Consider the following 57671-nt stretch of genomic DNA (forward strand, 5'->3'; position numbering starts at 1 on the left):
ACGTGGCTGAACACGGCGTATCCGAGCGGTAACTATCTGAGTTTGATCAAGAACTGATCGATAGATAGCGGCATATAGGCAGGGCATAACGCGAGGCTTCCGGCAGGCGGGAGCCTCGCGTTTTTTATTCCCGCAAGCGCTTGCTCAAACCGTTGCCGTGTTTGCTGTCACCGTCCGCAGCCGCTTCAGCGCTTCGCCATTTTCCCGGAACAGATGCGTGTGGCGCAGGTTGAAACCTGCGTCTATGGAGTGCCCGTCAGCCGCTGTCGATTCTCCTGAGCCTTTCACCTGGATCAGAACGTCGCCATCCAGGTTCACATGCAGCAAGGTTTCCCCGCCAAGGTGCTCGACCACCATTACCGTGCCCGTCAGCTTCCCTTCCGCGCCGCTCGCGGGCGTCTCCATCAAATGCTCCGGGCGAATCCCGAAGCTCAGCGTGTCGCCGGTTTTTACACCATCTGCTGCGAACGGCAACGCAATAGACGCGCCTCTGGGCAACCCGATCGTTACCCCCATGGCGTCGGCGCGCTGAACCTTCGCGGGCAGGAAATTCATCTTCGGTGATCCGATAAACCCGGCAACAAAGCGGTTCACCGGCGATCTATAAAGCTCGAGCGGTGAGCCGACTTGTTCGACCTTCCCATGATTCAACACCACAATCCGGTCGGCCATGGTCATGGCTTCGGTCTGGTCGTGCGTCACGTAGATCATGGTTGCATTGAGCTGCTTATGCAGCTTGATCAGCTCAAGCCGCATCTGCACGCGCAATGCGGCGTCGAGATTGGACAAGGGTTCGTCGAAAAGAAACACCTTGGGTTCGCGCACGATCGATCGTCCGATTGCAACCCGCTGGCGCTGGCCACCCGACAACGCGCGCGGCTTGCGGTCGAGCAATTGCTCGATCTGAAGAATTTGCGCGGCGCGCTGCACACGCTCCTTGATCTGCGCTTCGGGCAGCTTGATCATCCGCAGTCCGAACGCAATGTTTTCGTACACCGACATATGCGGATACAACGCGTATGACTGAAACACCATCGCCACGCCGCGTTGCGACGGTTCGAGCTCCGTGACGTCTTCCCCGCCAATCAGTACTTGCCCCGAGTCGCTGCGTTCAAGGCCGGCAATGGTGCGCAGCAATGTGGACTTGCCGCACCCGGAAGGGCCGACGAACACCATGAATTCGCGGTCGGTCACTTCAATGTCGACACTCTTCAGCACCTCCATGCCGGCAAACGCCTTGCGGATCTGATGCAATTGAACTGCACTCATGCGTGTCTCCTGCAGATGCCCGATACCGAGGATTGGACTCGAGCAATGTTACGCGCGTTGCATGCGGTCCTGCCTTGCAACGCAGCAAGCGGTGCTTGTCGAATTTGTTCTTGACAACCTGTTCGCGTCCAAATATACAATTGTAAAACTGAAATTACAAGTGAAACGACGTTGGTGAAAACGCGTGAAGACCGCAGGCAGGAACGCAGCACAAGTCGGACCTTCAGCACGCTTGGACGGCTCAACCGGCCTTGACCGCTTTGGGCATTTTAAAAAGAACTACCCAGGAGACAGGCATGAAGAAGCAATGCACACAGGTGGCGGCGTTCGCGCTGCTGGGCGTTACGACATCCTTGCTAACAGTATCGAATGCGTCTGCATGGACGCTGAAGGAAGCTGCCGAGCCTTATTCCGGCACGACCATCAAGGCTATCTTTCTTGACCGGCCAGGTTACAAGGCGGCATCGAAATTGATTCCCCAGTTCGAGAAAGAAACCGGCATCAAGGTGCGCACTGAGGTTATCCCTTACGAGAACACCCGTGAAAAGCAGGTGCTCAATTTTGTGGGCGGCGGCGACCAGGACGTGGTGCTGGTCGACGTGGTCTGGATCGGCGAATTTGCGAGCAACAAGTGGCTCGTGCCCATCAAGACTTTCACGGACAACCCCAAGCTCGCGGACCCCAAGCTGAACCTGCCGGGCTTCTTTCCCATTCTTCTGGATTCGTTCGGCACGTGGGACAAGACCACTTACGGTCTTCCGTTCGATAACTACTCGGGCCTGATGTTCTACAACAAATGCATGTTGAAGGACGCGGGTTTCAACGAACCGCCGAAGACATGGGACGAATTGCTCAACGTCTACGCGCCGAAGCTGACCAAGCCCGACAAGAACCAGTTCGCGTACGCGCTGCAATCGCGGCGCGGCGAAACGCAATCCGCAGACAGTTTCATGCGCATGCTGTGGCCCAACGGCGGCTCGTTGCTCGATGCGAAGTTCAAGTCGAACCTGATGTCGCAGCAATCGCAGGCGGGCCTCGAGTATCGGCAAAAGCTGATGAAGTACATGCCGCCGGGCATTGTGGATTACGACCATGCGGAGGCCGTGAACGCGCTTGCGCAAGGGCAGGTTGCAATGATCACGGAATGGTCCGCGTTCTACCCGACCCTCACCGATCCCAGCAAATCCAAGATCGGCAATTGTCTTGCGATCACAACCGAGCCAAAAGGTCCGGCCGGACTCAAGCCCGCGCTTGGCGGATTTTCGCTCGCGGTGAATGCGAAGTCGAATGCGAAGAAGCAGGCGGCGTCATGGTTGTTCATTCAGTGGATCACGTCCGAAGAAATGGCCAGACCGTATCTGGATGCGGGCGGTGTAAGCGGCCGCACCGCGGTCTACAAGGAAGCGGACGTGCAGGGCAAGTATCCGTTCGTCAAGCCCATGGTGGAGTCGTGGCAAGGCGGGGTGCCTGACTACCGGCCGCGTTTCCCGGAATGGCCTGCTGTGTCCGAAGTGATCGGCGAGTGGGGCAGCAAGATCATGCTTGGCCAGGTGTCGGTGAAGGACGGTGCGCAGACCATTGGCACGAAGACGGAAGACATATTGAAGAAGGCGGGTTACTACGACGGCAAGAAGCCTTTGCTCAAGTAAGGCAGCGAGCAAGGTATCGCATGTGCGATGCCTTGCTTGGCTAAAGCTATAACCAGGCCAACCTGCGGAGACGCTTCATGCTCAAGACCACGGTTCCACCAGCGACAGGCGTAACGCGTCCATCCTCGCGTCCGCCCCCGCGCGCGCGTTTTCGCTTCGTGCCGCGTTCGCCCGCGTTCTGGTTCTTGTTTCCTGCCGTCGCTGCGCTGGCGATCATCGGCATCTATCCGCTGCTGCTCGCGGTCTACAACTCGTTTCATCAGTACAAGCTTGCGGACCTGGCTTCCGGCACACCGTTTGTCGGTCTGGGCAACTACGTCGCCACGCTTACTGATCCGTCGTTCTGGGGCGCGCTCGGGCGCACTGTGTTATTCCTCTGCCTGACCTTGCCCATCGAGATTGCGTTCGGCCTGTTTGCCGCATTGATGCTGCATCGCACGGCATTGCCGTGGCTGCGTGTTGCGGCGCGCGTCGGCCTCGTGATTCCGATGGCGACCACGTATGCGGTCGTTGGACTGATCGGCCGACTGATCTTCAACCGGCAGTTCGGCGTGGTCAACTATTTGCTGAGCTTCTTCGGCATTGCGCCGCTCGACTGGCTGGCTGACCCAACGCTCGCATTCGTCTCCGTGATGATCATGGACATCTGGCAATGGACGCCGTTCTGCGCGCTGATCCTGCTGGCCGGTCTCGCCATGGTGCCGACAGAAGCGGAAGAAGCCGCGCGCCTGGAAACGCCGAAGTGGAGCAAGATCCTGTGGCATTTGCAGCGGCCGTATCTGTTGCCGGGACTCACCGCCATCCTGATCCTGCGTTCCGCCGACATGCTCAAGATGTTCGATGCAGTGTTCACCATGACACGCGGCGGCCCCGGCACGGCGACCGAGTTCATCAGCATCTATATCCAGCGCGTCGCGTTCCGTCTCTTCGATCAAGGCATGGCGTCCGCGCAGGCGGTGCTGCTGCTGATCCTCACGATCGTGTTGTCGCGGCTCTACATTCGTTTTGTTTATCGGGAGGCCGTGTGAGCACATCCACATCATCGACGGCGGGCACCGCAGCCATTGCGCCGCTTTCGTCGCGCGCCCGACGCGCCAGGAATGCACGGCGTCGTGCAACGGTATGGCATGTGATCGGCTTGCTGATCGTGTTCCTCACGTCCGTGTTTCCGTTCTACTGGATGGTCACCACGAGCCTCAAGAGCCAGGCCGACGCACTCGCGGTGCCGCCGGTGTGGGTCTTCACGCCGACGCTCGCGCACTACACCGATGCGCTCTTCGAGCATGATGTCGCGGCGAGTCTGCTGAACTCGTTGATTGTCGCGAGCAGCGCGACGTTCCTCTCCATCCTGCTCGGCACGCCCGCGGCGTATGCGCTTGCTCGCTTCGAATTTCGCGGGAAGGAAGACCTCTGGTTCTGGTTCATATCGAACCGCATGGTGAGTCCTGTCGTGCTGGCGGTGCCGTTCTTCCTGATCGCAACGAAGCTCGATCTTGTCGATACGCATCTCGTGCTGATCCTGCTTTACCTCACATTCTCGCTGCCGATTGTCGTATGGATCTGCACGGATCAGTTCCGCAATATCCCGGTTGAACTCGACGAAGCCGCGCGTCTCGACGGTGCTTCGCCGTGGCGCATTTTCTGGCGCATCAACTTGCCGCTGGCCATGCCCGGCATTGTGGTCTCCGCGATCTTCGCATTCATCTTTTCATGGAACGACTTGCTGTATGCGCTGGTGCTCACGCGTACCGACGCCATCACCTCTCCCGTTGCAGCGACGAGCTACATGAGCGGATACGAATTGCCGTGGGGCGAAATCATGGCGACCGGCACGCTGATCGTGCTGCCGATGGTCGTCTTCGCGCTGGCGGTATCGGGCCGGCTCGTGCAGGGGCTGACCATGGGCGCGGTGAAATGAAAGGTGCCGTGCAGGGCGGTGCAAGCATGGGTGGATTACCATCGCGCCGTCCTTATCGAAACCCATCACGCACATGAACAAGTCCGCACCGCCCGCCGTCACCGCGCTCGCCGAACCCTCTGTGGATACCGAAGAGGAGTTGCAGGCGCGCGTGGCGTGGCACTACTACGTCGGCAACCTCACGCAACAGGAGATTGCGCAGCGCATTGGCAGCAATCGCGTGCGCGTGAACCGGCTGCTCGCCGCGAGCCGCGAATCCGGCATGGTGCAGATCACCATCAACAGCCGGCTCGCGCCGTGTGTCGCGCTCGAAGAAGCGCTCACCAAACGCTTCGGCCTGGAAGCCGCGGTCGTGGTTCCAACCGGCGCCGATAACGAAGCGAACATGGCCGCAATCGGGATTGGCGGTGCGAACTATCTTGCGCGCCAGATCGAGGCCGGGCAGACCATCGGGCTTGGCTGGGGACGCACGATCCGCGCCGTGCTGCGCGCGTTGCCGCAACGCGCCTACGGGCCGGTATCGGCGGTGTCGCTGCAAGGCGGGCTGTCGCATTGCCCGAGCATCAACACGTTCGATATTGTCTCGGACTTCGCGAACCTGTGCCAGGCGGACGGTTTCCTGTTCGCGGCGCCTATTTACGTGAGCAGCCAGAAAGTGCGCGACATGCTGTTGCAGGAAGACGCGGTACGCGAGACCTATGAGCGCGCGCGCCAGTCGGATCTGGCATTGCTGACCTGCGGCGATCTGACGGAATCGCTCGTGGTGACCTATGGCATCAACGATCCCGAACAGGTGCGCGCGCTTGAAAAAGCGGGCGCGGTGGGCGACATGCTCGGGCACTTCATGGACGCGGATGGCGAGGCTATCGATCATCCGCTGAACCGCCGCACGGTTGCAATCACGCTTGAAGACCTGCGCAAGATCCGCCGCGTGGTGCTGGTAAGCGGCGGCGCGAAAAAATTTGCGGTCACGCGCGCCGCGTTGCGCGGGCGTTATCCGTCGGTGCTGGTGACAGACGAAGAGACCGCGCGCCGTCTCTGCGATGAACCTTGAGAACATCATGAACGTGGATCGTAATCGCGAGTTTGAAGGCAGGACGGTGCTGATCACCGGCGCGGGCAAGGGCATTGGCTATGCGAGCGCGCGTCTGATGGCGGAGCGCGGCGCATACGTGGTCGCGTTGAGCCGGTCGCAAGCCGATCTGGATGCGTTGAGCGCGCTGATCGATTGCAAGACGGTTGCAGTCGATCTGGAAGATGCGGCAGCGGCATTGAAAGCGGCACGCGAAGCGCAGCCGGTGGATTTGCTCGTGAACTGCGCGGGCATTGTCGATCTCGAGCCCTTCCTCGACGCGACCACGGAATCGTTCGATCGCACCATGGCCGTCAACGTTCGCGCCGCAATGGTCGTCGCCCAGGAATGCGCACGCAGCATGATCGCCAGAGGGAAGGGCGGCGCGATTGTGAATGTGTCGAGCATCGCGGCCCAAGTCGGAACACCCTTGCATGCTTCGTATTGCGCATCGAAGGCCGCGCTCGATGCACTGAGCCGCGTGATGGCGGTCGAACTCGGCGTGCACGGCATCCGCGTGAACACGGTCAATCCGGTTGTCACGCTCACGCCCATGGCGGAAAAAGTCTGGAGCGAACCCGCCAAGTCGAATCCCATGCTGGCGCGTATTCCGCTGCGCCGGTTCGTGCAGCCCGAAGAAGCGGCGCGCACGATCGCTTATTTGCTCAGTGACGATTCAAGCATGGTCAATGGCGTAAGCCTTGCACTGGACGGCGGTTTTCAAGCCGGCTGAACTCTTTTATCCACGTTACCCATTTGCAGAGGGCTTCAATCATGGAAGCACTGGTTCTTGAAGAAGCGCGCCGCATCAGCTTGCGTCCGTTCACATTGCCGCAAGTCGTGGGGCCGCGCGACGTGCGCATCCAGATCAATACGGTCGGCATTTGCGGCAGCGACATTCACTATTATCAGCATGGCCGCATTGGACCGTTTGTCGTGAACGAACCCATGGTGCTCGGTCACGAAGCGGCGGGCACGGTGATCCAGATCGGCGACGAAGTCACGCATCTGAAAGCGGGCGATCGCGTCTGCATGGAGCCGGGCGTACCCGATATGGAATCACGCGCCTCGCGCGAGGGCATGTACAACCTCGATCCGAGCGTGCGCTTCTGGGCAACGCCGCCGGTTCATGGATGCCTCACGCCCTTCGTGGTGCATCCGGCGGCGTTCACGTTCAAGTTGCCCGACAACGTGAGCTTTGGCGAGGGCGCCATCGTCGAACCCCTGGCTATCGGCATGCAGGCCGCGACCAAGGCGAAGATTAAACCGGGGGATGTAGCCGTCATTCTCGGCGCGGGCACAATTGGCATGATGTGCGCGCTGGCGGCTCTTGCCGGCGGTTGCAGCCGCGCGATCGTGTGCGACCTCGTGCCGGAGAAACTTGAATTGATAGGCGGCGTGCAGGGCGTGACCGCCGTGAATATTCGCGATCGCAAGGTCAAGGACGTCGTCGCCGAACTCACCGGCGGCTGGGGCGCTAACATTGTCTTCGAAGCAAGCGGCAACGAAAAGGCGTTCGATGGCATTGTCGACCTGCTGTGCCCGGGCGGCTGCATCGTTCTGGTAGGCATGCCGCAGCATCCGGTTCCTATCGATATAGTCGCCGTGCAGATCAAGGAAGCGCGTTTGGAATCGGTGTTCCGCTACGCCAACATGTTCCCGCGCGCCATCCAATTGATCGCGTCGGGCCGGCTTGATGTGAAGCCGTTCATCTCGCGCTCGTTCGCATTCGCGGACGGCATCAAGGCCTTCGAAGAAGCGGCGAGCGGCAATCCGTCCGACGTCAAGGTTCAGATCGTCATGGAGTAGGCGTCACTTCCATTGATCGAGTAACGGACCTTCGCTTCCCGATACGGGGTCGCTGCGTGGAAACGGCAACGCTTCCATTGCAGCGATTTCTTCCTTCGACAACGCGTCGCGCCGGATGTCCCATTGCTGCCCTTCCGGGTACGCGCCGACAACCTGAAAGCGTCCTTCCGTCGATTGAAGACAATGGCCCGTTCCGGCTGGAAGCAGCACTACGTCGCCGGCTTCGAACGAGATCACGTCGCCGCCCGGACCGCCGATAATCACGTTCCCTTTCCCCGATATCACCGCGAGCGCTTCATGCGCCGTGGAATGAAAATGGTGGTAGTCGAAAATGCTGTCGCGCCACTGCGGCGGCCATTCGTTGCGCGTGAACAGCGCCTCGAAGGCCTTGCCGAGATCTTTCGTCGATGGATCGAGCGCACGCCGGTAGATCAGCACCGGCAAACGGCTGTTGTTCGGCACCCATTCGCGCGGCGCGAGCCTGAGCGCCTCATACGAAACGTCTGCCGGATGAAGCGTCGATTCACGATCGTGTTTCATGAAAACTCCTTGATTCGAGGGTCGGTAAAGACAACGCATTCACGAACGCGCGGCCTTTACATAGCGTGCAATGAATGTCCTGGTTTCGCCGTCTGGAAATGAAACGGCAACGCGGTCGCCGCTCACGAGTTCCACTTTGCCGGCGCCGTACTTGCGCACCTGAACCGCATCGCCGGGATGCCACGTTTTGACGGCGCGCCCGGGTGTTGACGCAGGCTGCTGCAGTTCGCGCGGGCTTGGCATGACCGTAGGCGGTGAAACACAGTTGTCGCATTTGCAGCAGACGCCGCCATCGAGTTCATCGGGCATGCTGGATGTCGAGACATGCAAACGCGCCGCATCGAGATGGGCGTGAAAATAATCGAGCAGAATGCGCCATCTGCATTGTCCGCTTTGCGCGTAACCGATCATTCGCTCCAGCACTTCGCGATCATGCGCGGCCATCGCGGTAAAGCGTTGCGCGGCCTCCTCCATGTCATGCGGCACGCCGTCACTCAGAGCGGTCACGGCGCCCTTGCTCGTGCGTCGCAGTATCCGCATGTCCTGCAGCACCAACAATACCGTTCGCAGCTTGTTCACGCCAATGTCCGGCAGTGCTTCGTGCAATGCGTCCACAGGTGCATGGATGGTCTTGCGTTCGCTCTCACGCGCGAGCCGGCGCAAGGCGTCGGCACAACGCGCGAGTGTCTCGGCGCCCGGATACCGGCCGCTCAGAAAGAACTGCTGCACCTGCTTGTCCTTTAGTTCGAACAACAGAATGCAGTGCGCTTCGCCGCCGTCGCGTCCCGCTCGCCCTGCTTCCTGATAGTAGGCTTCGAGGCTGCCCGGCATCTGATGATGAATGACAAAACGAATGTCAGGCTTGTCGATCCCCATGCCGAACGCATTGGTCGCCACCATTACACGGCAGCGGTTTTCCATGAACGCATCTTGCGCCGCTGTGCGCTCCGAAGCGGACATCCTGCCGTTGTACCGCTCGGCTTCTATCCCCGCTTCCACGAGTTCCACATGAATCGCGTTGCATTCTGCAACGGTCGAGCAATAGACAACGCCCGTGCCATCCAGCGCCGCGATCCGTTCGAGCAAGCGCGTTCGTTTCTCTCGCGGATTGGTCAACTGTTCGACCGCGAACCGCAGGTTGTCGCGATACACCCCGGTGTTGATGACCTGCGCGTCTTTCATGTCGAGTTCGCGCAGAATGTCCGCGACGACCGCGGGCGTGGCGGTTGCCGTAAGCGCCAGAACGGGCGGCCTGCCGAGCGCCTTGATGGATTGCAGCATTTCCACGAAAGCCGGACGGAAGTCATGGCCCCATTGCGATATGCAATGCGCCTCGTCGATCACGATCAACTGGACTTCGGGCTTGCCGTCCTTGTCGCGCTCGTTGAGCATCTCGACGAAATCGGCCTTCGCCAGCCGCTCGGGCGTCAGGAACAAGAAGCGGCTGTCGCCTGAATCGATATCGCGAATCGCCTGCCGTTCCTCCTCAGCCGAAAGCCCGCTGTGCAGCGCAACGGCCGCAATGCCGGATTCGCGCAGCTTGTCCGATTGATCCTTCATCAGCGATATGAGCGGCGACACCACGAGCGTCAAGCCGCCAAGCTGCAACGCCGGAAGCTGGTAGCACAGCGACTTGCCGGCCCCCGTTGGCATGACGGCGAGCGTGTCGCGGCCGTCCATGACGCTGCGTATGACCTGCTCCTGGCCGGGTCGCAGTGCATCGAGACCAAAGACATCTCGCAACGAAGCGTTCAAGCGTTTTTTCAGCGTGCCTTGAAGGAGTTCGCTGAGGGGTTTATCCAGCTTTGTCTCGGTCGTCACGGGATGCCTGCGGTGGTGGAGGGACGGTCTGCCTTTCCCTGCAGCATTTAGCAAACCCGATGCCGCCTCATATATTCGCTTCCAAATTGGATGCTGTTAGCTGTCATATTGCTTTCATTAATGAAACTTACACTTCGCCTTCATCGCGTATCGGTGAATTCAAAAACCGGGCGCGGCCCACCCACAAAACAGGACTCGAAGACGAAATGCAAGAGCAGCCCAAGCAAGCCAACGAAGCCAACCCGTCGCGCCGTAAAGCCTTGAAGCTACTGGCGGGCGCGCCCATGCTGCCCTTGGGCGCTTTCTCCCTGTCGACGCTGCTGTCCGGATGCGGCGGCAGCGACGACGCCGTCGCCAGCACGCCTGCATCGTTCAAGTCGGCGGCGTTTTCATCGATGGCCGCGCCTTCTCTTGCCAACGCCGCCGCCATGGCGACGACCACCGTTGCGTCCACGCTCACCGTGTCCATGAGCGACGGCAGCACGCAGGACTACAAGCTCGCGTACCAGCCATTCTTCGTGACCGGCGACATGGTCCCGAACGGCAACGGCGGCACGATCCTGAGCGGCGGTTATTACGACATCAACAATCAGCCGATCATCGACCGGTCGGTGCCGGGCAAGGAGCGCCAGTTCTATTCGGATTGCCCGGACGGCAGCTCACTGCTGTCACTGGATAAACCGACGGTCGCCGGCATCAAGGGCCGGGCAGTGTTCGCGGTCGTCCAGTTCGAATATGCAACGCGCGATCAAAACCTGGTCTCGGCGTATGGACAGTTGCCCTCGCCAATCGCGGTATTGACGCTCGATCAGGACCAGACCACGGGCAAGCTCACGCTCGTCAAGTATCACAACGTGGATACGTCGAAAGTGAATGGACTGTGGATCACGTGCGGCGCGAGCCTTTCGCCATGGAACACGCATTTGTCGAGCGAGGAGTACGAGCCGGACGCAACGACCATTTCGAGCAACGCGCAGTTCAAGGCCTACAGCACGAGCCTTTACGGCGACGAGGCGCGGGCCAATCCGTACAACTACGGCCACCTGCCGGAAGTGACGGTGAACCCCGACGGCACCGGCACGATCAAGAAGCACTATTGCCTCGGGCGCATCTCGCACGAACTGGTTCAGGTCATGCCGGACATGCGCACGGTCATGATGGGCGACGACGCCACCAACGGCGGCTTGTTCATGTTCATTGCGGATCGGGCGGAGGATTTGTCGTCCGGCACGCTGTATGTGGCGAAGTGGGCGCAGACGTCATCGGCGGGAGCGGGTTCGGCGAACCTGACATGGATCAGGATCGGCCACGCGGCCAGCGCCGAAATCCAGGCACTGGCTTCGAGCCTGAAGGCGTCGGACATCATGGATGTCGCGACCAAGGATCCGCTCGATACAAGCTTCAGCAAGATCAACTACAACGGCACGTTCAACTGGATCCGCATCAAGCCGGGCATGGAAAAGGCAGCCGCGTACCTGGAAACGCATCGCTATGCCGCCTTGATTGGCGGAAGCCTTGGCTTCACGAAACTGGAAGGCACGACCGTCAACGCAGCCGACAAGATCGTCTACACGGCGATGTCGCGCGTCGAGAAGTCGATGGTGAAGGGCAATGCGGCATCGACCGATGTCGCCGTGGATGCGGCGATCAACGCGGGCGCGGTCTACGCGCTCAATCTGAAGTCAGGGCAAAAGGACACGAGCGGCGCGGCTATCGACAGCGAATGGGTGCCGGTCGACATGGCAGCGCCTGCCGCGCTCGTGGGCGAAGACCTCGCCGCGCCCGATGCGCTCGGCAACACGGCGAGCGCCGCGAAGATCGCGAATCCGGACAACCTGAAGTTCTCGGAAAAACTGCGCACGCTCTTCATTGGCGAAGATTCGAGCATGCACGTGAACAACTTCCTGTGGGCCTACAACGTGGACACGAAGACTTTGTCGCGGGTGTTGTCGTGTCCGGCCGGCGCGGAATCCACCGGCCTTCATGCTGTCGATGAAATCAACGGCTGGACCTACATCATGACCAACTTCCAGCATGCCGGCGACTGGGAAAGCCCGGTCCACGACAAGGTGAAGGCCACGCTGGACCCGCTCGTGCGGGCCAACTACAAGGACCGCTTCGGGGCCACCGTGGGTTACCTCACCGCCGACACGACCAGCATCAGGCTCGGCAAGCGCCCAGGCTAGGAGCCTTTGCGATAGCCGTCATTCAGCGTCTTCAGGAACGCGATGATGTCCTTCATTTCCTGGTCCGTCATCGCGGGCTTGTCGCCAAGCTTGCGGTCGAAGGGCGCGTCGGCCACGTCGACGTTCGCGTGGAATTTCGCGGGCAGGTCGTCGTATTTGTTGACCTTGCCGTCGGCGCCCTTTGGATAGAACTTTTCGGGCGCGGTATTGCGCTCGTTGTAGAACGACATGACTTCGTCGAGCGAATGATAGACGCCGTTGTGGAAGAAGACCTGGCGCGTGGCGGCGTTGCGCAGCGTAGGCGTGAGGAACATGCCGCAATATTGCGTCTGGTCCTTGATGTCGCTGCGGAAGGGGCCGCACACACCCATGTCGAAGAACTTGGGATCCTGGTTGATCGTGAGTTTGGTATTGCGTGGTACGCCCAGCGCTTCGTACTGGTAGTCCGTGAACATCGGCGGCGTGCCGTCGGAACTCGGCTTCGACAAGTGGCAGCCGGCGCAGTTGGCCTTGTCGGGATCGTTGAAAAGACGCAGGCCGTGCAACTCGGCTTGCGTCAGGCGCGCCTTGCCCTCGAGCCAGTAATCGTACTTGCTCGAATACGGATGGAACGCCTGTTCCTCGATCTGATAGCGCGCGACGGCGAACATGGCTTCGGCGGTCGCAAGCTCCGTGCTCTTGAAAATGTTCGGGCCGAACAACTGCTTGAAGTCGCCCATGTAAGCGGTGCGCTGCAGTTTGGCGGAGACATCGTCGAGACTCGTGTTCGCCATTTCAACAGGATTGAGCATCGGGCCCGAGGCTTGGGCCTGAAGCGTGTCGGCGCGGCCGTCCCAGAAGAAACCGCCTTGCGGGACCATTGCGGGCGCGGCAGGCGCAACGCCCGCGTTCTTTTGCGCCCGGGCGGTGCCGGCAGCTTGGGAGGCGAGGGCGGCAAAGTCGGGCGGCGCTTCCGCTTCGCCGGCATCCGGCCCGATGCTGAAATTAGGCTGCAAATACAGGTACATCAGCGAAGGCGGCGGACGATAACCCTGCAACGTCATATGCGGTCCGCCCAGTTGCACCGACAGGTTGTTGGGCGGTCCGAACGCGCGGTCGGGACTGTGGCACGAGGCGCACGATTGCGTGCCCGATGCGGACAGGGATTTATCGAAGAAAATCTTTTGGCCAAGCAACGCCACCGCGCTCAGCGGCGCGACCGGCGGACGGCTCAGCAGGACGGGATTCGGGTTCGCGCCCGTCAGGTCTTCCACAATGTCGCCCACGCGCGCGGGCACGGTCGCCGGATATAGCACGGCCCAAACGCAAAACGCGATCGCGGCGGCGAGCGCCGTGGCGATGCACCAGAGCAGGACGATTTTCGGACGCGGCAGGCGTGGTTTCTGCCCGGCATTCGGCGACATGGAAGGTGTGGCGGTATGCGACATGGGGCCTGGGGATACGGGAAGCAGTAGTGAAAAAGTCGCCGCCCTTGAAGGGACGGCGACGAGGCACAAAGCGGACTTCAAACATCAGCCCGCGTCAGGCTGCGACGCGGGCGCCAAGCAAGAAAGCAAAAATCAGATGGTGGGAACCGATGCCACCGGCGTGCCCAGGTTCTGATCGATGAACACCTTCGGGTTGTTACCCGCGCCGCTGAAGTTGAACAGGCCCATGATGCTGCCGGACGTTGCATCGAACGAACCGCCGCCCAGGCGATTGCCATTGAGCCAGTTGTCTTCGATGAAGCGCGTGACAGATGCCTGGCTGATCTGCGTGTGGTCCACGTAGTTCACCTTCGCCCACGGCGAGATCACGACGAACGGCGTACGCGTGCCCGGACCGCAACGGCCATTGACCGGCGCGCCCTTCACACCCAGCGGAGCCGTGCCCGTGCCGCACTTGCCGGCGCTGCTCAACTGGTCTGCATTTGCGTCGAACGAAGCGGCCGTCGGCGTTGCGAAGGCATGGTCGTACCAGCCGTCCGAGTCATCCCACGCCACGATCACAGCGGTGCTCGCCCAATCCGGCTGCTGCTGCAGGAAGTTGACGACCTTCGAGGTGAACGCCTGTTCGTCGAGCGGATCCGAGTAGCCGGCATGGCCGTCCTGGAACGCCGGCGCCTTGATGAAGCTCACCGACGGATAGTTGCCAGCCTTGACCGATGCAAAGAAGTCGTCGGTGTCGTACTGGTGATTAGCCGGTTCCGGCGTCTTGCCATCGGCTTCGAGCGACAAGCCGATAACTGCCGTGGAGCTCGGACGCGCATGCGTCGGGTTGGCCGTCGACGTGTAGTACTGGAACCAGTTGTGATGCGGCACGTAGTCGGCCGTTGCCTGACCCACTACCGGCGACAACGTGCTGCGCTTGCAGGACGTCGTGCCGTTGCTGTTCACGGTGGCCAGGTTGAAGCCGCCCATGAAACCGCCCCACGAGATGTTCGCCGCGTTCAGCAGGTCGCCGATGTTCTTGCCTGCCATCAACGCCGTGTCGGTCGTGCTCGAACACACGTCGTTCGCCGGGTCGACGTCGTTGATCATCGTGAAGCCGCCCTGGCCGTCGTTGACGTAGTAGCCGCCCGTGTTCGTCGCGCTGACCGGACCCTGGCTCGCCTTGACGATCTGCATGCCGTTGGTCTGCCCCGACACCACTTCGAGCGCGCCCGGCGTCGACGGACCGTACGTGTCCGTGTAGGCGTTGTCGCTCATCGCGAAGTGCTGCGCATAGTTCCACAGGGCTCCGACCGTGTTGCCGTCGTAGTAACCCATGACCTGGCCAGCCGTACCGAACGAGCCAGCGCCGCCTGCCGTGCCCTTACCCGTGAACTTCGGGAAGAGGTCGGCTGCGCCGTTGTCATAGGCCTGTTGTTCTGCACGATAAGCGTGGTTCTGGTCGGCCGACGCGGCTTGCGTGCGGTCGAGGCGGAACGGGTTCGCAGCAGCCGTGCCGTTCGCCGTGTTCGTGAAGTTAAGGTTCGCCGTCAGCAGCGCTCCGCTCAGGCCATTCACCGCCGGCGTGCCTGCCGCGGCCGTGAACGCCGGCTCGCCGGCCGGGTTCGCTGCGTTCGGGTAGGTCGCGAAGTAATGATCGAACGAAACGTTCTCGTTGTAGATCACCACGACGTGCTTGATCGGTGTGGCCGTCGCGAGACGGTTCTGGATCGACTGTGACGAGTCGGGGTTGCTGTCGTTGCCGCCACCGCACGCATACAGGCCAATGGCCATTGCTGCAGTGGGTACGCCAACCAATAGGGCTCGACGAAACATGTGTGAAGCTCCGATGTCGTTTGTTGTGTGTAAAGCGTGTGGCCGTGTGGCCTTTGGGGACGAGTCCGGACTTGAAGACCATTTTTCGATCCGTCCGCATTGGAACACCTGCACATGAACCCCAAAAGGCGCTCCGCTTTCGTCATGGTTACTTCCACATAACAAGCAGAAAGAGTTGGTAAGGGCGGGTTCCAAAAAGATGACATGCTGGCAGTGCATGGTCATGGCGGCGTCACACAGCGCTCCGATAATTCGTGGCGCTGTAACCGTTTTCATTTTTTTCGGACAACCGGGTCATGCACGCAACCATCAGGGACGTCGCCGCGCATTCCGGCGTGTCCATTGCCACCGTATCGCGTGCGCTCAACACGCCGGAGCTGCTCAATGCCGAGACGCTCGCGAAGGTGCGCGAGTCCATTGAAGCGCTCGACTTCATGCCGAGCGCACGCGGCCGGCAGCTTCGCGGCGTGCGCACACGGCTCGTCGGCGTGATCGTGCCCACGCTCGCCAATCCGGTGTTCGCGGAGTCGCTGCAAGGTATCGATGAAGCCGCGTCCGCCAGCGATTACCGGCTGATGCTGATGACGACCGCGTATGACAGCGCGCGTGAACGCCGCGCCATCGAGACCTTGCGCGAGCAACGCGTGGACGGCCTGATCGCGACCGTGGCCGATGCGGAATCCAATCCGCTGCTCGACGAACTCGACCGCATCCACTTGCCGTATGTGCTCGCGCATAACGACACGGTGCGCCGCGCGGCGGTATCGGTGGATAACCGGCGGGCTGCTCGCGATGGCGTGTTCGCGTTGCTGCAGCGCGGCCACAAGCGCGTGCTGATGCTGGCGGGATCGTTCGCGGAATCCGACCGCGCGCGCTTGCGGTATCGCGGCTATGAGAACGCGATGCTCGACGCCGGCCTCACGCCCTACGCGCCGCTCGAAATGGATTTCAACGCCGAGGAGTTGCCGCCGAGCCTGCTCGCGCATCTCTCCGACCCGTTGCGCCGTCCGACCGCGCTCTTTTGCAGCAACGACCGCCTCGCGATGATCGTGATTCGCGGCCTGCGTCACGCGGGCTTGTCCGTGCCTGGCGATATCTCCGTGCTTGGCTTCGACGGCATTCCGCTTGGCGAGTGGTTATCGACCGCGCTTTCCAGCGTCGCCACGCCGAATCGGGAGATTGGCCGGCATGCGTGGCTTCGTCTTGCGAAGCAACTGGGCTTGCCCGGCGACCCGGATGACGCGCTCGACCCCATTGCCTTCAAGTTGCCTCATAGCGTGCGAATCGGCGCGACTATCGCGTCATATATCGAACCCGCGGCCCGGATGGCCGCTCTCGAACCGGAGAACCCTGCATGAAAATCCGTCAAGTCCTCGCCACGCTGCTCGCAGCGACGGCCACCTTCTGCGCGGCCGGCGCGGCCCATGCCGAAGGCACCGCGATCTGCTACAACTGCCCGCCGGAATGGGCGGACTGGGCGAGCCAGATTGAAGCGATCCAGAAGCAAACGGGCATTCGCGTACCCTTCGATAACAAGAATTCGGGCCAGGCGATCGCGCAGATGATGGCCGAGCAGAAGAGCCCGATTGCGGACGTGGTGTATCTCGGCGTTTCGTCGGCGTTCCAGGCGAAGGACAAGGATCTCGTGCAGCCGTACAAGCCCGCGCACTGGAACGATATCCCTGCAGGCATGAAGGATCCGAACGGTTACTGGTTCGCAATCCACTCGGGCACGCTGGGCTTTTTCGTCAACAAGGACGCGCTCGATGGCAAGCCCGTGCCGCGTTCGTGGGCCGATCTGCTGAAGCCCGAATACAAGGGCATGGTGGGTTATCTCGATCCGTCGTCGGCGTTCGTGGGCTATGCGGGCGCGGTCGCGGTGAACCAGGCGCTCGGCGGCACGCTCGACAACTTCAAGCCCGGCCTCGACTGGTTCGCAAAGATGAAGGCGAACGCGCCGATCGTGCCGAAGCAGACCGCCTACGCACGCGTGATGTCCGGCGAAATTCCGATCCTGCTCGACTATGACTTCGATGCTTATCGTGCGAAATACAAGGATCACGCGAACGTGGAGTTCGTGATTCCGAAGGAGGGCACGATTGTCGTGCCGTATGTGATGAGCCTTGTGAAAGGCGCGCCGCATCAGGCGAATGGCGAGAAAGTGCTTGATTTCGTGCTGTCCGACGAAGGGCAACGTCTTTGGGCCAACGCGTTCCTGCGTCCGGTGCGCGGCGCTGCGTTGCCTCCCGACGTTGCCGCGAAGTTCCTGCCAGCTTCCGACTATGCGCGTGCGAAAGACGTGGATTTCGCGAAGATGGCCGCGAAACAAAGCGCATTCGGCGAAGAATATCTTCGTGTGATGCACTGACATTTCAGCCATGCAGGATTCCACCTTCTCCACGCGCGCGCGCATTGCAATGCTTGCACCGGCGCTCGCAGTATTCATCGCGTTCTGGCTGCTGCCGCTGGTGGCGCTGCTGCAGGCAAGCGCCGTGCCGAATGCGTTCACCGCGTATCGCGAGGTCCTGACCAATGCGCGATATCTGCATAGCCTCGCCGCGACGATTGCGTTGTCGGTGGCGGTGACGGCGGTGACGCTGGCATTATCGACGGTGGCGGGGTTGTTTCTCGCGCGCCGCGATGTACCGGCAAAGCGCTTGCTGGTCGCGCTGCTGACGTTTCCGCTGGCGTTCCCGGGCGTGGTGGTGGGATTCATGGTGATCATGCTCGCGGGGCGCCAGGGTTTGATTGGCGCTATCTCGACACGGCTGACGGGCGACCGCTGGGTGTTCGCGTATTCGCTCAGCGGCCTGTTTCTCGGCTACCTGTATTTCTCGATACCGCGCGTGATCGTGACCGTCATGGCGGCCGCAACCAAGCTCGACGCGTCGCTGGAAGAGGCGGCGCGTTCGCTGGGTGCGTCGCCCTGGCGGATCTTCGCCGATGTCGTCCTGCCCGCGCTGATGCCCGCGTTGATCGCGGCGGGCGCCGTATGTTTCGCGACCGCGATGGGCGCATTCGGCACCGCGTTCACGCTCGCCACCGACCTCGACGTCTTGCCTATGACCATCTACACCGAGTTCACCCTCAACGCGAATCTGGCGACGGCGGCGGCTTTGTCCATCGTGCTCGGCCTTGTGACGTGGGCCGTGCTCGCGGTCGCGCGCAGCCTCACGGGCGCGACTGTCGCGGCCACGGCGTGAGGTTGCGCGATGCCTGAATTCATGAAGCCGCGCGGCTTGCTCGTGGCCGGGCAAGTCATTGTCACGCTCGCGCTCGTTGCGTTCATGGTCGTGCCGGTTGTGATGTCGGTCATGGCCGGTCTGACCGTGAATTACTTTCGCGGGGTATCGAGCGGACTCACGCTCAAGTGGCTCGGACAGGTATGGGCGATGTACCAGGGCTCTGTGTGGTTATCCATAGAGATCGCGCTCGCCACGCTCGCTATCACGCTTGCGATAGGCGTGCCCGCTGCCTATGCGCTTGCGCGCAGCAACAGCCGCTCGGCGCGGTGGGTTGAAGAACTGCTCGTCTTGCCGATCGCGTTGCCCGGACTTGCCACGGCGCTCGCGCTGCTGTCCGTGTATGGCGGATGGAGCGCCTTCCGGTCGAGCATGTGGTTCATTGTGGCGGGACATGTTGTATTCACGCTGCCGTTCATGGTGCGCTCGGTCGCAGCCGTGTGCGCCGGAACGGATTTGCGCACAATGGAAGAAGGCGCGGCGAGTCTTGGCGCATCTTTCATGCAGCGTTTTCTCACCATTGTGTTGCCCAATGCGCGGCCCGGCATTGTTGCCGGCGCGCTTGCTGTGCTGACCTTGTCTATCGGCGAATTCAATCTTACGTGGATGCTTCATACGCCCGATACGAAGACTCTGCCCGTGGGACTCGCCGATGCATATGCGTCCATGCGGCTTGAAATCGGCAGCGCGTACACGATACTTTTCTTGTTGATGACCCTGCCGTTGCTGATCGCGATGCAGTGGCTCGGCGTCGATCCCGCCGGTGCGCAAAGTGCTCGCGCGGCGGCGAAGCGCAAGCGTGCGTTGCGGCGTGCGCCCGCGCTTGCCGAAGCCGAGCCTGTTCAAACCCCAACCGTCAAGACCGCGCGATGAGACTCGAAGCCGTTCCCGTCACCCTCAGCCGATGCGCGAAAACATTCCGCGGACAACGCGTGCTCGAACCCGTCGATCTGTCGATAGAACCCGGCGAAACGCTCGTTCTGCTCGGGCCATCCGGTTGTGGCAAGACGACTACCTTGCGCCTGATCGCCGGGCTCGAAAAACCCGATGCGGGCGGCCACGTCCGCTTTGGCGCGGACGATGTCACCGCGCTGCCCATTGAACGCCGTCAGGTTGGCATGGTGTTCCAGAACTACGCGTTGTTCCCCAACCTCACGGTGCGCGGCAACGTGGGTTATGGTCTGCGGATTCAGAAGGTGGATGCATCGGCGGCGCGTAGCCGGGTCGACGAATTGCTGGCGATGACAGAACTCACCGCGCACGCCGACAAGCCGATTACCGAGTTGTCGGGCGGACAACGTCAGCGCGTTGCGCTCGCGCGCGCGTTGGCGCCGAGGCCGCGCGTATTGTTGCTCGATGAACCCTTGACCGCGCTCGATGCACGCCTGCGCGAAACCTTGCGCGCCGAGATGAACGCGCTGTTGCGCGAGCTGCGCGTGACGAGCATTTATGTCACGCACGATCAGTCCGAGGCGATGGCGCTTGCTGATCGTATCGTGGTGATGAGCGCGGGACGGATCGAACAATGCGGTACACCGCGCGAAATTTATTATCGGCCGGCGACGCGCGCGGTCGCGCAGTTTATCGGCACGTTGAATCGCGTGGCGGCAGAATGCCGCGATGATGCGTTGATCGCCTCCGGCGGCACGATCGACGTAAAGGGACTTGTTGCGCAGTTACGTGTCCCGAATGGCGCACGCGCAGAAGTTTTCTTCAGGCCGGAAGACGCCGAACTCGTCAATCCCGAGTCCGCGCAATTACGCGGCACGGTTGAGTCGGCGGTGTTCCTGGGCGAACGCACGCGCCTGAAAATCAGGGATGCCGCCGCCGATGCCTTGATCGTCGATGTCCCAGGCCGCGTGGAACTGGCGCAGGGGACCATGGTAGGGATATCGGTACGCGACGAGGGCTGGGTCGCACTGCACTAAAACATCAGGAGAATGTTGTCATGCTGTTAGCTCAAATTTCCGATCTGCATATCAAGGTTCCGGGCGCGCTGGCGTATCGCAAGGTCGATACCGCTGCCTGCCTGCGCAAGTGCGTCGAGCGTCTCAACACGATGAGTCCGCGGCCCGACGCAGTTTTGGTGACCGGGGACCTGACCGACTTCGGGACGGTGGACGAGTATCGGCATGTGGCCGACTGTTTGAAGCCGCTGACGATGCCGGTGTATTTGATGGTCGGCAATCACGACGATCGGGCTGCGCTGCGCGAGGTTTTCGACACCGATTATTTGCAGAAAGAGGGTACAGGTACCGACTTCGTGCAATTCGCGTTCGACCTGGGCGAGTTGCGGATCATCGCGCTCGATTCGCAGATTCCTCGTGCAAGCCCGGGGACCTTGTGCGACGCACGCTTGCAATGGCTCGAACGGCAGTTGGACAAGGCGCGTGGCCGGCCGGTCATCGTGGCGCTGCATCATCCGCCGTTCGCGACCGGTATTGGGCATATGGACGATATGGCGCTCGATGCCGAAGCCGCGGCGAAGCTTGCGACGTTGATATCACGGCATCCGAACGTGGAGCGCGTGTTGTGCGGACATGTGCATCGGCCGGTGCATCGGCGTTTTGGCGCAACGATTGCATCCATAGCGCCATCGACCGCGCATCAGGTCGTGCTGGACCTTCACGCCGACGCGCCCTCGCGGTTCGTGCTCGAGCCCGGCGCGTTCGCACTGCATTACTGGAACGCCGATGTCGGGCTGGTCTCACATCACGCGTATGTGGAGCGGTTTGATGGACCGTATCCGTTTTTCGATGACGACGGGGCGCTGGTGGATTAGGGTAAGAGGCATCCCTTTACCTGACGATCGGACGCGTCCAACCACGGTCACGTTCCGCCAAAAACTCAAAAATAATGGCAGACGTAATCCAGCGTCTCGATCACCTCGATATCGAAACTCGTATTTGCCGGCACCGCGATCGATTCGCCCGGACCGTAATCGCGCCATTGGTCCTCGCCCGGATTGCGCACGCGGCAGCGTCCGGCGTTGACATCGATCTGCTCGGCGGCTTGCGTCGAGAATGTCAGCGATGCGGGGAAAATAACGCCTAGCGTCTTGCGCGTGCCGTCGCCAAGCAGAACGGTATGCGATACGCATTTCCCATCGAAGTAAATATTCGCGCGCTTGATGACCGAGGCGTTGTCGAATTGCGTGTTTGTCGTGTCCGATGTCATGCGTAAGAATCCTTTTTGTGGTTGATGTGCCGAGGACATTCTAATCGTGCCGCGAGACCATGTCGTTTAGCTTGACTGCGAGACCGAGCAGATTCAAACGGGAAAGCTGGTAGTGGACAAGATTTCCTTGAGCACCATGAAACTGCGCACTTGCCGTACGCCCGGCAGATAAAGCAATTGTTCGGCATGCAGCTTGTTGAAGCTCTCGCTGTCCCGTGTGCGGATCAGCATGAAGTAGTCGAATTCACCTGTCACCACGTGACATTCCATACACCCCGAAACTTTTTGCGCGGCTTTCTCAAAAGCGGCAAAGGACTCGGGCGTCGATCGATCCAGCACCACGCCGATCATCACCAGCATTCCGGCATTGAGCTTCTTGGGCGCAAGCAAAGCGACGATCCCGCTGATGAATCCCGCCTGCTTGAGCCTTTCCACGCGACGCAAGCAAGCTGGCGCGCTGAGATTGACCTTGGCCGCAAGCGCGACATTGGAGATGGATGCATCGCGCTGCAATTGCCGCAGGATTGCCCGGTCGACGCGGTCAACCTCATCGCCTGAGCGCTCAAGCGGCTCAACGTTCTTCGCACTTCGACCCAATCCAGAACGAACTTTTGTTGCGTTCATCAGCAATTCTCCGAACGTTAATTAAGCTAAGTACCCGATTAAAGCCCGCTAATAAAAATAATGCATTTATCTTTGCAACACCGCTTTCGGCGAATTTTTCTACCCTATTCGTATCGGCGCGTATCGGCGCAAATGGTTGCGGCGACTTGGCTGATCACAGGAGCGACATATGAATCTCAGGAAATTCCCGCGGCATGCGTTGACGTTCGGCCCCACGCCAATCCAGCCGCTCAAGCGTCTATCGGACCATCTTGGCGGCAAGGTCGAACTGTATGCCAAGCGTGAGGACTGCAATAGCGGCCTTGCATTCGGCGGCAATAAAACCCGCAAGCTCGAATATCTGGTTCCTGAAGCGCTCGCGCAGGGATGCGATACGCTGGTGTCAATCGGCGGAATTCAATCGAACCAGACGCGCTAGGTCGCCGCCGTCGCCGCGCATCTGGGCATGAAATGCGTGCTCGTGCAGGAAAACTGGGTCAACTATTCGGACGCCGTGTACGACCGCGTGGGCAACATCCAGATGTCGCGGATCATGGGCGCCGATGTCCGGCTCGTTGCGGACGGCTTCGACATCGGCTTTCGCAAGAGTTGGGAAGACGCGCTGGAAAGCGTGCGGCAGGCGGGCGGGAAACCTTATGCCATTCCGGCGGGATGCTCGGATCATCCGCTGGGCGGCCTTGGATTCGTTGGTTTTGCCGAGGAAGTGCGACAGCAGGAAGCGGAGCTTGGTTTCAAGTTCGATTACATTGTGGTGTGTTCGGTGACGGGCAGCACGCAGGCGGGCATGGTCGTCGGGTTCGCGGCGGATGGCCGCGCGGATCGTGTGATCGGGATCGATGCATCGGCCAAGCCCGAGAAGACACGCGAACAGATTCACCGGATCGCACGCAAGACGGCGGAGCAGGTGGAACTCGGACGCGACATCACGGCAAGCGATATTGTCCTGGACGAGCGTTACGGCGGCCCCGAATATGGTCTGCCGAATCAGGGCACACTCGACGCAATCCGGCTATGCGCAAAGCTCGAGGGCGTGCTGACCGATCCCGTATATGAAGGCAAGTCGATGCATGGAATGATCGACAAGGTCACGCGTGGTGAATTCCCGGCGGGATCGAAAGTGCTTTATGCGCACCTGGGCGGCGTGCCGGCGCTCAATGCGTACAGCTTCATCTTTCGCGAGGGCTAAGAGCAAGGGAATAAATCGGCTCGACCAGCCGTTTTGTAAGCTGTACGCTGAAGCAAGCCACGCGTTTCGTAAGGCATGAATGCTGCCGGAAATGCAAAAGCGAATTGGATTTAAGCAACGGAATAGACCCGGAGTGTGAGGTGTTGTGTCAAGGCAGCCAGGAAAAACCCAAAACGGTAACGGCTGCAACTACTTCACACTTACGGGTTCCACCATGCTCAACTCGCTCATTTCCCGCCGTAGCCTGATTGCAACTGGAATGCTGGCGTCAGCTGGCGCGGCGCTGTCAAAGCTTGCTTTCGGCGCCACGCCGCAAGACAAGTCCGGCAAAATGCAGGCCGAAGCCAAGCCAACGCTTGGCGTCGTGCCGGCTTATCTGGGGTCGTCGCCGCAAACGCTGCCGCCGCTCCCATACGCGGAAAATGCGCTTGAGCCGGTCATTTCGGCACGTACCATCAGCTTTCATTATGGCAAGCATCATCGTGCGTATTTCGACAATCTGCATAAGCTGCTGGCCGGCACGCCGCTGGCTCAGGCGTCGCTTGAGCAATTGATCGTGCAAACGCATGACCAGCCCAATCTCGCCGATGTTTTCAATAACGCGGCGCAGGCTTGGAACCATAACTTCTACTGGAATTCCCTGAGTCCGGCCGCCACGCAGCCAAGCGAGAAACTTCAGGCGGCCATTGCGCGGAAATTCGGTTCTGTCGAGTCGTTGACCAAGGCATTGGTTGCGACCTCGGCATCGCAATTCGGCAGCGGCTGGGGTTGGCTCGTCGTGGATCAGGGCGAGCTTGCCGTGGTTAAAACGAGCAACGCGGAAACACCGTTCACGCGCGGTCTCGCACCGCTTCTGACCGTGGACGTATGGGAACATGCCTATTACCTGGACTATCAAAATCGCCGCCCGGACTATCTGGTCGCAACGGTTTCGCAGCATTTGAACTGGGCGTTTGCATCGGCAAATCTGGACCGGGTTTGATCGTGCGGGGCGTCGCGCAAGCAATGTGAAGGCACGCAAGGCGGCGCATGGTTTGTAGTTCACCGGCAACTATTCAGGCGGGAATTTCATGTCCATTTTATTGATTCGTTCCAGGCGCGCGGGCCGCAAGGCTGTTTTATTCATTTCCGCAATGGCAGCAATGGCCGCGTGTTCCGCTGCGCTGGCCGCGTCGTCCATTGAGCCGCCACAAGCGGAACAAGTGATGGCGACGACCGCTTCCGGCGTGCAGGTCTATTCGTGCGAGTACGATGCAGATCATCACTTGGCGTGGGTATTCAAGAGCCCGCTCGCAACGCTTTACGATACCAGTGGGCAAGCTGTAATCAAGCACGCGGCCGGCCCGTCATGGCAAGCGGAAGACGGCAGCCGTATAGTCGGTCATGTGATTGCACAAGCGCCGAGCAACACGCCTGCAAGCATTGCGCAGTTGTTGCTGGAGACGCACAGTACGGGTGGTAGCGGAACGCTGTCCAGTATTCGATTTGTTCAGCGCATCAATACTGTCGGCGGCTTGATGCCGGCCAGTGCATGTACGGCCGAACATCAGGCAGGCAGCTCACCGTACCTGACGAATTACGTTTTCTACAAGTAGCAAAAACGGCGTGCTGATTTTTCCAAGGACAACCATGACTCAATCCAGATTGTTATCGAGCTTGCATACCATTCGCGCTGGACTGCTTGTGGCGGGATTGATCTCGTTGTCCGCCTGCACCGCAATCGGCGTGGTGACGCATTCTGTATCGCCGGATGAGGCGAGCGTGCCCGCCGGGCGCTATCAGCTCGACGCGCATCATTGGAATGTCAGCTTCGACGTCGATCACTTCAAGTATTCACGCTTCGTCATGCGCTTCGACAAGGTCGATGCGCAGTTGAACTGGAACGCGGGCGGCCTGGATCAAAGTACGGTGGAAGCGACTATCGACGCAAACAGTCTCGACACCAACGTTCCGATCCTCAACAAGATGATCAAGGGCAACGACGTTCTGAATGTGGATATGTATCCGACTATCCGCTTCGTCAGCACGCAATTCAAACGCACGGGCGACCAGAAGGGTGAGTTGACCGGTGACCTCACCATTCGTGGCACGCCCCGTCCCGTGACGCTGGCGGTGACCTTCAACGGACATGCGAAGGATCCGCTAACGAAGAAGGAGACACTTGGTTTTTCCGCCGATGGTCACTTCAGCCGAGCCCAATTTGGATTGTCGACGTGGTATCCGGCAGTAGGCGACGACGTGCATGTTGCAATCCAGGCGGAGTTCGATGCCGAAGATAAGCCGGCAACGTCTCAGTAAGCCAATGCTGTGTCTGAAAGCGCGCGTGGACTTCGGTCCAGGCGCGCTTTTTTTATTGCTCAAATAGGTTAGTAATCCGATCTTCACCAGCACGCTGTTCGCACTGTGAGTCTATTGCGTGGCGTGTACTTACGCGATTCGATCGCGGCCAGGAACGCTTGTTTCATTCAGAAACATTTTGAATGAAGCGGCAGGAAATCGAATCGGAATAAACCCGGGCTCAGGATGTTCTGTTAGGTAAGAGGCGCGTTGATCGTTGCCTGACGAGTTACCTAACCGAGTCGTTCCGAAGTCCCGACATGACACTTGAATTCATCACGCATATCGAATGGGCCGGCTGGCTCGAGGACATATCCACAACGCTTCCCTGCGGTGTCGATCTCGAATATGACCCTTCATTCCGGTTGCTCGAAGAAGCGGTGAACGGGAAGCCGGAAGCGGAATACGGGAAGACCATTGTTGCAGCCGTGCCGCCGGACTGGAAAGCGGCAAATACCTTGTGCGCCGAGTTGATGTCGCGCAGCCGTGATTTGAGGGTCGTTGCGTACCTGTCGCGAGCGCGTCTTGCAAGTGTCGGCGTTGCTGGACTTGCCGATGGACTCGCGCTTGCCCATGGCCTCCTGCAGCAGCATTGGCACCATGTCCATCCGCAACTTGACGCCGGAGACAACAACGATCCAACCGCCCGCATCAATGCGCTCGCCGCGTTCGTGGACAAATCGGGCGTGCTTGACGAGCTTCTCGACACGCCGTTGCTTCCCCAGCTTTCCTCGCAAACGTTGCCGGTCACCTTGCGCGACTGGTCTTATGCGAATGGCGACATGACGGCGCCCCCGGGCCGGGCCGTCATGAGCCTCGCAGAAATCGAAGCGGCAATCACGGCCGCCATTGATCACGCGAGATTGCTCAAGGCCTCGTTCAGCGCCGCGCTTGCGCACGCCGAGCGGATTGAAGTTGTCTTGACGGAACACGTTGGCATGGCGCAGGCGTTGGATCTCTCCGCCTTGAAGACGCCATTGCGGAGAGGCGAATCGCTGATTGGCGAGTGCCTGTCGAAGCTGGATATCGACAAGACACCCGAACCCGAAACGCTTGCTGCTGGGCAGCTATCGGCCATAGTGGATGCCGCAGTACCGTCGACACACCAACTCGCGACACGCGCCGATGTCATCGCCATGCTCGACCGGCTTTGCGACTACTACGCGCGCCACGAACCATCCAGTCCCGTGCCCTTGTTGTTGCAGCGTGCGCGTGGACTGGTCGACAAGTCGTTTGTCGACCTGCTGAAGGACCTTGCACCCGAAGGGCTGGCTCAACTGACCAGCGTAGTTGGGGCGGCCGGCGTGCCGGCATCCGAATAACTCGTTCGATTCATCACTGGAGAACAGGAATATGGCTAAGGAAAGCAGTCAGAAATTCATCGCGCGCAATCGTGCGCCGCGCGTGCAGATTGAATACGACGTCGAAGTCTATGGGTCGGAGAAGAAGGTGAATCTGCCCTTTGTAATGGGCGTGTTATCCGATCTGTCGGGGACACCCGAAGAATCGCTGCAGCCCGTAGCCGACCGCAAGTTTCTTGAGATCGACATCGATAACTTCGACGAACGCCTGCGTTCCATGAAGCCGCGCGTTGCCATGCAGGTCGAGAACAGGTTGACCGGCAACGGCAAGATGGGCGTGGACATGACCTTCGAAAGCATGGATGACTTCTCGCCCGCGGCAATTGCCCGCAAGGTAGAGCCGCTCGCAAAACTGCTCGAGGCACGCAGTCAGTTGCAAAACCTGCTGACTTATATGGACGGCAAGACCGACGCGGAAAAGCTGGTCAGCAAGCTGCTCGAAGATCCGGCTCTTCTCAGCGCGCTTGCATCAGCGCCCAAGCCGCAAGAGTGATCTTCCGGGTCCCAATCTTCATCAACCAGCAAGCCAGGAGGAACAATCATGGCAGAAGCCAGCGACAACATGCAGCAACCGGCGAACCCGCAAGAAGTGCAAACAGCCGAGGCGGATGCATCCGGCGAGTTTGGCCGACTCCTGCAAAAGGCGTTCAAGCCACGTACCGACAAAGCCAAGGAAGCCGTTGAAAGCGCTGTGCGCACGCTCGCGGAACAAGTGCTGCAAGACACGCATCTTGTATCCGACGACGCGCTCGCGACCATTGAATCGCTGATTGCAAAGATCGATGAAAAGCTTGGCGCGCAAGTGAACGTGATCCTGCATACCGAGCAATTCCAGCAACTCGAAAGCGCGTGGCGTGGCCTGCACTATCTCGTGACGAACACGGAAAGCGACGAGACGCTCAAGCTGCGCGTGCTCAACATTTCGAAGAATGATCTGCATCGCTCGTTGCGCAAGTACAAGGGCGTTGCATGGGATCAAAGCCCGCTTTTCAAAAAGCTTTATGAAGAAGAGTATGGTCAGTTCGGCGGCGAACCCTATGGCGCACTGGTAGCGGATTACTATTTCGACAACAGCGGCCCGGACGTCGATTTCCTGACGCAGATGGGCAAGATTTCCGCAGCGGCACATGCGCCGTTTATTGCCGGCGCGGATCCCGCGGTGATGCTGATGGATTCATGGCAAGAACTCGCCAATCCTCGCGACCTCACCAAGATCTTCCAGACGCCGGAACACGCCGCATGGCGTTCCCTGCGCGACTCTGAAGACTCGCGCTACATTGGTCTTGCCATGCCGCGTTTCCTCGCACGCACGCCTTATGGTGCGAAGACGAGCCCGGTTGAAGAGTTCGATTTCGAAGAAGATACGGCTGGCGCGGATGCGTCGAAGTACGCATGGGCAAACGCAGCCTATGCGATGGCGGTCAATATAAACCGCTCGTTCAAGACCTATGGCTGGTGCTCGCGGATTCGCGGCATAGAGTCGGGCGGCGCGGTGGAGAATCTGCCGGTTCACGCGTTCCCGACCGATGACGGCGGTGTCGATATGAAATGCCCGACTGAAATCGCAATCAGCGACCGCCGCGAAGCAGAACTGGCGAAGAACGGTTTCATGCCGCTCGTGCACAAGAAGAATTCGGATTTCGCCGCTTTCATTGGCGCGCAATCGTTGAACAAGCCAATCGAATACGAAGATCCCGACGCAACCGCCAATGCAAATCTGGCAGCGCGCTTGCCTTATCTGTTTGCTTGCGGCCGTTTCGCACATTACCTGAAGTGTATTGCGCGCGACAAGGTCGGCAGCTTCAAAGAGAAGGATGACATGCAGCGCTGGCTGCAGGACTGGATTCTTCAATACGTGGATGGTGATCCGGAGAACTCATCGGAACTCACCAAGGCCCGCCGGCCGCTGGCTGCCGCAGAAGTGGTCGTGGAAGAAGTGGAAGGCAACCCGGGTTACTACACATCGAAGTTTTTCTTGCGTCCGCATTATCAGCTTGAGGGCCTGACGGTCTCGTTGCGTCTGGTGTCGAAGCTTCCTTCAGCAAAAGCCGCGTAATCAATTTTGGTTCATCGGGTAAAGACCGTACGTTTTTTAACGCAACAATCTAATTAGGAAACCAAATCATGGCAGTCGATATTTTCTTGGATCTCGGTACAGTCAAGGGCGAATCGCTGGATTCGGTACATAAGGATGAGATCGACATCCTCTCGTGGAGCTGGGGCATGAGCCAGTCTGGAACAATGCACCTCGGTACGGGCGGTGGCGGAGGCAAGGTTGCGGTCCACGACCTTTCGATCACCAAATACACGGACCGCGCCACGCCGTCCATTGTCACGGCATGTACCACGGGCAAGCACTATCCGACCGGCAAGCTGACGGTACGCAAGGCCGGTGGAACGAAGCCGCTCGAGTACTACATCATCGAGATGGAAAAAGTGCTGGTCACGAACTACGCGACAGGTGGTTCGGACGGAGAAGATCGTTTCACGGAGACCGTCACGCTCAACTTCGAGAAATTTCACGTGAGCTATCAGCAACAGGATCCGACGTCCGGCTCGGCATTGGGCGGCGTGGTCGAAAGCAAGTGGAATATCCCTGCTAACGCGGAAGCCTGATTGTGACGAAGCCGCCCACGATCGCGCGCAATGCGGGGCGCATCCAGCCCTCGCTGCTCGAACGTCTCACCGATCACGAGCCCGAGGCGACCCGCGAAGTACGGGAACAGCGGGCGAGTTCCGCTCGTGCGTTGCGCCAGAGCGTGATGCGCGATCTTGGATGGCTCCTGAATGCGCAGGGAATATCGTCATCACAGGACATTGGGCGCTTTCCTGGCGTCGCGGATTCGGTGCTGAATTTCGGGTTTTCCGACCTTGCGGGCAAGAGCGCGTCGAACATCGACATAGTGCAGATCGAGCGCCTGATGGCCGACACCATCCGTGCGTTCGAGCCGCGAATTCTTCCCGGCACATTGCGCGTGCGGGCGGTGCAATCGGGCGAAACCACGGGGCAACACAACGCCATTGCGTTCATCGTGGAAGGGGATTTGCACGCCCATCCGGTGCCTGAACGTCTTTATTTGCGGACCGAACTCGACCTCGAAGCAGGGAAGGTCAACGTATCCGAGCAAGCGGATACGCGCTGAAACACAAGGCCCCAACCATGAACCCAAAACTGATTGAGTACTACAGCCAGGAGCTTCAGCACGTCCGTGAAATGGGCGGGGAATTTGCGAAGGCGTTCCCCAAGGTCGCGGGACGGCTGGGGCTTGAAAGCTTCGAGTGCGCCGATCCTTACGTTGAGCGCTTGCTGGAAGGCTTCAGCTTTCTCTCGGCGCGCGTGCAGATGAAGATCGACGCCGAGTTTCCGCGCTTCACGCAGCATCTGGCCGAGCTTGTGTATCCGCATTATCTTGCGCCCACGCCGGCAATGACGATCGTGGAGATACAACCGGACATGACGCATCCGGCGCTTCCCGAAGGGGTACAGATTCCGCGTGGCACGGCGCTGCACGGACGGCTCGATGGAGACAGTTCCACGCGTTGCGAATTTCGAACGGCGCATGCAATCACCATGTGGCCTATCGAGTTGACCGAAGCGCGCATGTTCACGCATACGGGAACGCTTGGCGGTGTGAACGTGACCTTGCCGCGTGGCGTCAAGGCGGGTTTGCGTCTGCGCTTGCGGGCGCTGAACAACCAGAAGATCGGTGATATTTCGCTGGATAATCTGCCGCTTTATTTGCGTGGCGCAGAGGGATTGCCAGCGCGTTTGTACGAGTTGCTGCTCGGCTCCACGCTCGGTGTGGTTGTTGAAGGCAAGCTGTTGCCAGCATCCTCCATCAGGCCGCTAGGCTTTTCCGACGACGAAGCCTTGCTCCCCGTCAGCAGCCAGTCGTTCCCCGGTTATCGCTTGCTGCAGGAGTATTTCGCGTTTGCGCAGCGCTTCATGTTTGTTTCCATCGATGGGCTCAAGCCGCACATGGCCCGTTGCAACAGCGATGAAATCGAGTTGATCGTGTTGCTCTCGCGCGCGGATCAGGCGCTTGAACAGCTTGTCGATGCATCGCATTTCGCGCTGCACTGCACGCCGTGCATCAACTTGTTTCCGCGTCGCACTGACCGCATTGCAGTGACCGGCGAGCAGTTCGAGCATCACGTGGTGGTGGACCGCACGCGGCCGATGGATTTCGAGGTTTATCAGGTTCAGGACGTAACCGGATATCGCGCAGGCGGCGGCGCGGAGTTGCCATTTCAGCCGTTTTATCGCGCACGGGACATGGGCATTCCCGACTCGGGCGTCGGTGCGTTTTACCAGGTACGCCGCGAGAAACGCTTGCCATCTTCGCGACAAAATGAACGCGGCGTGCGCTCGAACTATCTTGGCAGCGAGACCTTTATCGCGCTTGTCGATACAACCGACGCCCCATATCCCGGCGAGCTTCATCAGCTTGGCCTGAGCGTGCTGTGCACCAATCGCGACCTGACGCTGACCATGCCGCTTGGGGACAGCGCCACCGATTTCACCGTCGATCTGGAAGTACCGGTGCTCAGCGCGCGTTGCATTGCCGGTCCGAGCAGGCCTTTGCCGTCGTATGCGGAAGGTCCGGTCGCGTGGCGCCTGTTGAGCCACTTGTCGCTGAACTATGCGTCGCTGGTGGATGGCAACGACGGTCAGGGCGCGCAAGCCATGCGCGATTTGCTCGGCCTGTATGCGCCTGCCGGTGACGGCGCTGCGGCAAGGCAGGTGGACGGCCTTCGCTCCATAGATACGCAGCCGGTTACGCGTCGTTTGCCGTCGCGCGGACCCATTGTGTTCGGCCGCGGTCTTGAGATCAACCTGCTGATCGATGAAACCGCTTTCGAGGGTGCAAGCGCGTTTCTTTTTGGCGCCGTGCTGGCGCGCTTCTTCACGCAATACGTGTCGCTGAATTCGTTCACCGAGACGGTGGTCACGAGCGCGGCGCGCGGTGAAATCATGCGATGGGCACCGGGGAGCGGACTATGCAAAACGCTGTGACTGTCCTCGCCCGCCTTTCCGCCGATGCCACGCGCTTCGACTTTTTCCAGGCCGTGCGTTTGCTCGAATGCGCATATCCGCGCTTGCCGCGCGTGGGTTCTTCCTTGCGTCCGCGCGATGACGCGGTGCGCTTTGGCCAGGAACCGGATCTCATCTTTTTTCCGGCCACGCTGCGCAATTTCATCGTGAACGAGGACGCCAGGACAGCGCCCACGCTCGTTGTGAATTTCTTCGGACTGCTGGGCCCGAATGGTCCGATGCCCACGCATCTCACCGAGTACATCCGCGACCGGTCGCGCAACGCAGGCGATCCGACCTTCGCGCGTTTTCTCGACGTGTTCCATCATCGCATGACGTCGCTTTTTTATCGGTCGTGGGCGGTGGCGCAGCCGACTGTCAGTCTCGACCGGAACAACGGTGACCGGTTTTCGGCCTATGTGGGCAGCACGTTCGGACTGGGTGAACCGGCGCTGCGCAATCGCGACAGCATCCCTGATTTTGCGAAGCTTCATTTTGCCGGCGTGCTCAGCGGTCCGACACGTCACGCCGCGGGCTTGCGTCTCGTGCTGATGCGCTTTTTTAACGTCCCGGTGGAGGTCAAGGAGAACGTCGGGCACTGGATCGACTTTCCGGCGCGCTCGCTGAGCCGTCTCGGCGCCGCTGACGAAAGCGGCCGTCTGGGCCTCGGCACCATGCTCGGCGCTCGCGCGTGGGACCGGCAGCACAAGTTTCGCGTTGCACTCGGGCCGCTTTCGATGGCCGACTATCAGCGGTTTCTTCCGGGCGGCGCGAGCCTCGTGCGCCTCGCCGACTGGATCCGCAACTACGTGCGCGACCCGCTCGAATGGGATCTGAACCTGCAACTGCGTCGCGCCGACGTCCCGCTTCTTGCACTCGGGCGGCATCAGCGTCTTGGTTACACGACCTGGCTGCTATCGCGTCCGGCTGCAACCGACGCCACGCAACTCCTACTCAAACCCCTCGGTCCCGGTGGCCGCGTCAAGACTCTCGCACAGGATTAACCATGGCAGAAATCAGCCGCGCCGTGATGTTCGGCAAACTCGACACGCTCAGCTATCGCGCGATGGAAAGCGCCACGACGTTTTGTCGTCTGCGAGGCAACCCGTATGTGGAACTGGCGCACTGGATGCATCAACTGCTCGAGTTGCCCGACTCGGACCTGCACCGGATCATCAAGCATTTTGGTGTCGAGCCTTCCAGGCTCGCCCGCGATCTGACGGAGGCGTTGGATAGATTGCCGCGCGGGTCTACATCGATCACGGACATCTCTTCGCAACTCGAAGAAGCGGTTGAGCGCGGCTGGGTATACGGCTCGTTGTTGTTCGATGCATCGAAAGTCCGCAGCGCGCATTTGATCGTGGGTGCGTTGAAGACGCCGGGTTTGCGCAATGCGCTGCGTGGCATTTCCCGCGAGTTCGATCGCGTGAGGCTCGATGACCTCGTTGACGACTTCGAGACTCTGCTTGATGGATCGCCGGAGAGTGTGCAGGTTTCCAGCACGCCAGCAGCGGCAACTTCAGTGCTTTCAGGCAAGCAGGATGCATTGCAGCGCTTCACAGTCGACCTGACGGAACAGGCGCGTTCGGACAAGCTCGACGCAATCGTTGGACGTGACGAAGAGATTCGTCAGGTCATCGATATTCTCATGCGTCGCCGCCAGAACAATCCGCTCTTGACGGGCGAAGCGGGTGTGGGGAAGACGGCCGTGGTCGAAGGTCTCGCCCAGCGGATCGTCGCCGGTGACGTGCCGCCCATGCTGCGCGATGTCACGCTGCGCACGCTCGATGTCGCCTTGCTTCAGGCCGGCGCCGGCGTAAAGGGCGAGTTCGAAACGCGCTTGCGCCAGGTGCTGGAGGAAGTGCAATCGGCGGAGCGCCCGGTGATTCTTTTCATCGATGAAGCGCACACGCTCGTGGGCGCGGGCGGCGCGCCCGGAACCGGCGATGCCGCGAACCTGCTCAAGCCCGCGCTTGCACGCGGCACGGTGCGCACGATTGCGGCGACTACGTGGTCGGAGTATCGGCGGCACATTGAAAAAGATCCCGCGTTGACGCGACGCTTTCAGGTCGTGCAAGTGCGCGAGCCCGACGAAGCGCGCGCGATCACCATGATGCGCGGTATTGCTCACGCGCTCGAGCAGCATCACGGCGTGCAGATCCTCGATGAAGCCATTGAAGCGGCCGTGCGCTTGTCGCATCGGTACATTCCGGCGCGTCAGTTGCCCGACAAATCCGTGAGCTTGCTGGACACCGCATGCGCGCGCGTTGCGGTGAGCCAGCACGCTACGCCGCCCGCAGTGGAAGACGCGCAAAAGCGCATTGCTGCGTTGAGGACGGAACTCGACGTGATCGCGCGCGAAAGCCTGATCGGTATTAATACATCCGCGCGGCAAGAGGCGGCGTCAACGGCATTGGAAGAAGAGACGCAACGTTTAGCCACGCTCAACGCACGCTGGAAGACCGAGCGTGAACTCGTGAAGGATATCCTCGCGCGCCGTGCACAACTACGCAACGGCGCGCCGGGCGCGGACCTTGCCGCGCTCAGAACGCAACAGGCGTTGCTCGCGGACCATCAAGGCGATGCGCCGTTGATCCTGCCTGGCGTCGACCGCCAAGCGGTCGCGGCAGTGGTTCAGGATTGGACCGGCGTGCCTGTTCTCAAGATGGTGAAGAACGATATCGACAACGTGCTCCGGCTTGGCGAGCTTCTGGACAAACGCATCATCGGGCAGGGGCACGCGACCGAGATGATCGCGCGGCGTATTCGCACGTCGCGTGCGGGACTCGACAATCCGAACAAACCGGTCGGCGTGTTCATGCTCGCGGGAACCTCGGGCGTGGGCAAGACGGAGACGGCGCTGGCGCTCGCCGAACTGCTGTATGGCGGCGAGCAGAACCTGATCACCATCAACATGAGCGAATATCAGGAAGCGCATACGGTCTCGCTGCTGAAGGGCGCGCCTCCGGGTTACGTCGGCTTTGGAGAAGGCGGCGTGTTGACCGAAGCCGTGCGTCGCCGGCCGCATAGCGTCGTGCTGCTCGACGAAGTGGAGAAGGCGCATCCCGATGTGCACGAACTGTTCTTCCAGGTCTTCGACAAAGGCTGGATGGAAGATAGCGAAGGCCGCTCCATTGATTTCCGCAACACGCTGATCCTGCTGACCACGAATGCGGGAACCGAATGCATTGCACATCTGTGCCGCGATCCGCAACACATGCCGGAGATGGAAACCATTGAAGAGCAGTTGCATACGGAACTGCTGCATACGTTCCCGCCGGCCCTGCTTGGGCGCATGGTCACGATCCCCTATTACCCGTTGAGCGACACAATGCTGCGGGCCATCATCCGGCTGCAACTCGGGCGTGTTGCGGAGCGCGTCACCCGTACGCATCAGGTGCCGTTCACTTTTGACGAAGACGTGATCGGCCAGATCGCCGTGCGTTGCACGCGACTTGAAAGCGGCGGCCGGATGATCGACGCGATCCTCACGAACAGTCTCTTGCCGCGTATCAGCACGGAGTTTCTGTCGCGCGTGATCGACGGAAAGACGCTTGCACGCGTGCATGTCGGCGTTGAAGCGGAGGAGTTCACCTATGTCTTCGACTAATACTCGCCACGTTCGCATGGAATGCGCCGCGCTCGGCGACACGGCTGTGTTCATGCGCATGTCGACCATTGAAGCGCTTGGCCGCATGAGCGAATTCCAGCTCGCGTTCCTGAGCCCGCGAAACGACATCGATCCGGGCGATGTTCTCGGCCAGAACCTTTCCGTCACGCTCGACTACCCAGCGGGCGGCGAGCGTCAGTTCAACGGGATTGTCACCACGTTGCGGCTGATCGTGCCGGGAGACACCACGCATAACCGCATGGCGCGTTATGAAGCAGTCGTGCATCCGAGGGTGTGGTTGCTCACGCAATCGGCTCACCGGCGCTTCTTCTATCAGAAAACAGTGCCGCAGATCGTGACGTCCGTGTTCGAACCGTTCGATATCGATTTTCGCAACGCGTGTAGCGCGAGTTACCCGCCGCTCGAACATTGCGTCCAATATCGCGAGACCGATTTCGACTTCGTGAGCCGCCTGCTTGAGCGCGAGGGCATCCACTATTTCTTCGAATATGCGGGTGGCAAGCATACGCTCGTGCTTGCGGATTCGAACAGCGAACATCGGCCGATTCCGCACTACGAGACCATTCCGTATCAGGCATGGGATACGCCCGAGCAGGATGAGGAATGCGTGTACCGCTGGGTATCGGGCGCGACGTTGCAGACCGGCCGATACGAAGTCAACGAATACGACTTCGAGAAAGCGTCGGTGAGCAATAGTCACGGCCTGGTCTCTCGCGCGACACGCGCCGCACCCTTTGATCCGGCGCGCTATGTGATGCAGGAGCACTTGACGGGTCACGTCAAGGCCGCAGATGGCGACCGGCTCGCACGCGTGAATGTGGAGATCCATCAGACGCTCAATGATTCCATCGATGCACGCAGCACGTCGCGCGGACTCATTCCAGGCGGCCTGATCCGACTGCGCGATCATCCGGCGACCGCGCAGGACCGCCAGTATCTGGTGACAGAGACGCGTGCGGAGATTGTGTCGGATGCCTATGTATCGACGAGCGATGGCACATTGCCCATCTTCGATTGCAGCTTTACAGCCATTCGCGCCGACAACACTTTTCGCACCGCGCGGACTACGCCAGAACCCCGCGTGGCGGGTCCGCAAACAGCCGTGGTCGTGGGTCCCGATGGCGACGAAATCCTCACCGACCAATACGGCCGTGTGAAAGTCCAGTTCCACTGGGAGCAGCTTGCGCAGTCATCGGGTACGCAAAAACTCGACCGCTGCTGGGTGCGGGTGTCGCAAAGCTGGGCCAACAAGCGCTGGGGTTCCATGCAATTGCCGCGCATTGGGCAAGAGGTGCTGGTCGAGTTCATAGAAGGCGATCCGGACCGCCCGGTGATCACGGGCGCGGTCTACAACTCCACCAATATGCCGCCCTACGAACTGCCCGCGAACGCGGCAATCTCCACGCTGAAGAGCAACTCGACCAAAGGCGGCAGCGGCTACAACGAAGTCCGTCTCGATGACCGCAAGGGCGACGAACAACTGTTCTTTCACGCCGAGCGCGATCATGAGACCTGGGTCAAGCACGACGCGCTGATGAACGTGAAACACGACCGCCACCTGAGCGTGAGTGGCAGCGAGTACATCAAGACGAACGGCACGCGTAACGACACCGTGATGGGCAGCAGCAAGTCGAGCGTGCTCGGCGGCGTGACGGCCGCGACCATGACGGCGCACAACCAGTTCGTTGGCGAAGCGTATTCGCTCAACGCTGGCATGGCCGTGCAGATCAAGGCGGGCATGGCGGTGGAGATCGAGGCGAGCGCGACCATCGCGTTGCGTGCCGGAGCTTCGTACATTTTGATCGGTCCTGAAACCATCGAGATGTCGAGCTTCCCGATACCCATTGGCCCCGGCATTCCGCCCGTTCCTGTCAGCGTGCCCCCGCCGCCGCCGACCCCGCCGCGCGATGCCGATGACGGATCGCGCAAGGTCGCCAAATAAGGAGTCCGCATGTCATCGAATGATCCCAACGCAACGAAACTGAGAATGACCCTGAGCGGCGGCGAGACAACCGCAGCGCGTAACATCGAATTCGATACAGCCGGCGGCACGCTTGGCCGTGCGCCCGAGTGCACCGTCGTGCTGCACGACACGCAGCGCGCAATCTCGCGCGTGCAGGCGCGCATTGAATGGCGTGACGGCGCTTTCGTCCTGATCGATACAGGCAGCAATCCCACCTTGCTGAACGACCAGATCCTCGATGGGTCGCGTCAGGCGCAGCTTCACGAAGGCGATCGCTTGCGTATTGGTCCGTATTCGCTGGATGTATTCATCGAACAGGACCCGCAAGACCTGCAGGACCCGCAGAACCTGACCATGATGACGCGCCCGCAAGTGCCGGCAACGCCGGCGCCGATGCCGGAGAAACCAGATTGGGATGTGAAGCCCGTCGCGCCGCTGATTCCCGATGACTGGAACGCGCCGCATGAAGCATCGAAGGAAAGTCACGCCAATACACCGTTCACGCCCGATCCGCTCGCGTCCACACCGCTCTTGCGCGAGCCTGCGCGATTCGGTGTGGACGCGAACCAGGAACTGATCGACGCGCTGGGCGCGCCCGGCGGTGCACTTGGAATCGGTCCTGCGAAACGGCATGTTTCGCCCTTCGCGGTATCGGGATCGAGCAAGGGTTTCGAACATGTATCGCCGGAACGCGCCATGTCCGCCGTGCCAGCGTTGCTGCCAATAAACGAGCAACGCGCCGCAAGTATGGAGGGTGACGTGGACTCATTTATTCCGCCGATAGAACTGAAGGAAGGCTCGCCACCTGCGCTCCCAGAGACGGCGTTCGTCGTGCCCGAGCCAAAGGCCCAGCCCCAGCCTCGGCCGAAAGCGCAGCCACCGGAGGCCGCCACAGCGACACCACCGGCAAACGATGACACCACGTTCACAGCACTGCTCGATGGCCTCGGCATCCATGCCGGCACCGTCCGCCACATTCCCGCGCCCGAACTTGCGCGACTTGTCGGCGGCATGCTGCGCGTGGCGACGCAAGGAACGATGACCGCGCTGCGCTCACGTTCCATGGCCAAGCGCGAGACGCGCATAGCAATGACGCTGATCGAGGAGCGTGACAACAATCCGCTGAAGTTTTTCCCGGACGTCGACATGGCGCTCACGCAAATGCTCGGTGCTCGCGGCGCGGGTTATCTCGCACCCGAAGATGCGTTGCAAGAAGCCTTCCGCGATATCCAGGCACACGAACTCGCCGTTGTAGCGGGCATGCGTGCCGCGCTCGAACATGCAATGTCGCGTATTGATCCGGTGACCATCGACAGATCGCTCGAAGCCGCGAAAGGTCTCGACGCATTGCTCGGCAATCGTCGCGCGCGCCTCTGGCAGCGTTTCGTCGATACCTGGGAACACGTGGCGCGCGACGCCGGCGACGACTTCCAGCGCACTTTCGGCGAGCCTTTCAGCCGCGCATACCAGGCGCAGCTCGACGCGCTCACGCGTACAACTCCAAGCGAATAAACCATGTACTGGAATAGCAAGGTCATCTGGTCAGAAGGCATGTTCCTGCAGCCGCAGCATCTGCAGCAGCACGACCGCCACGTGCAGACACAACTCGAAGCCCGCGTTGAAAGCCTGCGTGCTTACGGCTGGGGTTTTACATCGGTGGAAATAGATGAAGCACTGCTGAAACTCGGCAAGCTCGCGCTGCGTTCGGCGGCAGGCGTGTTGCCCGACGGCACGCCGTTCAACCTGCCCGCCGACGACGATCTTCCCGAGCCGCTCGATATCCCCGAAGGCACGGCTAACCTGCTCGTCGTACTCGCGTTGCCGGTGCGCCGGCCGGGCGCAACCGAGTCGGGCGGCCCCGAACGCGCCGACAATCTCGCGCGCTATCGGACGGAAGAATTCGAGGTGCACGACAGCAACGATCCCGATGCCGTCAGCACGTTGCTGCAAGTGGGCAAGCTTCGTTTGAAGCTTGCGCTCGAACCGGACGTGGCGCACGCGCATGCTTATGTGGGCGTCGCGCGCGTGGTCGAGCGCCTGAGCGATTCGCGCGTGGTGCTGGACGAAGAATACTGCGCGCCGTGTCTGGACTTTCGTGTGGCGGGCAAGCTCGCGCGTTTTTCAACCGAACTCAACGGCTTGTTGCAGCAACGCGGCGAGGCGTTGGCGGGCCGCCTTTCGCAACCGGAAGCGGCGGGCATGGCGGAAATCTCCGACTTCCTGCTGCTGCAGATCGTCAACCGGGCGCAGCCGCTGGTCGCGCATCTTGGTTCGATGACCGGCCTGCATCCGGAAGCGCTGTTTCAGGCGACGCTGCAGCTAGCGGGCGAGCTTGCGACTTTCAGCCAGCGCGACCGGCGGCCGCCGGTTTTTCCGGTGTATCGGCATGACAGGTTGAAGGAGACGTTCATGCCCGTCATTGAAGCGTTGCGTCTTGCCTTGAGCCGCGTCGCCGATCCGGGCGTCGTGTCGATACCGCTCGAGGAACGCAAGTACGGCCTGCGGGTCGCGCTGGTCGCCGACCGCTCGCTGTTCGCGAACGCCACCTTCGTGCTCGCGGTGCGCGCCCAGGTTCCGACCGAAACGCTGCTGTCCGCGTTCGGCAGCCAGGTGAAGATCGGCGCGGTCGAAAAGATTCGCGATCTCGTCAACCTGCAGTTGCCGGGCATCGGCTTGCGCGCGTTGCCGGTCGCGCCGCGTCAACTTCCGTTCCATGCGGGGTTCACGTATTTCGAACTCGACGACAAGAACGAAGGCTGGCAAGCGCTCAATGCATCGGCCGGCATGGCGCTGCACGTCGCGGGCGAATTCCCGGGCCTCGCGATGGAATGCTGGGCCATCCGTCGATGAAACAAGGACACTGCAATGACTAACGACACGGACCCGACACTCGACGACTCGGGTTTCCTGGATGCGGCCCGCACGATCATGCTGCCCACGCCCGGCCTCAAGCGCGAGCGTGCGGCGGCTGCCAGGACCACGGCGAAGGCGCCCGCATTGGCGCCGCTCGACGCCACGCTCGCCGGCCGCAATCCGCTGCTGCGCGCCGCGAATCCGCTGCTCGAACTCGCCTTGCCATTGCGCCGCCTGACGAGCCATCCTGACCTCGAAGCACTGCGCACGCAATTGATCCAGATGGTGCGCACGTTCGAAGCCAACGGGCGCGCGTTCGGCGTGCCCGACGCGCAGCTTGGTCCGGCGCGCTATTGCCTGTGCACGTTTATCGATGAATCGATTGCAGCCACGCCATGGGGCGCGGGCGTATGGGGCCGCCGCAGTTTGCTCGTGACGTTCCATAACGAGGCATCGGGCGGCGAGCGCCTGTTCGTGATCCTGCAGCGCCTTGCACAGACACCCGCTATCGACGTCGATCTGCTCGAACTGATCTACGTGATGCTCGCGCTCGGCTTCGACGGACGCTACCGTTTGATGGAAGGCGGCAAGACTCAACTCGATGTCATACGCGAACGCCTCGAACAGATGATCCGCGCGCAGCGTGCACCGATCGAGCGCGCGTTGTCGCCGCATTGGCAGCCCGCGCCGCGCGAGCGCAAGCGCTTGCTGCAGTTCATGCCGCTATGGGTCGCGCTTGCGCTCGCCGCATTCGTGCTCGTCACGGCAAGCCTTGTATTGAGCTTTCGCATCAACGATTTTTCCGATCCGGTGTTCGCTTCCATGCGTTCGATACGCGTGGCGCCCGCGCCCGTGCTGGCGTCGAAGGTCGATGCCGCTCCCAAGCTTTCCGCCGCGCTTGCCGGATTCCTTGCGCCCGAGATTGCGCAAGGCCTGGTGAGCGTCGGCGATTCGGCGGACCGCACCACGGTCACGATTAACAACACGGCCACGGGCACGCAGTTGTTCGCATCGGGCAGCGCCGATCTCGATCCTCATTTCTCCCCGCTGATGCAACGCATTGGGGACGCATTGCAGGACAAGCCGGGCAACGTGATAGTGATCGGGCACACCGATAACCAGCGCATCATCTCGGCGCGGTTTCCATCTAACGTGGCGCTCTCTCAGGCTCGGGCCGACACGGTGCGCGCGATCCTCGCGGCGCGCATCAATTCGCCCGCGCGCCTGAGCGCCGAAGGACGGGGCGACACGGACCCGGTTGCATCGAACGATACCCCTGCGGGCCGCGCGAAAAATCGTCGCGTCGCCATTGTGATTCTTTCGCCAGGAGCCGCGTCATGAGATGGTTAAGCGGATTCAGAAAGCCGGCGGTCATGTCGTTTTTCGGCGTGATGGCGCTGGCGTTTATTGTGTGGTTCGAGGGGCCGTTGCTCGCGTTCAACGGCAGCGCGCCGCTTGGCAGCACAACAAGCCGATGGATCGTGATCGCGCTTCTCTTCGCATGCTGGGCAATTTATTTCGGCGCGCGTGCTTTGAAGGCGCGGCTCGCGAGTTCCAGTTTCGTGCGCAGTCTTATCGCGGATTCGGTGAACCCTGCGAATCGCGAACCGAGCGAGGCGCGCAAAGCAGCCGATGCCGATCTCGCGATCCTGCGCACGCGTTTTGAAGAAGCATTGAAGACGCTGCGCAGCACGGCAACAGGCAAGGACAACAAAGGCTGGCGCTCGTGGTTCAATGCGCGCCGCCAGACCATCTACGACCTGCCGTGGTACATGTTCGTCGGTGCGCCGGGCGCGGGCAAGACCACGGCGCTGGTTCATTCCGGCCTGCGCTTTCCGTTGGCAGACCGTCTGGGCGCGCAGGCGATTGGCGGTGTCGGCGGCACGCGTCATTGCGACTGGTGGTTCACCGACGACGCTGTTCTCCTCGACACAGCCGGCCGCTTCACCACGCAGGACAGCCACGCAGAAGCGGATCGCGGCGCGTGGCTTGGCTTCCTTGCGATGCTGCGCAAATACCGTCCGCGGCGGCCACTCAATGGCGTGATGGTGGTCGTATCGGCGGCGGACCTGTTGCAGCAGACCGACGCACAGCGCTCGGCCCACGCAGCGTCGGTTCGTGAACGCTTGAGCGAGCTTAACAAGCAGCTAGGCATGCGTTTTCCGGTGTACGTGGTGGTCACGAAGAGCGACATGCTCTCGGGCTTCTCCGAATTTTTCGATGACCTCGGCCGCGACGAACGCGAACAGGTCTGGGGCATGACGTTCCCGTATTCGGCGGAAGACGATACGGAACATGCGGCGCAACCATTGCAGCGTTTCCCCGATGAGTTCCGCCTGCTGCACGGCCAGCTTCAGGATCGGGTGTTGCAACGCATGCAGCAGGAAACCGATGTGCGCCGCCGTGCGCTGATCTATTCGTTCCCGCAGCAGTTCGCTGGAATCGAAGCATCGTTGCAGCGCTTTCTCGACGATGCCTTCGGCGAATCGCGCTTTGATCGCGCTGCATTGTTGCGCGGGGTGTACTTCACGAGCGGCACGCAAAGCGGCCGGCCGCTCGACCGCATGATGAGTTCCATGGCCGCCGCGCTCGGGCTGCAACGCGAGGTGTTGCTGGCGGATACATCGAGTGGCCGTGCCTATTTTGTAAAGCGCTTGCTGCGCGACGTGATCTTCGAAGAAGCGGGTCTGGCGGGCACTAACTTACGCGTTGAACGGCGGCGCGCGCGCTTCCAGCAGATTGCCATCGGCGTGGTTGGAGCGTTGTTGATCGCGGGCCTGGTGGGTCTGTTCGCAAGCGACCGGGCGAACCGGCGCTTCGTGGAAGAAAGCCGCCAACAGATCGCGGCCCTGCAGCAGCGCGTGCAACAGACCACGCTCGGCGACGATCCGCTCGCCGTACTTCCCGTACTCGATGCCGCCCGTGACTTGCCCGGCGGCGAGGCGGAACGCGAAAGCCGCGGAGATATCTGGTGGGCGAAATTCGGCCTGGACCAACGCGAGAAGCTTGGCGCGGAAGCGCAACGTGTCTATCAGCGGTTGTTGCGTCAGACGCTGTTGCCTATTGTCGTGCAGCGCATGGAGGAAGAGTTGCGGCGTGGAGATGCGAACAACGCCGCGCTTCAATACGAAGTGTTGCGCGCGTATCTGATGCTCGGCGACCCGACGCACTACGATCCCGACGCGCTGAGAAGCTGGGCCATGCGCGACTGGCAACGCGGTCCGCTCAGGACGGCAAGCGACGCGCAGCGGGCGAGCATCGACCAGCATCTTGAAGCGCTTTTCCGCCGTGGACAGTTCGACTCGAACCTGCCGCTCGATCAGAACCTGATTGCACAGGCGCGCGCAACGTTAAGCCGCGTGCCGCTTGCGCAGCGTCTGAACAGCCGTATCCAGCAGCAGCTTTCGCAACTGCATCTGGCTGATTTTTCGATCGCAAAGGCGGCAGGGCCGAGTGGTTTGCTTGTGTTCGTGCGCAAGAGCGGAACGCCGTTGACGCAGGGTATCGATGGCGCTTATACGCAAGCCGGATTCACCGCGTTCCTGCGTTTGCGTGAGATGACGCTTGCCAACATTGCGAAGGACGACTGGGTATTGGGACGCGCGGAAACGAAGCCGGATTCGGCGGGTATCGACGATCTTCGCACTGCGCTCACGCGTTTGTATTGCGAGGAAAGTATCCGGCAATGGGATGGCCTGCTTGGCGATGTCGGCGTCGTGCCGTTCTCCGCACCCGATCAGGGAGCGCGTGTGGCCAACCTGATGGGATCGCAGAATTCGCCGCTGCGCGCATTGATCGAGGCGGCGTCGGTCGAGACCACGTTCGTCGCGCCCAGCGCTGCGACTGACGCTGCCACGGGCAAGTTCGATGCCTTGCGCAAGAGCTTGGGCGGTGGACCAGCAGATGGACAAGCGCAGCCCGCCGCGACCGCCGACAGCGCCGCGCTCGTCAACACGCATTTCCAGGCGCTGCATGATCTGGCGGGCAAGCCCGGTGCGACGTCCGGGGCGCCCGTGGACGACTCCATCAATGCATTGAAGGAAGCCGCCGCAACGTTGCAAGCGGTCGATTCCGCGCGCAAGCAATCGCTGCCCTTGCCGCCGACAGGTTCGCTCGACCGCCTCAAACTGCTCGCGCAAGGTGCGCCCGCGCCGCTGGGTTCGGTGCTGCAGGGCGTCGCCGATAACGCCGACACGGTGCAGGTCCAAAGCCAGCGCGCGCAGCTTCGGGCGCTGTGGGCATCGGCTGTTGCACCTGCTTGCAGGCAGGCGCTCGACGGCCGCTATCCGCTCGTGCGTACCTCCACGCGTGACGCCGCGCCGGATGACTTCGGCCGCATTCTCGCGCCCGGTGGGTTGATTGACGACTTCTTCCAGAAGAACCTGCAGAACCGCGTGGATACGTCGGGAGCCGTGTGGCGCTGGCGTCCGGAAGCGCGTTCGCTCGGCATTCCTGATGATGTGCTCGCCCAGTTTCAGAACGCCGCGCAGATTCGCGATGCGCTCTTTCGCGACGGCGGCCATGATGTATCGGTGCGATTTTCGGCGAAGCTCGCGGCCATCGATCCATCGGTCAAACGCTTTGTACTCGATATAGACGGCGTGCAACTGGTTGCCACGGACAGCACGCCGGGCGCCACAGCAGCATTCCAGTGGCCGAGCGGTAAAGGCACGGGACAAGCGCACGTGGAACTTGAACCTGCGCAAACGAGCACGCCGCACGCGGACGGTCCGTGGGCGTTGTTCCATCTGCTCGATACAGCCCGCATTACGCCAGCGGGCCAACCCGATCATTTCAAGGCAGCGTTCGGCAGCGGCCTGGTCACGGTCGATCTCACCGCGAGCAGCGTGGTCAATCCGTTTCGCGCGGGCGTGCTCGACCGCTTTCGCTGCCCGGCGCAACTATGATGAAACGCGAAGAAGCCGCCACGGGTTTCTACGGAAAAGTGCGCACGCATGGCGATTTCGTCGGACGGGGTTTGTCGCGGGAATTTGTCGTGCAATGGGATGCGTGGCTGCAGCGCGGCTTGCTCAAGGCACGTGAACGGTTCGGCGAAGCATGGCTGCAGGACTTTCTTGGCATGCCGCTATGGTGCTTCGCCATGAAACCCGGCGTTATGGACGACGAAGCATATGCAGGCGTGATGATGCCGGGCATCGACGCGGTCGGGCGTTATTTTCCTTTGGTCGTGGCCCGTCCAATGGATCACACTGTTTTCCACGACTGGCTGCGCAGCAGTTCCGCGTGGTACGAACATGCTGCGGGACTGGCGCTATCGACGTTGAAGGCGAGCTTTTCGCTGAGCAAGTTCGAGGCCGAGTTGGCGCAACTCGACAGCGGTGCGGAGACGCTCGTCTGGCGCGACACGTTCAGGCGCTTTTTGAACGAGGACAATGCGGCGAGCGTGTGGTGGACAGCGGCGCAAGCGCTGCACACGCATGAGGGCGCGCTGGACGCGGCGTTGTTCCTGCGCTTGCTGGAAGGCTAATCGGGGACGATACCGAAATCCCGCGCCAACGCATCGCGGTCTTTCGGGTTCTGCACAGCTTCTATAAGACGCTCGTAGAATGCGTCGGTATCGGGCACGTTTGCAGCAGCGCGCGCCACTATGACCCGGGCTATGGGCCCGACATACGCGGCCAGTTTGAGCGTTGCGTCCTGCAGCAACGCGGGCTCGAGGTTCGCGCGGACCATCGACGTGTTCCCGGGCATTGAAGTCCGCTTCATGCTCGATGAAACCCGCGATCCGTCCCCCGGCATTTCCAGCCGCATCAAAAGCGAATTGAAATCGCGACGCGCGGCGTCTGTCGGAAAATGCGCGGCAAGCCGCTCGCGCAGCGCGTTGAAGTCCGACGACCTGGCCGTTGCACGACGCAGCAAGATCGTCGCGACGGGTCCTACGTGACTTGCCAGACGCTCCTCCAGTTGCGCAATCAGTTCGGGCGGCCATTCCATTGACGGCTCGCTGAGTTCAGGTGCTTCGAGTAATGCGACCGGCTTCGCAAACGCGATGACCGTCTGATCGCTATCGTCGGATTGCGCTGCACCGAGCGCGCCCATCAGCACGTCGCGCCATTCGCGCGCGGAAGAAAATCGATCGTCGGGGCGCTTGGAAAGCGCCTTCATCAAAATGGCGTCGATATAACCCGGCAGATCCGGCGCGATTTCCGATGGTAGCCTCGGCGTGTCGCTCAACACTTGCCGCATGACCACGGTCGGTGTGCCCGCGAACGGACACACGCCGGTCAGCATTTCGTACAGCACCACGGCGGCGGAAAACAGATCGGCGCGTGCGTCAATGGTTTCGCCGGTGAACTGTTCCGGCGACATATAACTAGGGGTACCAATCACCGTACCCAGTTGCGTGAGATGCGACGCTTCTATTCGCGCAATGCCGAAGTCCGTGATCTTGCACTCGCCGCGCTGCGTGATCAGCAAATTGGCAGGCTTGATATCACGATGAATCACGCCTTCCTGATGCGCGTAATCGAGTGCGTCGAGCAACTGTACGAAGCAGCCCAACGCACGCGCCGGTTCAATGCGCGTTTGGGTCCGGGCATGTTGCACGAGCCGCGCCGCAAGGCTCTCGCCGCGCACATACTCCATCGTGATGTACGCGGTGTCCGCCGCTTCGCCATAGTCGTACACCGAAACAATGTTCGGATGCGCGAGCCGCCCCGCCGCACGCGCTTCGTTCAGGAAACGCGCCGTCAGGTCATGCAGCGAGCCGCCTTCGGAACCGCTCGGCAACAACTCGTGGCGGATGGTCTTGAGCGCGACATGGCGCTCGATCTGCGGATCGAACGCCAGATACACCACGCCCATCGCTCCGCGTCCAAGCACACGCTCGATGCGGTATCGGCCGAGTTCGGAAGGGGTATCGGCTGCGGCGGTCATGATTCGTGCGGCTCTTCGTCGAGTATCTTGAACGCTTCAACCAGACTCGTGCGCATGCGTCCAAACGATACCGCCAGCGACGCAATCTCATCCGATCCTCCGGTCGGCAGCGGTGTTTCGGCGAGCTTGCCTAGGCTCATTTCGTCGGCGGCGCGCGAGAGCGCTTGAATTGGCCGCGTGATCAGCATGTTCACCATTACGTTCATCACGATCAGCACGACCGCGAACACTGCCGTCAGCGACAGCATGAAGGTGCGCCAGACAGCGCGGCCGCGTTCTATGGGCTGTGTCATTGGCACCGAGACGAACTCCGCGCCGATCACGTCATTCATGGTCCAGCCGAAACCGTTCGCCGAGCCGTATTTGTCGATCATGGTGGCGGGCGCCGCGCTCGGCGTGCTGTGGCATTGCATGCACGCCACGTCCGTGATGCGGCTTGGCCGCGCGAGGAACAACGTGGGATTGCCGGACGAGATGCGCTGGCCGCTCATCTGTTTCAGGTCGGGATGGTCGTGCAGATGCGTGATTACATCGGTTTCCCAGTCCGTCGGGCGGTCGCGCGGATTGGTCGGGTTGAGCATGGTCGACTTGTAGGAAAAGTTCGGGAAATCCTTCTGCAGCAGGTTCAGCATTTCGATGGCCGAGAACGCAGGAATGGATTCCGGCACGAACTGATATTTGATCTGTGTGGCGAGCAGCGGCGTGACGTGGGTCGCGGTGTAGCTTTGCATCGATGCAGCCGCGCTGATCAGCACGTTGGCGTCGTGCACGGTTTCATCGAGCGCCTGCTTTTGCAGCAGGCGGTCCGCGACCACGCCCGCCGCGCTCAATGCGATTGCGAAGATGAACAGAAACACGAGGTTGAACTTGACGCTAAGGGAGAATTTGCGTTTCATGGGTGCAGATAGAGGGAGTTCGCGGGCCACGCGGACGAGTCGACGCGAAGCGCATGCAGCGCGCGCTGGCGCGCATCGGGCCGCGGTGCGGGCGGATAAAGCAGCACGCGCCACTCGGGCAGCGCCTTGAGGTTCTGATCGACCGCGCGACGAAACGCGGGGTCGGCCAAGCGCGGACGGAAGCGCGCGGGAAAACGCTTGCGCGCGGGCAAGTCGCTTGCGAGCCACGCGGACACGTCGTCATAGGTCGCGGCTCGCAGCGGTTTTAATCCGCTGTCATGTGCGGATGGCGTGACTGGAAGACGCTGCAGGGCATCGCGGAAGGCGACCGGCATGTCGGTGAGAAATGCGCTCGATGGACGCTGCGCGATTTGCGGCGGCGCGCTCGCGGTCACATAAGCAAAGCTGCCCGGCGTGATCGTGCTTCGGCGTGCGGAGACGGCTAACGTTTGCGTGCCGCTCTCGCTGAATACGGCGATTGTCGACTTGCTGCCATTGGTGCCGGGAAGGGCCGCGACGACTGCCGCAGCGTTCGCTCCAGGTTCAACGGAACCCCGTTCAGTATCGATGGCAGGCGTCGTGCACGGCTCGGTTGCGCATGTATGCGCGACCTTCAGCCAGCCGTCGAGCAGCGACACGCGCGATCCAGCCTGGAGCAGCATGCGTGTCTGCGCGCCCAGCGCCAGCAGATTGCCTGCGTCGTCCTGCAACTGGACCATGCTGTGCGGCGCGGACTCAATCAGGTCATCGTCACGCAGCGCCTGTCCCGCGTTCAACTGATAGACATTCGTCGTGCGAACGATCGTGACCGGCGCGTCGGCGCTCGCAATAATCCAGCCGGCTTGCGCGTGCGGCGCCGCGAATAAAACGCCGAGCGCGAACAAGCCGCGCAGGCAGCGTTTGAAGGGCGGGTGCGAGCGCGAAGGAAACAGGAAGTAATGAAGGCGATGTCTCATGCGTTTCGCTGTGCGTTAATGCGCCGCGAGCCAGGAAATGGCCGGCGCATTAAACACAACAGCGAAGCGAGGAAATTATTCCGCGCCTAGAAAACCGGGCGCGCAGTGAAGGCGTTTTTCGCCGATGCCAACAGCGCTGCGCCTGCCGCACGCGATTCGTCACGGCTGAAGAGCGGTGCAACCTGGCTGCTGGAAATCTGCTTGCCAAGCGCGGTCAGGTCGACGCCCTGAGGCTGCCCGATCAGCGCATAGCCGAGTTCGGCCTGACGCCAGGTGACGACGGTCATCGACGCCACTTTCTGATCGGCCACCGCCGCATCCGGCTTGACCTCTTTCATCACGCACAGTGCAATGGGTGCGCCTTCCTTGGGCAGATACACAATCTGCACGAGCGGCTTGTTGTTGAAGCGCAACCGCTGCACGCGCTTGAACGTCAGTCCCGCCGCGCTCAAGTCCGGAATGCGCAGCGCGAGGCCGTCGTCCTGGCGGATTTCGTTGACGGTCTTGATGGACAGATCCGTGTCGCTGGTGACGTTCGCGACCGTCTCGCGCGAATAGAGTTGCTGGTAGCTGGCCGCAGCCGTAATCCACGGCGACACACCCGTTCCCACCGATGCAATCGATGCACCCACGGTCGAAGCCGGTCCCGCACCGGGTCCGAGCCGCAGCACGAGTCCGCACGCGAACGCGCCGCCGAGGAACGCGACGGCGAGCCACGCCGGGGCCACGCGCAGCCGCGAGCGGATAGTGGACGAAGCAGGGCTTCCGGGCGCGCGTTCGGCCACTGGATCATTGACACTGACATCGGCTCCGGCAATCGCGGCCTGCGTTTGCGTGGCCGCCTTGATCTTTGCCGCGCGCGCCATCTCTTCTATCTTCGCCGTCAGGCTGGCCGGTACGGGCGGCAACTTCTGCCCGGCGAACGCTTCGCGGTAAGGCAGCCGCGAAGCCTGCAAAAGCGCGACGCGCTCAGCCACGTCGGGAGAAGTGCGCAGTTCGCGCTCGACTTCCTCGCGTTCGTGCGGCGGCAGTTCGCCGTCCACGTAGGCCATCAGCAGGGTATCGTCCGATTTCATAAGACTTAAGCAGTTCGCTTTCGCTGATGATTTATGTTTTTGTTTCTCTCGTGCCCTTTATTGCTTCCGGCGACGAGCAACTGCTCGTTGCGCGATTGCAATCGACCTTCGAGGACCTACTGCTTCATCACAGTTTCTAATGGCGGATATATAACCAAATCCGCGTGTCCGGAACAGCCAGCATAACTACCCGTTGCGCTGCCGGCAACGCCGGACTGTCAGGAATAGGCCGCTTGAGACCGCCCCAACCGCGCGACGACGCCTCAAGTGGAACCGGCGCTATATGAAGAACACTTCAGGTTTCGCCAAAATTCCATATGTGCCAATTTAAAATAGTCGGCCATACAAAACATGCGATTCCGGCAGAGCCGAACCTGTAACAAGTGTAACTGCGTTTTTGTGCGGACGCTTAAACCGTGTTTCGTGCAAACCACATGTTTTGAATGTTGCTAGGAGAAAACGCCGCGGGCAAGAACGCGCCACGGCGTACACGCTGCGAAAAATCAGCTGACCGATGCAATCGACGGGAACACAGAGTCCGCGTCGCCAAACAGTTGCTCCACTTCGCGATTAGAGATCCGCTTGCCAAGCGCATTGAGGTCCACGCCATCCGGCTTGCCAATCAGCGCGTAGCTCAGCTCGGCCTGACGCCAGGTGACCACGCGCATGGCGTCGACGTCCTGGCCCGAAACCGCCTGATCGGGTTTCACGTCCTTCATCACGCATAGCGCGACCGGTTCGCCCTTTTCGGGCTGGTACACGATCTGCACGAGCGGCTTGTTGTTGAAACGCAGCCGCTGCACCGTCTTGAACGTCAGGCCGGCGCTGCGCAAGTCCGGAATGCGCAGCGCAAGACCGTCGTCGCGACGGATGTCATCGACAGTTTTCGACGACGTTTCCGCAGTCTCGTTGACGTAAGCCAGCGTGTTGCGGGTGTAAAGCTTCTGGTAGCCCGTGGCGGCCTGCACCCACGGCGAGAGATTGCTTGCAACGGTCGATCCCGGTGCGCCGTGCTCCAGCAGAGGGCCGAGCCGCAGGAACAAGCCGCCGCAGAACGCGCCCGCCACGCACGCCGCGGCAAGCCACGCCGGCACGGTTCGCAAGCGCGAACGAACGGGCGCAGCGGGAGCTTTTGCAGACGCTGGCATGGCGCTGTCATTGACGGCGGACGCGACTGTCGGCGCGGCGGTCTTGCCCGCATGCGCGCGGGACATCGCTGCGATCTTTTGCGTGAGCGAATCCGGAACGGGCGGCAAATTCTGCGTGGCGAACGCGCCCTGATAATCCACGCGCGACGCCTTCAGCAGCGCAACCAGCTCCGCGGCTTCGGACGAGGCGCGTATGTGTTCCTCGACTTCATGGCGCTTGGCCGGCGGCAGTTCGCCGTCGACATAGGCCATTAATGTCACTTCCGTGACTTCTTCGGTTTTCATGCGATTGAATCCTTTCGCGTCGCCGATGCTTTTGGCTTCGGTTCCTGCGCGCCGAATTGCGCGCCGACGGCTTGCCGGGCGCGCGACAAACGGCTCATGACGGTTCCGATAGGAACCTCGAGCACATCCGCGGCTTCCTGATAGCTCAAGCCTTCGACCGCGACCAGCAGCATGACCACGCGCTGCGCTTCGGGCAGGCGTTCCACGGCGCTGATGATCTGGCTGTGCATGAGTTGCGTTTCCGGACCCTTGTCGACCGGGTCGGCAACGTTTTCCAGGAAGTCGTCATCCCATTCCATGCTTGAACGTTTGCGCACGCTTCGCGCCCGCAACTCGTTGATCCAGGTGGAATGGACAATTGAGAACATCCAGCTTAACGGGGCCGTATCGGGCTGCAACTGATGCGCCCGTTCGAGGCCGCGCAGGCACGCCCGCTGGACAAGATCCTCGGCGTCGTGCCGGTCGCCCGATATGCGCAACGCGAAGGCCCACAAGCGCGGCAGCATCTCGGGGAGCATGCTTGGTAAGTCTGCACCGTTCATCGAACGAATATCTCCTGGTACCAGTGTCTTGTCCGAATGCTGCTGGCAGCATGCACGCGAGCGCTGCGTGAAACGAACCGTGAATTTTAACTTGAGATCGGACATCTCGCCGCGTAGCCGTGCGGCGAACCGCGAGGCCTAGCGCCGGTTACTTGCCGCCTGTGCTGCTAGTGCTTCTTCCCGTGTCCGGCGATTGAAGGAAACCGCATAAGCCGACGAGCGCGCAGCCAGCAACGGGTCGTCCGACGGCTCCATTCCAACCGGCAAAACAAGCGGATCGAAGTTGATATCGCGACAAGGTCCATCAATTTGCGATTCCGCCCGGCCGATCACCAGCACGCCCGCATCCACGCGATGCAATTCCCGCTCTTCTGGCCAGACGCGCGTGGCGTCGTTCGTCGGGTCCCCCGGACCGGCCGGCGTGATCATCAGATGCCAGCGCACCGGGCCGCGTTCGAGCCGCTTGCTCAGGTCGTGCGCGAGAAAATCAGGGTCCCGCGCGGCGCTCGCGGCGACGGGCCGGTACGTCGCATCCGGCACTACGCTCCAGCGCACGAAGCGCGTGTTGCCGGCCGCGTTGGTAAATTTGAACGCATTGATGCTGAAATAACTGGCGTCATAAAAAGTCGATGAAGCCGGGTGACTCGACAGCCATTCATGAAAAGCCCTTGTTTCAGGATGCTTTTCAAGGAACATCTCCATCTTCGCCGGATCCACGCGACCGCTCGCGGCGTCCGGCCGTGAAGCGGCCAGCTGCTCCAGCAGCGCTTGTGGCGTGCTGACGGCGAAGATGGGCACGGAGTTCATCGCGGTGCGCCATTGCTCGCCATGGCTCAACGTGAAGCTGAGTGCCAGGCTGCGCACCATGGCGGTGTCGTCTTCCTGCGTCGGATCGAAACCCGGCGCCGAGAGACGGCCGACCACCGGCACCACGCCCGGCCTGAATACACTTGCACGCGAAAGCTGCGTGCCGTTGCCGTTGCTTTCGAACCGGCCGCTCACGCATACGCCCTTGGCATGATTGCGCCGAAAGCCGGGATGCGGACCCGTATTGGCTTCGAACGCATCGATCAGGCGGCCCGAGGTAAGCGGTTGCTGACCAATCGGCCCATGCACCCATCCGCCGGCCCATGCAAACAATCCCGCCGTGGCGCCAATGGTTACGGCAATCAGCGCATAGCGGGATATCAGGCTGGAACGACGGCGCTTTTCAGTCATGGCGATGCGTTGGCTTCATTGCTGCCATGGGGAATCGGCCCTTGAACGGCGACGCCGGCAAGCCAGGAAGTCAGAAGGCCGTAAGTATAGTTGGACAAAAAGGTTGTCTGTTGACCTTATGACACAAATATTTTTGATGGTGCCGGCCGCGAAGCCGGAAAATCGGTCGCGATCAGCCGAAATGGAGCGCCGCGCCTGAGCGCGCCACGCGCGCGGGAACCCGGTTTGTGAAAACGTTATCTGACAAGTCGCGCCGGGCTTACCAGCCGTAGAACCGCTCCCACACCTCAATCCGGCCTTCGCCCGAGCGCGCGTGATACACGGGGTATTGTGCGCCGGTCGCGCAGGCGTGGTTCGGCAGGATCAGGAGCCGCGTGCCCACGGGCAGGCGCGCGGCGATATCCGTGTCCGGCTGACCCGTACTCGCGAGAATGCCATGTTCCTGGTTCGCGCCAGCAAGCGCGTAGCCTTCGAGCGGCGCGCCATCCAGCGTGCATGGTTGCCCGTAACCATAGTCGTGCGTTTGCTTCGCCGTGCCACGATCGCGGCTCATCGCCATCCAGCCGGCATCGAGAATGGCCCACCCTTTGTCGGCTTGATGCCCGATGACCGTGGTCAGCACGCTCAGCGCCAGATCGGCGGTATCGCACACGCCAACGTTGCGCATCACGAGATCGAAGAACACATAGACGCCTGCCCGCACCTCCGTCACGCCCTCCAGATGCCGCGCGGCGAGGGCCGTTGGCGTGGAGCCGACACTGACGACATCGCACGGCAGGCCCGCGTGGCGCAACCGCTCGGCCGCGTGCACGCAACCGGCGCGCTCCTGTTCGGCGAGCGCGGCGAGCGCATCCGGCGTGTTCAGTTCGTAGCTCGAACCTGCGTGCGTGAGTACGCCGCCAAGACGCGCGCCGCCCTGGTTCAGCGCGCGGCCGATGTCTATCAAACGCGCTTCGCCGGGCTTCACGCCTGAGCGGTGACCGTCGGTATCGATCTCGATCCATACCTCGAAAGTCTCGCCATGCAAGCGGCCAAACTCCGCGATGGCGTTCGCCGATTCGAGGTTATCGGCGATGAGTTTCAGATCGCAGCCGGCTCGCTTCAACGCCAGCGCGCGCGGTAATTTCGATGCAACCATGCCCACTGCATACAGGATGTCGCTGAAGCCGGCCGTAAAGAACTGCTCGGCTTCCTTCAGCGTGGATACCGTGATGCCGCGCGCGCCCGCATCGCGTTGCGCACGCGCCACCTGTACGCACTTCGACGTCTTCACATGCGGTCTGAACGCCACGCCGAGCCCGTCCATATGCGTCTGCATGCGCTCGATATTGCGCATCATGCGCGGCCGGTCGATCAACGCGGCGGGTGTTTCGATCTGGTCGAGCGTCATTGTGCGGAGTCTTCCTTCGATAAACCGAAATCGCGCAGCCAGGGCAGCAACGCGTCGAACGTCGGCGCTTCGACTTCGGGCGCCTGCGCTCCCTCCACGAGCGGGAGATGCACGCGGTTGTGCCAGTAAGTCCGCAAGCCAAGCCTGGCGGTGCCGAACATGTCATAGCTCGAACCGGCGACGAACGCAGCGTCGTGAGCGCTCACTTCAAGGCGATCCAGCGCCCGCTGGTAAGGCCGCGGATCGGGTTTATAGAAGCCCGCGCTTTCCGCTGTCACGATCACATCCCAATCGATATCGAACAGTTCCGCAGCCTGCTTGCCGAGCCGCTCAGAACAGTTCGTGACGATCGCGAGCTTGCAGTGCGGCACGAGTCTGCGCAGCGTATCGCGGGCGCCGCTCCATGGCGCAAGTTGCAGCCATTGGGCGTCGAGCGTGCGCGCGGCCGACTCATTCAGGCCGACCTGCAACGCGGCCTGACGCACGAGTTCTTCGTAAGGCACATACGCGCCGGAGTGATAGGTCAGCCGCAGATATTCCGCGCGCCACGCGCGGCCAGCGGCTTCGCTGCCGGCCACGCGGTTCCACAAGGTCCATGAATCCAGCAGGGCGGTCAGCAGGTCGAACAGCACCGCTTTAGGATAGGTCGAGGCAGATTGATTTGGCATGATGGGCACAACTTTATCGATAAAACATTAAGGTATGGTTAAATCGGATCACATCTATCCTTAAACTGAATTGAACGATGGAACTCGCCGATCTAAGGCTCGTCACCACGCTTGCGCACTCGGAATCGCTTAGCGCGGCGGCGCGTGTGCTCAACGTGACCACATCGGCGCTTTCAATGCGGCTCAAGAAGCTGGAGGAAACGCTGGGCGTAACGCTCGCCACGCGCGATGCCCGGAACATGTCGCTGACTGCCGACGGCGCGAGGCTCGCACGCGAAGCCCAGGGCTTGCTCGCGGCAATCGAAGCGCTTCCCGATACCTTCCGCGACCAGACCGCGCGCCTCGCGGGTCACATCCGCATTGCGGCGCCGTTCGGCTTCGGCCGTGTGCACGTTGCACCCTTGCTCGCGCGTTTTGCGCGCGAGAACCCGGAGATTCGGCTGCAACTCGATCTGCTCGAAACACCCTGGCCGCATAGCCACGATGCCGACGTCGTCATCCAGATCGGCACGGTGCGCGACACGTCGTGGACCGCGCGGACATTGCTTGCGAACGAGCGATGGTTATGCGCAAGCCCGGCTTATGTCGCGGCGCGCGGATATCCACGCGAACCGCGCGCGATCCTCGATCACCATTGCATCTGCATTCGCGAGAACGATGAAGACGTGACGCTCTGGCGCATACGCCGAAGGCGCTCGCGAGCCGGCGCGCGGAATTCGACGCCGCTTGCGCTGCGTGTCAGCGCGGCGTTCAGCACCAACGACGGTAGCGTTGCGCGCCGTTGGGCCGAAGATGGCCTGGGCCTCGTGCTGCGTTCGCAATGGGACGTGGCGGATGCGGTTGCATCGGGCAAGCTCGTCCGGCTGCTTGGCGAATGGGACTTTGGTAGCGCGCCAGTCATCGCGCTGATGCCAACGCGCCGGGGCAGGCCTCAGCGCGTGCAGGCGTTGCTGGACTATCTTGCGGCGAACCTCGGCGTCAGCCACTGACAAGACCGCCGCTATAATCCAGCGGATCAGATTCCATCCACGCGTGCCGGTTCGTTCGTCGCGCTTCAACGGAGTGGCCGCATGAAGTATTCGAATCTCGTCGGGCGTCTGCAAGGCAAGCGCACTGCCGCATGGGAAATTCATCACGCGGCGCAGCAAGCCTTCAATAAAGGCAAAGACGTCATCATTCTGAGTGTTGGCGATCCGGATTTCGCGACACCCGAAGTGATCGTCGATCGTGCTATTGATGCGCTGCGCGAAGGCGACACGCACTACGCGGAAGTGGTTGGACGCGCGCCGCTTCGTGCTGCGATTGCGCGGGATCACGTGCGCCAGACCGGCAATCAAGACATCGATGAGAACAACGTGATCGTCGTGGCGGGCGCGCAGAACGGACTCTTCGCTACGTCCATGTGCCTGTGCGAAGCGGGCGACGAGATCATCGTGCCTGAACCGATGTACTTGACTTACGAAGCCAGCGTGCGCGTCACCGGCGCAACACTTGTGCCCGTGGCCGTAAATCCGGCGAAGGCATTTCATCTCGATTGCGATGCGCTCGAAGCCGCCATCACGCCGCGTACACGCGCTATTTTCTTCGCGACGCCGTGCAACCCGACCGGCGTTGTCATGCCGCGCGAGGATCTTGAGCGCATTGCATCGCTGGCGAAAAAACACGATCTGTGGATTG

At 61.2% G+C, this 57671-nt stretch carries 47 protein-coding genes and 2 pseudogenes (1 of these 49 running past the window's edge); 33 read left to right on the plus strand and 16 right to left on the minus strand.

Annotated elements, in window-relative coordinates; translation table 11 throughout:
* Window positions 1-144: 144 nt before the first annotated feature.
* Entirely contained in the window at window positions 145-1269 is a 1125-nt protein-coding gene (locus AWB64_RS28340; RefSeq protein ID WP_060858737.1) for an ABC transporter ATP-binding protein, read from the minus strand.
* Between the two features lie 296 nt (window positions 1270-1565).
* Here AWB64_RS28340 and AWB64_RS28345 point away from each other — a divergent pair, with 296 nt between their 5' ends.
* From AWB64_RS28345 to AWB64_RS28370, 6 genes are all read left to right on the plus strand, one after another.
* Window positions 1566-2918 (plus strand): ABC transporter substrate-binding protein, encoded by a 1353-nt coding sequence (locus tag AWB64_RS28345; protein ID WP_060858738.1) that lies wholly within the window; start codon window positions 1566-1568, stop codon window positions 2916-2918.
* A gap of 77 nt (window positions 2919-2995) precedes the next feature.
* Complete coding sequence (locus tag AWB64_RS28350; protein ID WP_082850669.1) at window positions 2996-3946, plus strand: carbohydrate ABC transporter permease; 951 nt, start codon at window positions 2996-2998, stop codon at window positions 3944-3946.
* The gene (locus AWB64_RS28355) at window positions 3943-4836 is read left to right on the plus strand and encodes a carbohydrate ABC transporter permease (RefSeq protein WP_082850670.1); all 894 of its coding nucleotides are present in this window, start codon (window positions 3943-3945) and stop codon (window positions 4834-4836) included. The genes AWB64_RS28350 and AWB64_RS28355 overlap by 4 nt, the downstream gene beginning before the upstream one ends.
* A gap of 73 nt (window positions 4837-4909) precedes the next feature.
* Entirely contained in the window at window positions 4910-5890 is a 981-nt protein-coding gene (locus AWB64_RS28360) for a sugar-binding transcriptional regulator (RefSeq protein WP_060858739.1), read from the plus strand.
* Window positions 5891-5897: 7 nt separating this feature from the next.
* A complete protein-coding gene (locus tag AWB64_RS28365) occupies window positions 5898-6641 on the plus strand; it encodes an SDR family oxidoreductase (protein WP_060858779.1) in 744 nt (247 codons plus the stop codon).
* A 41-nt stretch (window positions 6642-6682) separates the two neighbouring features.
* A complete protein-coding gene (locus AWB64_RS28370; RefSeq protein WP_060858740.1) occupies window positions 6683-7717 on the plus strand; it encodes an NAD(P)-dependent alcohol dehydrogenase in 1035 nt (344 codons plus the stop codon).
* A 3-nt stretch (window positions 7718-7720) separates the two neighbouring features.
* On the opposite strand, the gene AWB64_RS28375 is transcribed toward AWB64_RS28370, so the two are convergent.
* Together AWB64_RS28375 and AWB64_RS28380 are read right to left on the minus strand one after the other, a co-directional pair.
* Window positions 7721-8257 (minus strand): cupin domain-containing protein, encoded by a 537-nt coding sequence (locus AWB64_RS28375; protein WP_060858741.1) that lies wholly within the window; start codon window positions 8255-8257, stop codon window positions 7721-7723.
* A 39-nt stretch (window positions 8258-8296) separates the two neighbouring features.
* Window positions 8297-10078 carry a RecQ family ATP-dependent DNA helicase gene (locus tag AWB64_RS28380; protein ID WP_244164236.1) on the minus strand — a complete coding sequence of 594 codons (1782 nt, stop codon included), beginning with the start codon at window positions 10076-10078 and terminating at the stop codon, window positions 8297-8299.
* 206 nt (window positions 10079-10284) lie between these two features.
* Here AWB64_RS28380 and AWB64_RS28385 point away from each other — a divergent pair, with 206 nt between their 5' ends.
* Entirely contained in the window at window positions 10285-12264 is a 1980-nt protein-coding gene (locus AWB64_RS28385; RefSeq protein WP_060858742.1) for a PhoX family protein, read from the plus strand.
* Here the strand turns inward: AWB64_RS28385 and AWB64_RS28390 are convergent.
* Together AWB64_RS28390 and AWB64_RS28395 are read right to left on the minus strand one after the other, a co-directional pair.
* A complete protein-coding gene (locus tag AWB64_RS28390) occupies window positions 12261-13691 on the minus strand; it encodes a cytochrome-c peroxidase (protein ID WP_060858743.1) in 1431 nt (476 codons plus the stop codon). The genes AWB64_RS28385 and AWB64_RS28390 overlap by 4 nt on opposite strands.
* A 132-nt stretch (window positions 13692-13823) precedes the next feature.
* Window positions 13824-15509 (minus strand): phospholipase C, encoded by a 1686-nt coding sequence (locus tag AWB64_RS28395; RefSeq protein ID WP_060858744.1) that lies wholly within the window; start codon window positions 15507-15509, stop codon window positions 13824-13826.
* 296 nt (window positions 15510-15805) lie between these two features.
* On the opposite strand from AWB64_RS28395, the gene AWB64_RS28400 reads away from it, so the two are divergent.
* From AWB64_RS28400 to AWB64_RS28425, 6 genes and pseudogenes are all read left to right on the plus strand, one after another.
* Window positions 15806-16867, plus strand: coding sequence for a substrate-binding domain-containing protein (locus tag AWB64_RS28400; protein WP_060858745.1), 1062 nt, complete (start codon window positions 15806-15808; stop codon window positions 16865-16867).
* On the plus strand, window positions 16864-17877 hold the full coding sequence (locus AWB64_RS28405) for an ABC transporter substrate-binding protein (protein WP_060858746.1): 1014 nt from the start codon (window positions 16864-16866) through the stop codon (window positions 17875-17877). Before AWB64_RS28400 ends, AWB64_RS28405 begins: the two co-directional genes overlap by 4 nt.
* Before the next feature lie 10 nt (window positions 17878-17887).
* Window positions 17888-18712: an ABC transporter permease gene (locus tag AWB64_RS28410; protein WP_060858747.1), complete on the plus strand. Its 825-nt coding sequence runs from the start codon at window positions 17888-17890 to the stop codon at window positions 18710-18712.
* 39 nt (window positions 18713-18751) lie between these two features.
* A pseudogene (locus AWB64_RS28415) lies at window positions 18752-19624 on the plus strand (ABC transporter permease); the annotation flags it as partial.
* Entirely contained in the window at window positions 19621-20679 is a 1059-nt protein-coding gene (locus AWB64_RS28420) for an ABC transporter ATP-binding protein (RefSeq protein WP_060858748.1), read from the plus strand. The pseudogene AWB64_RS28415 and the gene AWB64_RS28420, both read left to right, overlap by 4 nt.
* Window positions 20680-20699: 20 nt before the next feature.
* Window positions 20700-21533 carry a phosphodiesterase gene (locus AWB64_RS28425; protein WP_060858749.1) on the plus strand — a complete coding sequence of 278 codons (834 nt, stop codon included), beginning with the start codon at window positions 20700-20702 and terminating at the stop codon, window positions 21531-21533.
* Window positions 21534-21598: 65 nt separating this feature from the next.
* On the opposite strand, the gene ppnP is transcribed toward AWB64_RS28425, so the two are convergent.
* Both ppnP and AWB64_RS28435 read right to left on the minus strand, forming a co-directional pair.
* Window positions 21599-21928 carry a pyrimidine/purine nucleoside phosphorylase gene (ppnP, locus tag AWB64_RS28430; RefSeq protein ID WP_060858750.1) on the minus strand — a complete coding sequence of 110 codons (330 nt, stop codon included), beginning with the start codon at window positions 21926-21928 and terminating at the stop codon, window positions 21599-21601.
* Window positions 21929-22021: 93 nt separating this feature from the next.
* A complete protein-coding gene (locus tag AWB64_RS28435) occupies window positions 22022-22552 on the minus strand; it encodes an Lrp/AsnC family transcriptional regulator (protein WP_060858751.1) in 531 nt (176 codons plus the stop codon).
* Window positions 22553-22721: 169 nt separating this feature from the next.
* Here AWB64_RS28435 and AWB64_RS28440 point away from each other — a divergent pair.
* The 18 genes and pseudogenes from AWB64_RS28440 (at window position 22722) to tagF (ending at window position 46406) form a co-directional block, all read left to right on the plus strand.
* A pseudogene (locus AWB64_RS28440) lies at window positions 22722-23738 on the plus strand (1-aminocyclopropane-1-carboxylate deaminase).
* Between the two features lie 214 nt (window positions 23739-23952).
* Window positions 23953-24720 carry a superoxide dismutase gene (locus tag AWB64_RS28445; protein ID WP_060858752.1) on the plus strand — a complete coding sequence of 256 codons (768 nt, stop codon included), beginning with the start codon at window positions 23953-23955 and terminating at the stop codon, window positions 24718-24720.
* Between the two features lie 151 nt (window positions 24721-24871).
* Window positions 24872-25333, plus strand: coding sequence for a DUF3455 domain-containing protein (locus tag AWB64_RS28450; protein WP_060858781.1), 462 nt, complete (start codon window positions 24872-24874; stop codon window positions 25331-25333).
* Between the two features lie 34 nt (window positions 25334-25367).
* A complete protein-coding gene (locus AWB64_RS28455) occupies window positions 25368-26036 on the plus strand; it encodes a YceI family protein (RefSeq protein ID WP_060858753.1) in 669 nt (222 codons plus the stop codon).
* Window positions 26037-26335: 299 nt separating this feature from the next.
* Window positions 26336-27397 (plus strand): type VI secretion system protein TssA, encoded by a 1062-nt coding sequence (gene tssA, locus AWB64_RS28460; protein WP_060858754.1) that lies wholly within the window; start codon window positions 26336-26338, stop codon window positions 27395-27397.
* Window positions 27398-27428: 31 nt separating this feature from the next.
* Window positions 27429-27929: a type VI secretion system contractile sheath small subunit gene (gene tssB / locus AWB64_RS28465; RefSeq protein ID WP_060858755.1), complete on the plus strand. Its 501-nt coding sequence runs from the start codon at window positions 27429-27431 to the stop codon at window positions 27927-27929.
* Window positions 27930-27998: 69 nt separating this feature from the next.
* The gene (gene tssC / locus AWB64_RS28470; protein WP_060858782.1) at window positions 27999-29492 is read left to right on the plus strand and encodes a type VI secretion system contractile sheath large subunit; all 1494 of its coding nucleotides are present in this window, start codon (window positions 27999-28001) and stop codon (window positions 29490-29492) included.
* Window positions 29493-29560: 68 nt separating this feature from the next.
* The gene (locus AWB64_RS28475) at window positions 29561-30052 is read left to right on the plus strand and encodes an Hcp family type VI secretion system effector (RefSeq protein WP_060858756.1); all 492 of its coding nucleotides are present in this window, start codon (window positions 29561-29563) and stop codon (window positions 30050-30052) included.
* Between the two features lie 2 nt (window positions 30053-30054).
* Window positions 30055-30579 carry a type VI secretion system baseplate subunit TssE gene (tssE, locus tag AWB64_RS28480; RefSeq protein WP_082850672.1) on the plus strand — a complete coding sequence of 175 codons (525 nt, stop codon included), beginning with the start codon at window positions 30055-30057 and terminating at the stop codon, window positions 30577-30579.
* Between the two features lie 17 nt (window positions 30580-30596).
* The gene (gene tssF / locus AWB64_RS28485; protein ID WP_060858757.1) at window positions 30597-32453 is read left to right on the plus strand and encodes a type VI secretion system baseplate subunit TssF; all 1857 of its coding nucleotides are present in this window, start codon (window positions 30597-30599) and stop codon (window positions 32451-32453) included.
* A complete protein-coding gene (gene tssG / locus AWB64_RS28490) occupies window positions 32438-33475 on the plus strand; it encodes a type VI secretion system baseplate subunit TssG (RefSeq protein ID WP_060858758.1) in 1038 nt (345 codons plus the stop codon). Before tssF ends, tssG begins: the two co-directional genes overlap by 16 nt.
* A gap of 2 nt (window positions 33476-33477) precedes the next feature.
* Window positions 33478-36081, plus strand: coding sequence for a type VI secretion system ATPase TssH (gene tssH, locus AWB64_RS28495; RefSeq protein ID WP_060858759.1), 2604 nt, complete (start codon window positions 33478-33480; stop codon window positions 36079-36081).
* Window positions 36068-38044: a type VI secretion system Vgr family protein gene (locus AWB64_RS28500; protein ID WP_060858760.1), complete on the plus strand. Its 1977-nt coding sequence runs from the start codon at window positions 36068-36070 to the stop codon at window positions 38042-38044. The genes tssH and AWB64_RS28500 overlap by 14 nt, the downstream gene beginning before the upstream one ends.
* 9 nt (window positions 38045-38053) lie before the next feature.
* Entirely contained in the window at window positions 38054-39577 is a 1524-nt protein-coding gene (gene tagH, locus AWB64_RS28505) for a type VI secretion system-associated FHA domain protein TagH (protein WP_060858761.1), read from the plus strand.
* Between the two features lie 3 nt (window positions 39578-39580).
* Window positions 39581-40915: a type VI secretion system baseplate subunit TssK gene (gene tssK / locus AWB64_RS28510; RefSeq protein ID WP_060858762.1), complete on the plus strand. Its 1335-nt coding sequence runs from the start codon at window positions 39581-39583 to the stop codon at window positions 40913-40915.
* 15 nt (window positions 40916-40930) lie between these two features.
* Window positions 40931-42259, plus strand: a complete 1329-nt coding sequence (tssL, locus tag AWB64_RS28515) for a type VI secretion system protein TssL, long form (protein ID WP_060858763.1) — start codon at window positions 40931-40933, stop codon at window positions 42257-42259.
* On the plus strand, window positions 42256-45825 hold the full coding sequence (gene tssM / locus AWB64_RS28520) for a type VI secretion system membrane subunit TssM (RefSeq protein ID WP_060858764.1): 3570 nt from the start codon (window positions 42256-42258) through the stop codon (window positions 45823-45825). The genes tssL and tssM overlap by 4 nt, the downstream gene beginning before the upstream one ends.
* The gene (tagF, locus tag AWB64_RS28525) at window positions 45822-46406 is read left to right on the plus strand and encodes a type VI secretion system-associated protein TagF (RefSeq protein WP_060858765.1); all 585 of its coding nucleotides are present in this window, start codon (window positions 45822-45824) and stop codon (window positions 46404-46406) included. Before tssM ends, tagF begins: the two co-directional genes overlap by 4 nt.
* Here the strand turns inward: tagF and AWB64_RS28530 are convergent.
* The 9 genes from AWB64_RS28530 to AWB64_RS28570 all read right to left on the minus strand — a co-directional run bounded on the left by AWB64_RS28530 (window position 46403) and on the right by AWB64_RS28570 (window position 55994).
* Complete coding sequence (locus tag AWB64_RS28530) at window positions 46403-47815, minus strand: serine/threonine-protein kinase (RefSeq protein WP_060858766.1); 1413 nt, start codon at window positions 47813-47815, stop codon at window positions 46403-46405. The genes tagF and AWB64_RS28530 overlap by 4 nt on opposite strands.
* Window positions 47812-48711, minus strand: a complete 900-nt coding sequence (locus AWB64_RS28535) for a Tll0287-like and HAMP domain-containing protein (RefSeq protein WP_060858767.1) — start codon at window positions 48709-48711, stop codon at window positions 47812-47814. The genes AWB64_RS28530 and AWB64_RS28535 overlap by 4 nt, the downstream gene beginning before the upstream one ends.
* On the minus strand, window positions 48708-49667 hold the full coding sequence (locus AWB64_RS28540; protein ID WP_060858768.1) for a hypothetical protein: 960 nt from the start codon (window positions 49665-49667) through the stop codon (window positions 48708-48710). Before AWB64_RS28540 ends, AWB64_RS28535 begins: the two co-directional genes overlap by 4 nt.
* An 86-nt stretch (window positions 49668-49753) precedes the next feature.
* On the minus strand, window positions 49754-50743 hold the full coding sequence (locus tag AWB64_RS28545; protein ID WP_060858769.1) for an anti-sigma factor family protein: 990 nt from the start codon (window positions 50741-50743) through the stop codon (window positions 49754-49756).
* Between the two features lie 503 nt (window positions 50744-51246).
* A complete protein-coding gene (locus AWB64_RS28550; protein ID WP_060858770.1) occupies window positions 51247-52176 on the minus strand; it encodes an anti-sigma factor family protein in 930 nt (309 codons plus the stop codon).
* On the minus strand, window positions 52173-52718 hold the full coding sequence (locus AWB64_RS28555) for an RNA polymerase sigma factor (protein WP_060858784.1): 546 nt from the start codon (window positions 52716-52718) through the stop codon (window positions 52173-52175). The genes AWB64_RS28550 and AWB64_RS28555 overlap by 4 nt, the downstream gene beginning before the upstream one ends.
* Before the next feature lie 138 nt (window positions 52719-52856).
* Window positions 52857-53936, minus strand: a complete 1080-nt coding sequence (locus AWB64_RS28560) for a catalase family peroxidase (RefSeq protein ID WP_060858771.1) — start codon at window positions 53934-53936, stop codon at window positions 52857-52859.
* 259 nt (window positions 53937-54195) lie between these two features.
* On the minus strand, window positions 54196-55326 hold the full coding sequence (locus AWB64_RS28565; protein WP_060858772.1) for a DSD1 family PLP-dependent enzyme: 1131 nt from the start codon (window positions 55324-55326) through the stop codon (window positions 54196-54198).
* Complete coding sequence (locus AWB64_RS28570; RefSeq protein WP_060858785.1) at window positions 55323-55994, minus strand: HAD-IA family hydrolase; 672 nt, start codon at window positions 55992-55994, stop codon at window positions 55323-55325. The genes AWB64_RS28565 and AWB64_RS28570 overlap by 4 nt, the downstream gene beginning before the upstream one ends.
* A gap of 77 nt (window positions 55995-56071) precedes the next feature.
* On the opposite strand from AWB64_RS28570, the gene AWB64_RS28575 reads away from it, so the two are divergent.
* Together AWB64_RS28575 and AWB64_RS28580 are read left to right on the plus strand one after the other, a co-directional pair.
* Complete coding sequence (locus AWB64_RS28575; RefSeq protein ID WP_060858773.1) at window positions 56072-56983, plus strand: LysR family transcriptional regulator; 912 nt, start codon at window positions 56072-56074, stop codon at window positions 56981-56983.
* Window positions 56984-57064: 81 nt separating this feature from the next.
* On the plus strand, window positions 57065-57671 hold the start of the coding sequence (locus tag AWB64_RS28580; protein ID WP_060858774.1) for a pyridoxal phosphate-dependent aminotransferase. The gene runs 623 nt beyond the window's last position; 607 of the gene's 1230 nt are visible here — the first part of the coding sequence; the start codon lies at window positions 57065-57067; the stop codon falls past the right edge of the window.

The organism is Caballeronia sordidicola, assembly GCF_001544455.2.
In the GTDB taxonomy this organism is placed as follows: Bacteria; Pseudomonadota; Gammaproteobacteria; order Burkholderiales; family Burkholderiaceae; genus Caballeronia; species Caballeronia sordidicola.

Excerpts from the sequence above, each read along its gene's own strand:
- AWB64_RS28370 (WP_060858740.1), top strand. The coding sequence starts at position 6,683 with ATGGAAGCACTGGTTCTTGAAGAAGCGCGCCGCATCAGCTTGCGTCCG.
- AWB64_RS28365 (WP_060858779.1), top strand. The coding sequence starts at position 5,898 with ATGAACGTGGATCGTAATCGCGAGTTTGAAGGCAGGACGGTGCTGATC.
- AWB64_RS28345 (WP_060858738.1), top strand. The coding sequence starts at position 1,566 with ATGAAGAAGCAATGCACACAGGTGGCGGCGTTCGCGCTGCTGGGCGTT.
- AWB64_RS28405 (WP_060858746.1), top strand. The coding sequence starts at position 16,864 with ATGAAAATCCGTCAAGTCCTCGCCACGCTGCTCGCAGCGACGGCCACC.
- ppnP (WP_060858750.1), bottom strand. The coding sequence starts at position 21,928 with ATGACATCGGACACGACAAACACGCAATTCGACAACGCCTCGGTCATC.
- AWB64_RS28400 (WP_060858745.1), top strand. The coding sequence starts at position 15,806 with ATGCACGCAACCATCAGGGACGTCGCCGCGCATTCCGGCGTGTCCATT.
- AWB64_RS28570 (WP_060858785.1), bottom strand. The coding sequence starts at position 55,994 with ATGCCAAATCAATCTGCCTCGACCTATCCTAAAGCGGTGCTGTTCGAC.
- AWB64_RS28445 (WP_060858752.1), top strand. The coding sequence starts at position 23,953 with ATGCTCAACTCGCTCATTTCCCGCCGTAGCCTGATTGCAACTGGAATG.
- AWB64_RS28555 (WP_060858784.1), bottom strand. The coding sequence starts at position 52,718 with ATGAACGGTGCAGACTTACCAAGCATGCTCCCCGAGATGCTGCCGCGC.
- tssL (WP_060858763.1), top strand. The coding sequence starts at position 40,931 with ATGACTAACGACACGGACCCGACACTCGACGACTCGGGTTTCCTGGAT.
- AWB64_RS28360 (WP_060858739.1), top strand. The coding sequence starts at position 4,910 with ATGAACAAGTCCGCACCGCCCGCCGTCACCGCGCTCGCCGAACCCTCT.
- AWB64_RS28455 (WP_060858753.1), top strand. The coding sequence starts at position 25,368 with ATGACTCAATCCAGATTGTTATCGAGCTTGCATACCATTCGCGCTGGA.
- AWB64_RS28395 (WP_060858744.1), bottom strand. The coding sequence starts at position 15,509 with ATGTTTCGTCGAGCCCTATTGGTTGGCGTACCCACTGCAGCAATGGCC.
- AWB64_RS28535 (WP_060858767.1), bottom strand. The coding sequence starts at position 48,711 with ATGAAACGCAAATTCTCCCTTAGCGTCAAGTTCAACCTCGTGTTTCTG.
- tssH (WP_060858759.1), top strand. The coding sequence starts at position 33,478 with ATGGCAGAAATCAGCCGCGCCGTGATGTTCGGCAAACTCGACACGCTC.
- AWB64_RS28385 (WP_060858742.1), top strand. The coding sequence starts at position 10,285 with ATGCAAGAGCAGCCCAAGCAAGCCAACGAAGCCAACCCGTCGCGCCGT.
- AWB64_RS28450 (WP_060858781.1), top strand. The coding sequence starts at position 24,872 with ATGGCAGCAATGGCCGCGTGTTCCGCTGCGCTGGCCGCGTCGTCCATT.
- AWB64_RS28350 (WP_082850669.1), top strand. The coding sequence starts at position 2,996 with ATGCTCAAGACCACGGTTCCACCAGCGACAGGCGTAACGCGTCCATCC.
- AWB64_RS28575 (WP_060858773.1), top strand. The coding sequence starts at position 56,072 with ATGGAACTCGCCGATCTAAGGCTCGTCACCACGCTTGCGCACTCGGAA.
- AWB64_RS28550 (WP_060858770.1), bottom strand. The coding sequence starts at position 52,176 with ATGAAAACCGAAGAAGTCACGGAAGTGACATTAATGGCCTATGTCGAC.
- AWB64_RS28375 (WP_060858741.1), bottom strand. The coding sequence starts at position 8,257 with ATGAAACACGATCGTGAATCGACGCTTCATCCGGCAGACGTTTCGTAT.
- AWB64_RS28560 (WP_060858771.1), bottom strand. The coding sequence starts at position 53,936 with ATGACTGAAAAGCGCCGTCGTTCCAGCCTGATATCCCGCTATGCGCTG.
- AWB64_RS28530 (WP_060858766.1), bottom strand. The coding sequence starts at position 47,815 with ATGACCGCCGCAGCCGATACCCCTTCCGAACTCGGCCGATACCGCATC.
- AWB64_RS28410 (WP_060858747.1), top strand. The coding sequence starts at position 17,888 with ATGCAGGATTCCACCTTCTCCACGCGCGCGCGCATTGCAATGCTTGCA.
- AWB64_RS28565 (WP_060858772.1), bottom strand. The coding sequence starts at position 55,326 with ATGACGCTCGACCAGATCGAAACACCCGCCGCGTTGATCGACCGGCCG.
- tssC (WP_060858782.1), top strand. The coding sequence starts at position 27,999 with ATGCAGCAACCGGCGAACCCGCAAGAAGTGCAAACAGCCGAGGCGGAT.
- tssK (WP_060858762.1), top strand. The coding sequence starts at position 39,581 with ATGTACTGGAATAGCAAGGTCATCTGGTCAGAAGGCATGTTCCTGCAG.
- AWB64_RS28500 (WP_060858760.1), top strand. The coding sequence starts at position 36,068 with ATGTCTTCGACTAATACTCGCCACGTTCGCATGGAATGCGCCGCGCTC.
- AWB64_RS28340 (WP_060858737.1), bottom strand. The coding sequence starts at position 1,269 with ATGAGTGCAGTTCAATTGCATCAGATCCGCAAGGCGTTTGCCGGCATG.
- tagH (WP_060858761.1), top strand. The coding sequence starts at position 38,054 with ATGTCATCGAATGATCCCAACGCAACGAAACTGAGAATGACCCTGAGC.
- tagF (WP_060858765.1), top strand. The coding sequence starts at position 45,822 with ATGATGAAACGCGAAGAAGCCGCCACGGGTTTCTACGGAAAAGTGCGC.
- tssA (WP_060858754.1), top strand. The coding sequence starts at position 26,336 with ATGACACTTGAATTCATCACGCATATCGAATGGGCCGGCTGGCTCGAG.
- tssG (WP_060858758.1), top strand. The coding sequence starts at position 32,438 with ATGCAAAACGCTGTGACTGTCCTCGCCCGCCTTTCCGCCGATGCCACG.
- AWB64_RS28425 (WP_060858749.1), top strand. The coding sequence starts at position 20,700 with ATGCTGTTAGCTCAAATTTCCGATCTGCATATCAAGGTTCCGGGCGCG.
- AWB64_RS28545 (WP_060858769.1), bottom strand. The coding sequence starts at position 50,743 with ATGAAATCGGACGATACCCTGCTGATGGCCTACGTGGACGGCGAACTG.
- AWB64_RS28435 (WP_060858751.1), bottom strand. The coding sequence starts at position 22,552 with ATGAACGCAACAAAAGTTCGTTCTGGATTGGGTCGAAGTGCGAAGAAC.
- AWB64_RS28390 (WP_060858743.1), bottom strand. The coding sequence starts at position 13,691 with ATGTCGCATACCGCCACACCTTCCATGTCGCCGAATGCCGGGCAGAAA.
- tssB (WP_060858755.1), top strand. The coding sequence starts at position 27,429 with ATGGCTAAGGAAAGCAGTCAGAAATTCATCGCGCGCAATCGTGCGCCG.
- AWB64_RS28420 (WP_060858748.1), top strand. The coding sequence starts at position 19,621 with ATGAGACTCGAAGCCGTTCCCGTCACCCTCAGCCGATGCGCGAAAACA.
- AWB64_RS28475 (WP_060858756.1), top strand. The coding sequence starts at position 29,561 with ATGGCAGTCGATATTTTCTTGGATCTCGGTACAGTCAAGGGCGAATCG.
- AWB64_RS28540 (WP_060858768.1), bottom strand. The coding sequence starts at position 49,667 with ATGAGACATCGCCTTCATTACTTCCTGTTTCCTTCGCGCTCGCACCCG.
- tssF (WP_060858757.1), top strand. The coding sequence starts at position 30,597 with ATGAACCCAAAACTGATTGAGTACTACAGCCAGGAGCTTCAGCACGTC.
- tssM (WP_060858764.1), top strand. The coding sequence starts at position 42,256 with ATGAGATGGTTAAGCGGATTCAGAAAGCCGGCGGTCATGTCGTTTTTC.